This is a genomic window from Shewanella marinintestina, assembly GCF_023283845.1.
Lineage (GTDB): Bacteria > Pseudomonadota > Gammaproteobacteria > Enterobacterales > Shewanellaceae > Shewanella > Shewanella marinintestina.
Map to the genome: position 1 here is coordinate 1 of NZ_JAKILC010000015.1, position 57,671 is coordinate 57,671.

Genomic DNA, 57,671 nt, shown 5'->3' on the forward strand with positions numbered 1-57,671 from the left:
GAGTGTCCACACAGATTTGCTTGTCATATTGTTAAAGAGCGTGAAGTCGTCTTTCAGACTTCGCCTTAGACGCTTAGGTCGTTTGGCTGAGGAGGCGTATTCTACACTTCCTAGTGTCGGCGTCAAGCGCTTATTTTAAGAAGTTTTTCAAGCGATGATTCTTTATACAAGTCACATCAATCGAAGCTCTTAAAGCGATTGTCACCTGAGGTCAATTTCCGTAGAAGTTAATCTCTCTAACTCTGCTGCAAGTCCCATTCTATCTAGCCTAACGCTTGGTAGGTGGCCTGCTTCGCCGTGTCAGTGGGGTCGCATTATAGGGAGATTTTAAAAGAGCGCAAGCGCTTTTTTAAAGAAAATTAAGGTTTTTTCAATGTTTTTATTTAAGCACAACTTAATCACTAGTTACCCTCAGACTTATCCACAAAACTCACTTTTGACGTGGATTTTATAACCAATAAGGGCTTTACCTCTGTTCTGCAAAAGAACTTCGTACTATGCAACACATACTAGGCACCTTCTTAATAGCCATTCTATTCTTTCCTTCTGTGCTACTTATCCAATTATCCCTTGCTTATTTTCATTACTCACTGCGAGTCGCTATTATTTCGATACCTTATACAAGCAACAAAAAAGGGTGACTCAATGAGTCACCCTTTCTGTATACAACAGTACTTTTACTTACTAGCTTTAATCTAGCTTAGTTTACCGTGGCATTGCTTATACTTCTTACCTGAACCACAAGGGCATGGATCGTTGCGACCAACTTTCTCGCCATCACGTACAGTTGGTTGAGTAGCAGCTAGAGCTGCACTCTCTTCAGCACCAACGATAGCTTCAGCTTCTGCATGTTGGTAATCGCGACGGATCTTGGCATCTTCTTGACGACGACGTTCTTCCATCTCTTCAACATCTGATTGTGCCTGTACTTGTACTTTAGACAAAATACTGATCACATCATGCTTTAATGACTCAAGCATTTGCTGGAATAACTCGAATGATTCGCGCTTATACTCTTGCTTAGGATTCTTCTGTGCGTAACCACGTAAGTGAATACCTTGGCGTAAGTGATCCATTGCAGAAAGGTGTTCTTTCCATAAACCATCAAGCGTTTGTAGCATTACTGCTTTTTCGAATTGACGTAGTACTTGCTCGCCTACCATCTCTTCTTTAGCTTTGTAGGCGTTAACCCAAGTTTCAACGATACGCTCGCGTAATGTTTCTTCGTGCAAGTCATCTTCTTTATCTAACCACTCTTGGATAGGAAGGTTCATTGCGTACTCTTGTTGTAGACGCTTCTCTAGACCTTCAACATCCCAAAGCTCTTCTACTGACTGACGAGGAATGTATTGGTCAACTAAACCATTTACTACGTCTTCTTGAATGTTAGTAATGGTGTCTTGAATACTTTCAGCATCCATTAGCTCATTACGCTGTGCATAGACAACCTGACGCTGATCGTTAGCAACATCATCAAACTCAAGCAATTGCTTACGAATATCGAAGTTACGTGCTTCTACTTTACGCTGTGCGTTTTCAATAGCACGCGATACCCATGGATGCTCAATTGCTTCACCTTCTTCCATACCTAATTTCTTCATCATTGAAGAAACACGGTCTGAAGCGAAGATGCGCATTAAGCTATCTTCCATAGATAAGTAGAAACGAGATGAACCTGAGTCACCTTGACGTCCAGAACGACCACGTAGCTGGTTATCGATACGACGAGATTCATGACGTTCTGTACCTAAGATATGCAGGCCACCAGCGTCAACCACTTCATCGTGTCGAATTTTCCAGTCAGCTTTAATCTTAGCTTTCTGTTCATCAGTTGCATCAGCTAATGCTTCGATTTCCATGTTCCAGTTACCGCCTAACACGATATCTGTACCACGACCCGCCATGTTAGTAGCAACAGTTACCGCACCTGTACGACCAGCTTGCGCAACAATATCCGCTTCACGTTCGTGGAATTTAGCATTCAAGATCTCATGTGGGATCTTTTCTTTCTTTAATAAGCTGTGCAGTAGCTCTGATTGTTCAATCGAAACAGTACCAACCAATACTGGCTGGCCACGCTCACGACAACCGACGATATCTTTAACGATTGCGGCGTACTTTTCATCAGCTGTAAGATAAACAAGATCCGGATGGTCTTTACGAACCATTGGACGGTTTGTCGGAACAACAACCGTGTCTAAACCATAGATGTGTTGGAATTCGAACGCTTCAGTGTCAGCTGTACCCGTCATACCGGCAAGCTTTTGGTATTGGCGGAAGAAGTTCTGGAAAGTGATCGATGCTAATGTTTGGTTTTCATTTTGAATATGAACCCCTTCTTTAGCTTCTACCGCTTGATGTAAACCTTCAGACCAACGACGACCCGGCATAGTACGGCCAGTGTGCTCATCAACAATAACCACTTCGTTGTCTTGCACAATATAGTCGACGTCTTTTTCGAATAATGTATGTGCGCGCAGTGCCGCGTTCACATGGTGCAACAGAGATATGTTAGCTGCTGAGTAAAGTGAATCACCTTCGGCTAGCATGCCGCGCTCAGTCAATAAGACTTCAACTTTTTCTTGACCGCGCTCAGTCATATGAACTTGCTTTGACTTCTCATCAACTGAGTAATCACCTTCACCTACATACTCTTCAGTATCTTCTTTATCTTGAGCAATAAGGTTAGGGATTAGAGTGTTGATCTTGATGTATAGCTCTGAGCTATCTTCAGCCGCACCGGAAATAATAAGTGGCGTACGTGCTTCATCGATTAGAATCGAGTCAACTTCGTCGATTAGAGCGTAATGCAATGGACGTTGTACGCGCTCAGCTGGAGAGAACGCCATATTGTCACGTAGGTAGTCGAAACCGAATTCGTTGTTAGTACCGTAAGTAATATCGGCATCATAAGCCGCTTTCTTTTCTACTTGCCCAAGACCCGCAACGTTAATACCAACAGTTAAGCCTAGGAATTCAAAAAGAGGACGGTTATTTTCAGCATCACGACCCGCTAAGTAGTCATTCACGGTAATTACGTGAACACCTTTACCAGTTAAACCATTCAAATAAGCAGGCAGAGTTGCCGTTAAGGTTTTACCTTCACCAGTACGCATTTCTGCAATACGGTTACTATCGAGGATCATGCCACCAATCATCTGCACATCAAAGTGACGCATTTCGAAAACACGTTTTGATGCTTCACGTACCGTAGCAAATGCTTCAGGTAATACGCCATCTAATGATTCACCACCGTCTAAACGCTCGCGGAAGTGGGCGGTTTTTGCTTTTAATTCTTCATCCGATAGTTTTTCGTACTCAGCTTCTAGTGCATTAATTTTATTAACCACTTTACCGAATGCTTTAAGTGTACGATCGTTGCGACTACCAAATACTTTTGTCAGTAATTTACCAAACATCTGAACCACTTCTATGTTGTTGGCCAAGTCCCTTTGAGAGCCTGAAAGCCTATTTTACGATTAACCTGCCTTGCGGTAGACATACTTTTGCGGATCGATCTGCTGTCCACCACGCAACACTTCATAGTGTACATGAGGCCCGGTTGAGCGCCCAGTACTTCCCATCACAGCGATTTTATCGCCTTTAGCGACCACGTCGCCCACATTTACTGACAAAGCTTTATTATGACCATAGCGTGTACTTAGACCATTTCCATGATCAATTTCAACTAAATTACCATAGCCAAACATCTTGTCCGCCCATGTAACCACACCACCTGCGGTAGCGATTACATCGACGCCCTCTTTTCCTGCAAAGTCGATACCTTTATGCATCGTTCTTTTGCCATTAAAAGGATCATTTCGTAAACCGTAGGGCGAGGATAACCAACCTTTTTGAATTGGTCGCCCAGATATATAACGTTCTTCATCTATATGGAGATTAGATGCTACTGTTTCAAGTAGTGAAAGCTGAACATTATTATTATCTATTCGAGACACCAACTCATCCATATCTGCGATAAGCTGGTCGAGTTCGATGTTAGTACCTAATTCACTGATACCGCCAACACCGACTTCAGAAGAGAAATCAAATTGATCTTCTAATTGATTATTGAGAGCAACTTGCTGACCCAAGGCTTCTATGCGCGTGAGTTTAGCTTGCATACGTGCAACGTGGGCAACCAACATCGAAAGCTGAGTTTCAGTCGCACTTTTAAGTGCAATTAACTCATCCTTTTGTTCTTCGCGAGCCATTCGCTCACTATCGACATTAGCTTGTTGCTGTGTAAGTTGCTTTGCATTGTGCTGATATAGACCTGTACCTGCTGCAATCAGCAGTATTGGTAATAGCAGCCAACGCTTTCCTGGTTGCCAGCGTGTGGCACCATTTCGACCTTGAATAAAAACTGTTACACTCATAGCCTAATTAAGCCATTTTATTATCATATGAAAAAGCCCCCTCAGGATCTCAGTCAGTTACTGCACCAGCAAGGCACTATGCCTAATCTGGCTGAAAAAGCAGAACTGTTATTACACTTAGATCACTACGTGAAACAAGTGCTAACTGGTCCAGTGACAGAGCAACTAAAGGTTGCCAATTTACGCCAAGGGATCTTGGTGATTGAAACAACCACGGCTGCTTGGGCGGCAAGAATTAACTTCCAAAAACCCAAAATACTACAATTGCTACAAGCCGAAACGCTACCCATGCTTACCGCAATCGAGGTTAAAGTCAACCCAAGCTTGTTAATGTATGAAACAAAATCCAAGCCTGCTCACAACCTAATTAGTGAAAACGCCGCCGCTCACATTGAAGCTTTAGCTGAACATACAGAGGGGACATTAGCGGTAAAACTAAAACGGCTGGCTGCATTGGCCAGCCGTTCAAGGCAATCTTAATTCGCGATTAAGCGAATACAGCACCGGCTGGTACTGAGAAGCTGACAGGTGCATCGGCTTCTTTTTCAAAACTCACGATTTCCCAAGCATCTTGCTGTGCAAGCATGGCGCGCACTAACTGGTTGTTAAGTGCATGCCCTGTTTTATATGCACAGAACTCACCAACTATGGCGTGTCCCGCGACATATAAATCACCAAAAGCATCAAGGATCTTGTGCTTAACGAACTCGTCCTCATAACGCAGGCCATCGGGGTTGAGGACGCGGTATTCGTCAAGTACAACAGCATTTTCCATGCTGCCGCCTAGTGCTAGATTATTGGCTCTTAGGTATTCGATATCTCGCATAAAACCGAAAGTTCTTGCGCGGCTGATATCTTTAACAAAAGCAGATGATGAAAAATCCATAACCATATGCTGTTGACTACGTGCGATCTCTGGGTGGTTAAAGTCAATTGCGAAATCAACTCGAAAGCCTTTAAATGGCTTTAACTCAGCCCACTTATCACCGTCTTCAACGCGAATAGGTTTTGTGATTTTGATATATTTTTTAGCTGCGCTTTGCTCTTGAATACCTACTGATTGCAGTAGGAATACAAAAGGACTCGCACTACCATCCATAATTGGAATTTCAGGCGCGTCAACTTCAATAACTGCGTTATCAATACCTAGTCCGGCTAGCGCTGCAAATAGATGCTCAATTGTTGAGATACGAACACCATCATCATTAACCAAAGCAGTACACATTGTTGTTTCACGTACTTGGTCGGCTACAGCTGGAATTTCCACTGCAGGCGACAAGTCAGTACGAACAAGTTTAATGCCGGTATTAACTGGTGCGGGTTTAATGATCAAAGTCACCTTGTTGCCGGAATGCAATCCAACACCAGTAGTCTTAACCATTTCTTTTACAGTTCTTTGAAAAATCATGTACTTACCCGTTTATCATCTCAACATAAAGAGCACTAACCACACACTTTTTGGCCGTGTGTAGGCTATGCTGGTCGGATATCTTAGCATATCTTTGCAAATTAACCAAAATTCACTCAGCTTTAAGACAACATTTAAGTATTGCCTTACACCTGTTAACTATCTATTAACACTTATATTAATCAGCTTGCTTACGCAAAAATGCTGGAATATCTAAGTAGTCTAGTTCGTTCTTCTTCTCGGTTACAGGTGTCGCCACTTGTGGTTGAGCTGCGGTAGCAGTGTTGCCGTGCGACATAGTTGGCGCAATTGCATCTTCAGCTGCAAAACTCTCAACACGAGGTTCTGCTGGAACGATTGGCTCAGGACGTGGAGCAGGCTTAGACACTAACTGGATATCAGGCTTTTTCTCAGCACCAATACCGGTAGCAACAACCGTTACACGTAGCTCATCAGACATTTCAGGATCAATGACCGCACCAACAACCACTGTTGCGTTGTCAGAAGCATAAGCCTTAACGTGGTTACCCACAGTCTCGAACTCTTCGATACTCATATCCATGCCAGCTGTAATGTTCACTAGAACACCACGAGCGCCTGCAAGATCGATATCCTCAAGTAGTGGACTTGCCACAGCAGCCTCAGCCGCTTCTTCAGCACGATCTTCACCACTGGCAACACCGGTGCCCATCATGGCATTACCCATTTCAGACATAACGGTTTTCACGTCGGCGAAATCGACGTTGATTAGACCAGGACGAGTAATTAGCTCTGCAATACCTTGAACAGCACCAAGCAGTACGTTGTTTGCTGCTGCAAAGGCATCTAATAAAGAGGTGCCACGACCAAGAACTTTAAGCAGTTTTTCGTTCGGAATCGTGATCAATGAGTCAACATGTTTAGCAAGCTGCTCGATACCTTGGTCCGCGTAAGTCATACGCTTTTTGCCTTCGAATGGGAAAGGCTTAGTGACTACTGCAACGGTAAGAATACCTTCTTCACGTGCAATCTCAGCAACAACAGGTGCAGCACCAGTACCTGTACCACCGCCCATACCTGCAGCGATAAAGATCATGTCTGAACCTTTAATCGCATTACGAATGCTTTCTTTATCTTCTTCAGCCGCTAGACGACCAATTTCAGGGTTTGCGCCAGCGCCCAAACCTTTGGTCACATCGCGACCTAATTGAATTGTGGTTGATGCAGCAGACTTACGCAGTGCTTGTGCGTCAGTATTTGTTGCTACAAACTCAACACCTTCGATGTTGTGTTTAACCATATGCTCGACAGCATTACCACCGCCGCCACCGACACCGATGACCTTAATCACCGCTTCGTCTGTATGACTATCCATGATCTCAAACATGGTCTTCTCTCCGTTATGCCTGCGTTATTAACTAAAACTCGCCTTTAAACCAACTTTGGACCCGATTCCAAAGACTGGTGACCCCTTGTCGCTCAGGACGTTCGAACTGACGTTCAATCACTCTGCGCGCACCATAGTGAAGCAACCCAACTCCGGTAGAGTAAATAGGTTGGTCCACATATTCATGTAAACCTTTAACTGGTAGCGGCTGTGCCATTCTTACTGGCATACCAAAGGTTGCCTCAGCGATGTCCACAGCACCTTCAATTGATGCTGTACCACCAGTAATGACAATACCCGCTGCCACTTGATCTTCTAGCCCGCTGTCATGCAGCTGCTTTAGGATTAATTCAAATAATTCTTGGTATCTTGGCTCAACGACTTCTGCCAATGTATGACGCGACATACTACGTGACGGACGACCGCCTACAGATGGCACCTCAATACTGTCTTCACGACTCACCATTGAACTGCGAGCACTCGCATGTTCAACTTTAATTTGTTCTGCATGTGACAAAGGCGTGCGGAATATCTTAGCTATGTCGTTAGTCACCTGATTGCCCGCAACTGGCACAACAGCACAATGACGCAGTGCACCATTAGTATAAACCGCGATATCTGTGGTGCCGCCACCGATGTCAACTAAACAAACACCTAAGTCTTTTTCATCATCAGTTAGTACTGAGTCTGCTGACGCGATTGCTGAAAACACTAAGTCATCAACTTTTAAACCGCAGCGCTCAACACTCTTAGTGATATTCTTCGCCATATCGTTAGCACAAGTGACGATATGGACTTTCGCTTCCATACGCATACCTGACATACCAATAGGGCTCTTAATGCCGTCTTGTACATCAATGGCGTACTCTTGCGGTAACACATGCAGAATACGGCGCTCTGTCGGTATTTTTACCGAGCGTGCGGTATGAATAACGTTATCAACGTCTTCTTGTGTCACTTCTTCATCATTAATCGATACCATGCCATTTTCATTTTGGCATTCGATATGTTTACCCGAAATGCTCAGGTATACAGATGAGACTTGGCAATCAGCCATTAGTTCTGCTTGGTCTAATGCTCTTTGCACACTACGAACGATAGAGTCGAGGTCGTTAACGCCCCCTTTGTCCATCCCTCTTGAGGGGTGGTTACCCAGGCCGACAATACTGATCTCACCGTCAGGCAATACTTCACCAATGATCACAGCGACTTTTGACGTCCCTATGTCCAATCCCACAATCAGATTTCTATCTAGATTCTTGGTCATTAATTAACGGCTCTCTTTTGTGCATCATCCCAACCTACGGCCAAACCTGTGTCGTAGCGCAAATCCACGATAGCTACCTGTTTATCTTGCTTTGCAAGTTGCGGGTAGACGTGAATAAATCTTTGTATCCTTGCCATCTTGTCTTCTCGGCCAAGCTCCAGCTTAATGCCATTATTGAGCTCAGCATGCCAAGCATGTCTAGGGCTTAAACTTAAGCTTTGTAAGTTAAAGCCATTAATTCTTAAAAGTTCGCCTAACTGTTGGTAAGTAGTTAGCACCGACTTACCTTGCTCTTCAGGTCCCGTCAAGAAAGGTAAGTTAGGTATACCTTCTTTCATTGGGGCATCAAACACTTCGCCATAAATATTGAGCCAAGCATCACCATTCCAATGTGCAACTGGCTTTTGTTCAACCAAATAGATTTTTAATTTGGCTGGCCACTCACGACGTACTGAAGCTTGATAAACCCAAGGTAGTGCTTCTAGGGCATCTTGCACTTGGTTTACATCCGCAGAAAAAAAGCTTCGTTGCATCAAATCTTGTAATGCAAGTTGGATCTCTTCATCTTCGGTGTAAATCCTTTCACCCTTTACCGCAACAGCTTCAATAGGCAGCGCATCTGCGTCATTTAGCAAGGTGTCTAGCTTCATTGCAGCCATACCGAAACCTATCAGTACACATAGCAAAAACACCAAGCCGAAGCACAAATACCAATCGGCTTCTAATAGCAAAACTCGAACACGCTGACCTTTCTTGCGCCAAGACACCTTTAGGCTTCCTTTTGCAACCGTAAACTCAGAAAATCGGCCATTATATAGCCCTTATTCCAAGCGTCAAAATTTGATGGATAAATTAAGCTATATCGCTCTAAATTACACATTTTTTTCGTCAATCACGGTATTGAACCCTAGATTTGACTCCGCCAAGGTACGCGAAACAACACCGATATTTCCTGCGCCTTGAGTCAGCAACAAATCGCCGCCTTGTAAAATCTCAGGTAAAAGTGTTTCAAGTTGCTCGCTGCTAGCAACAAACACCGGCTCAACTTGACCACGAACTCGAATCGAGCGGCATAATGCTCGGCTATCAGCGCCAGGAATTGGTGCTTCGCCTGCCGAATAAACATCTAGCATTAGTAGGCAGTCAACTTGTGATAGAACTTCAACAAAATCTTCATACAAGTCACGAGTTCGGCTATAGCGATGTGGCTGGTATATCATGACTAAGCGACGTTCAGGCCAGCCTAGTCTCGCAGCTTTAATCGTGGCAGCAACTTCGCTCGGGTGATGACCATAGTCATCAACTAGCTTAATTTCGCCTTTAGATGTGTTGAACTCACCAATCTGTTGGAAACGGCGACCAATGCCTTGGAACTCCGCTAACGCCTTAATAATCGCTTCATCTGCGATTTCATCTTCAGTCGCCACTGCAATAGCAGCCAATGAATTAAGTACGTTATGTTCGCCCGGTAAATTAACCGACAACTGCAAGTCATCCATACCCGCACGGCGAACCGTAAATTCACAGCTGTAACCTGTTTGCTTAAAGCTTACTGCTCGTACATCTGCATCTTCACTAAATCCGTAAGTCACTACTTTGCGACTTATACGTGGAATAAGCTCACGTACAATTGGATCATCGATACAAACAACTGCTACACCATAGAAAGGCAGATTATGTAAGAAGTCGACAAACGTCGTTTTTAGCTTCTCTAAGTCGCCTTCATAAGTATCCATATGATCGGCTTCAATATTGGTCACCACACTAACCATAGGCTGCAAATGCAAGAAGCTCGCATCACTCTCATCCGCCTCGGCGATAAGGTAACGGCTATGGCCTAAACGAGCATTGGTACCTGCACTGTTAAGCAAGCCACCAATAACAAATGTTGGATCGCGCTCAGCTTCACCATAAACACTAGCGATTAAGCTGGTTGTAGTGGTCTTGCCGTGTGTGCCCGCTACAGCAACGCCATGACGATAACGCATTAACTCTGCCAGCATCTCGGCGCGGCGCACTACAGGAATACGTAATTCTTTAGCGGCAACCAATTCTGGGTTATCTGCACTAATTGCTGTAGAGACAACAACCACATCAACATCTTTGACCTGGCTTGCATCATGGCCAAGGTAAATTGTTGCGCCTAACTGTTCTAGTCGTTCAGTTACTGGGCTTGCCGCAATGTCTGAACCACTTAACTTGTAACCTTCGTTCACAAGGACTTCTGCGATGCCGCCCATACCAGCGCCACCGATGCCAACAAAATAAATATGTTTAACCCTACGCATTTCAGGGATCATCGATCTTAGCTGTGAATGCTTTTCTGCTTTGTTACTCATTTCAACCCTTCTCAGCTAATCGAATACAGACGTTAGCCACTCTTTGTGTGGCGTCTAATATCGCTACGTCTCGGGCACGTTGCCCCATATTGCATAATTCTTGTTTGTCCGATGCCAACATAGACAACTTAGTCATTAACTTGCTGGTATCGACAATTGGCTGTGGCAATAAGAAAGCTGCCCCAGCATTAACCAGTACTTTAGCGTTCTTAGTTTGATGATCGTCAACAGCATGTGGGTAAGGCACCAATAGGCTTGGTAAGCCAACAGCTGCAAGCTCTGAAACCGTCAATGCACCTGAACGACAAACCACCACATCAGCCCAACGATAAGCAGCTTCCATATCATCAATAAACTCAGCAACACTGACGCTGCCATCTTGACCTAAACGCTGGTATTCAGCTTTAACTGAACTTAGATTATCGCGACCAACTTGATGCCATACAGTCATAGAGTGAGTCTTACTCACACCTTCTAATACACTTGGCATAACATCATTAAAAATCTTGGCGCCTAAACTTCCGCCAACAACGAGCACTTTAAGTGAGTCATCATCACAACAAGCCTCCCGCTTATCACCTAGAGCAATCAGCTCTTTGCGGATAGGATTGCCAACTGTTTGCGCTTTAACATCAGTAAAGGTACCTTCAAAGGCACACAAGACTTCTGATGCAATGCGTGACAACAGTTTATTCGTCATTCCAGGAATGGCATTTTGTTCGTGCAATACTAATGGAATACCGCATAACTTGGCTGCTACGCCACCAGGCCCACTAGCAAATCCGCCCATTCCCATCACCACATCAGGCTTAAAGCTTTTAATCACTGCCCGCGCCTGCATGACCGAACGTAAAATCTTAAATGGCGCGGCCAATTTGCGCATCAAGCCATTACCACGTACACCTTTGATATCAATAAAGTCGATATCAAAGCCATGTTGTGGGACTAATCTCGCTTCCATTCGCTCAGCGGTACCTAACCAGCGTACTTTCCATCCTTGCTGGCTTAAATATTTAGCTACGGCTAACGCAGGAAATACATGACCACCAGTTCCACCGGCCATGATTAAAATGCGCTTTTCTTCAGCTTGGTCAGTCATTAATTTACTCATTGTTTGTTTGCCCTGCCTTCTACGGCCTGAACAACACTTAATCTTCTTTCATAATCGATACGGATAAGTAGCATCACTGCTGCCGTCATTACCCATAAACTACTGCCGCCATAACTAATAAAAGGCAGTGTTAAACCTTTAGTCGGCAACATACCGATACTTGCACCGACGTTAACCACGGTCTGAAAACAGATCCAAATACCAATGCCGTAGGCAAGGTAACCTTCAAAGGCACGATCGAGTGCTAAACACATGTTGCCAAGCTTTATTGCCCTCAGCGCAACAAATAACAGTACCGCTAATACTGCGATAATTCCGATAAAACCAAGCTCTTCACCAATCACAGCAAAGATAAAGTCGGTATGTGCCTCGGGCAAATATTCTAACTTCTGGATACTGTTGCCTAAGCCTTGGCCAAACCAATCACCACGACCATAAGCCATTAACGATTGGGTAAGCTGATAACCACTACCAAATGGGTCTTGCCAAGGGTCAAGAAACGACGTCACTCGGCGCATTCGATAAGGCTCCAATAACACCAAGGCGACAAACGCTAAAATGCCTGCCAGTATCAGTGCAAAGAAATCAAATAAGCGCGCCCCTGCTAAAAATAACAAACCAACTGTGCCAACAAACAGCACCACAACGGTACCTAAGTCAGGCTGCATCAAAATTAAAATTGCGTAAGCTGCAAATACTGCAATCGGCTTATAAAACCCTTTAGCATTTTCTCTAATCTCTTGATGTCGGCGAACTAAATACCCTGCCATATAAATCGCAAAAGCAAACTTTGCAATCTCAGCAACCTGAATACGAATAGGCCCTATAGACAGCCAACGCGTAGCACCATTTACCGTTGTACCAACAAGAAGCACGGCAAATAACATCAAGCCGACAACAAGCAATAATAAGGGGCTAAAGCGCTGCCAATATTGCATCTCTATCTGCAATACCACCACCGCAATAATCACGCATCCAACCAGGTATGCACCATGGCGCCATACAAAGTGAAACGGGTTGCCTGTTAATGTCTGTGCTTCTGGCATCGAAGCAGACATCACCATAACAAAGCCAAAACTAATCAGAGCTAATACTGCAAAGAGCAATGATCTGTCATACAGCAACTGGCTCGGCGTTAAGCTATCGCTAAATAGATTCGGCATTGACCATTTAAAATGCTCGCCAAAAAAACTCGATAACTTCGCTTTAGTTATCATCTAACGCTTCAACCAAGCCACGAAATTCATCTCCGCGCGCCATATAGTTAGGGTACATATCTAAACTTGCACAAGCTGGCGACAAGATAACGATATCACCAGCAGTAGCGACTTCATGCGCTGCAGCTACAGCTTCCGCCATAGTTGCAACCCTAATAGCATCCGGTTTTAGCGCTGCAATTTTGTCACCGTCACGACCCAAAGTAATTAATTGGCTGACTTTAGCTAGTACAGGTTCGAGACTGGTTAAATCAGCCCCTTTGCTATCGCCACCAGCAATAAGAATTAACTCACCTAAGTGGTCAGTTAATCCATCAATAGCGGCAACGGTTGCACCAACGTTAGTCGCTTTAGAGTCGTTGATATAAATAACTCCAGCGATATCTGCAACGGTCTCACAACGGTGAGCTAAACCGTTAAACGTTTTGGCGATCTGTACTTGAAATTCACGCTTGATACCCACTGCAGTGGTTAATGCCATAGCAGCTAAAACATTGGCATGATTGTGACTGCCGACAAGCGCTACATCACTAACAGCCATGATAGGACTGTCACCCTGTACTAGCATCCCTGATGAAATACCCCATGCATCAACTTCAGGCATATCTAGCCCAAAACTATTCTGATTCGCAGGGTTATTAGGAACTGTAAGTAAGTCTTCGCGGTTAAACAGCACCATCTTGGTCTGATCATATAGCTTTAACTTTGCTTGGCGGTAAGACTCCAAATCGCTATAGCGATCCATGTGATCTTCACTGATATTCAAACAAGTCGCTACGGTGCAGCGCAAGCTGTGAGTTGTCTCTAATTGAAAGCTTGATAGCTCAAGAATGTATAGGTCTTTTGGCGCTAAAAGTAAGTCCAGTGCTGGTACACCAATATTACCGCCAACAGCATAAGAGCAACCACTAGCTTGAGCAATTTCACCAACCAAAGTTGTCACTGTTGTCTTGCCATTTGAGCCTGTAATACCAATGACTTTGGCATCAGTTTTACTCACTTCTCTAGCAAACAGCTCAACATCGCCAATCACCTCAATCCCCATATCAAATGCAACTCTCACCTCGGGAGTTTCACATGCGATACCAGGGCTAATCACAATCTGCTGCGCTTGCACTAAATAGCGGCAATCAAAACCACCAGCAATTAATTCAACCTGCGGAAATTCGCTCGCTAACGTATCAGCTCCAGGAGGTTGAACACGGCTGTCCATCACAAGAGGGGTAATGCCTTGCGCACACAGGTAACGCACAACAGACAGACCTGTTGCACCTAAACCTAAAACTATGTGTGTATATTGCTGCGCCATATCAGACCTATCTCAATCTAAGTTATTTTACTTATATCAATTATCTAAGTTTCAGTGTCGCTAGGCCTAACAGCACTAGGAACAATGAAATAATCCAAAAACGTACAATCACTCGTGGCTCAGGCCAGCCCTTCAACTCATAATGGTGATGAATAGGTGCCATGCGGAAAATCCGCTGACCACGTAACTTGTATGAGCCGACTTGCAGGATTACTGAAACCGTTTCCATTACAAATACGCCGCCCATAATCACCAGTAAAATCTCTTGGCGAACCAATACAGCAATTGCACCTAATGCGGCGCCAAGAGCTAATGAGCCGACATCGCCCATAAAAACTTGTGCTGGATAGGTGTTAAACCATAAGAAGCCAAGACCCGCACCAACAATTGCGGTACAAACAATCACTAACTCACCTGCACCAGGCAAATAAGGTAGGTGTAAATAATTAGCAAACTGCACGTGACCAGAAAGATAAGCGATGAGTGCAAAGGCTGCTGCGACCATCACGGTTGGCATAATCGCCAAACCATCTAAGCCGTCAGTTAAGTTAACCGCGTTGCTTGAACCCACAATAGTGAAGTAAACCAATACGATAAAGAAACCACCAAGTTGCGGCATAATATCTTTAAAGAAAGGTACTACAAGTTGGGTTTCATCTGGGCTTGCCGCAGATGCATACAGGTATACAGCTATGGTCAATGCGGCCGCTGATTGCCAAAAGTATTTCCAGCGAGCAATCAAACCTTTAGTGTCTTTGCGAACTACTTTACGGTAATCATCAATAAAGCCGATCAAGCCAAAACTACCTAAAACAAATAGCACGACCCATACATAACGACTGCCTAGGTCACCCCACAGCAATACACTGATAAATACACCTGCAAGGATCAGCAAACCGCCCATAGTCGGCGTACCACGCTTACTAAAGTGTGACTCAGGACCATCATTACGTACCACCTGGCCAATTTGCATTAACTGCAAACGCTCAATCATCTTTGGTCCTAACCAAAGACTTAACACCATAGCGGTCATCAAGCCTAAAATAGCTCGAAATGTGACATACGAAAATACGTTAAACCCACTGTAAAATTGGGTTAAATACTCAGCCAGGTAAACCAGCATTAAACAAACTCCCCGCGACCAAAGGCCATTGTTAAAGCTTCAACTACACGTTCCATTCTTGCACTGCGAGAACCTTTCACTAACACAGTGACTTCAGCAGGCAATTCATTGATATATTGAATTAGGCCTGCAACCAAATTCTCTATATCTTGGTAATGTTTGGAACCAAAAGCATGACTAGCACCCGCGCTTAGCGTGCCAACACAAAATAACGAATTAACGCCCTTTGCCTTAGCTAATTCACCAAGCTCACGATGCAAAAGGGCGGCATTGTCGCCTAATTCCCCTAAATCGCCCAGTACTAAACAGCGATTTCCTTTAATTTCTTGAAGCCAGTCAATTGCTGCGCCAACAGAAGCAGGGTTCGCGTTATAACTATCGTCAACCACAGTGACTCGACCAAGCTGGCTCGGCAACATACGCCCTTTTACAGGTTTAAGCAGACTAAGTCCTTGGCATATTTCAGCTAAAGATAAATTCAATGCTAAGCACATGCTTGTTGCTGCTAACGCATTTGACACCTGATGACGCCCAGCCAACGGCAACTCCACTCTATGCACTTCTGCACCATAGCAAAGGCTAAAGGCATATCGCCCATAGGCATCAGCAATTAAATCTGTAGCAAAAATATCGAGATCTCTCGATGCTTCATTTTTAATACCAAAACATAACTGCTTAACGTGGCTAGAGGCCTGAAGCATTACATCAGCAAATGCATCATCAGCATTAATAACGGCTGTGCCACCGATGCTAATATGGTTAAAAATCTCCGATTTAGCTTTGGCTACGCCCTCTAAAGAACCAAAACCCTCAAGGTGGGCTGACGCTACGTTATTCACCATGGCAACGCTTGGCTTAACTAAGCTTGAGGTGTAATCGATCTCACCCGCGTGATTGGCACCTAATTCAAAGACACCAAATTCATCGCCCGCTTGCAGTCTTAACAAGGTTAACGGCACGCCAATTTCATTATTAAAATTACCCGCGGTGTAAAGCACCTGATGATGCTGAGACAAGATGGTTGCAATCATCTCTTTAACGCTAGTTTTACCGTTTGAACCTGTTAAGGCTATACAAGTAGGAGCTATTTGCTCACGCACATAAGCACCTATTTCACCCATCGCCTTTTGGCTGTTTTCAACAACCAATTGCGTCGCAATTATTGGTAATTCACGTTCAACCAGTAATGCATTAGCGCCAGCATCAACCGCAGCTTGAGCGAAACAATGGCCATCAAATTTTTCGCCTTTTATCGCCACAAACAGGGTCTGACTATTAACGGCTCGGCTATCGCTCGAAACGCTATCGATTTGTAGGTCATTGCCAATCAACTGACCATTTATTCGCTTTGCTAGCTCAGCCAAAGATACGCTAATCATAGGGCACCTTCAGCAATAGCCTTAGTAAAGGCTCTTTCGTCATAATTCAATTTTTCACCATTAACTTCTTGATAAGTCTCGTGGCCCTTACCGGCCAACAGCACCATGTCTCCCGCTCTGGCCTGTGCAACTATCTCTTTAATTGCGAGCTGACGGTCTATTTGAGTTAATGCCTGCTGTGGGTAAGTTAATCCCGCTAGAATGTCATTTATAATGGCTTGTGGATCTTCAGTGCGGCAATTGTCGCTAGTCACCATGACTTTATCGGCAAATTGTTCAGCACTTGCTGCCATCATAGGTCGCTTACCTTTATCTCTATCGCCACCACAGCCAAACAGACACCAAAGCGTGCCATTGCAATGCACGCGTAGCGCTTTTAACGCTTGCTCAATTGCATCTGGCGTATGTGCATAGTCCACAACTAAGGTAACGTCATTAGCAGTAGTAAAGCGTTCCATCCGTCCAGCAACAGGCTCTAATTGCTTCGCTAAAGCCACCAACGCTGGCATATCTTCACCGAGTAAATAAAGCGCCCCAAGTGCCGCAACTAAATTAGCTAGGTTAAAGTCTCCCAATAACGGCGACTCCAGCTGCGCTTCACCTTGCGGCCACACTAGAGTGCAAGACACGCCGGCATCATGGAAATGACACTCTTTAGTATAAATATCCGCGCTTAAATCACCTTTAACGCTGTAAGCTAATAACTTGTTTGACGCCAGCTCATTCAACCATTCACGCCCAACGGCATCATCACAATTAATAAGACCTGCACGTAAGCTAGTAAATTGAAATAAACGCTTTTTAGCAGCGCCGTAAGCCTCCATCGTATGATGGTAATCGAGGTGGTCACGGCTTAAGTTGGTAAACACGCCAACATCAAACGGCACTGCCTCTACACGGCCTTGTACTAAACCATGACTAGAGACTTCCATCGCGCAGGTTTGTGCACCTGCTCGTTCAAATTCTTGTAGTTGTTTAACAAGAGTCACTGGATCAGCAGTAGTATTGCCACTGTCGACAAGCTCGCCCCATAGACCATTGCCTAATGTGCCCATTACTGCAGTTTGTTTACCCTGCAACAACTGTAATTGTGCTACCAGTTGAGTGACAGAAGTTTTACCGTTAGTACCGGTTACGCCTATGATTTGGGGTCGTGATGCAGTTAACGGATAAGCTTGCGCGGCCAAAGCTGAGATCTGACGATTTAATTGGAAAAACAAAACCTGTAAGCCAGCTTCATTAGTGACTTTACCGTGTTCATCTGGCAAGTCCGTATGGACTAAAGCTGCTACAGCGCCGCGCTCAAATGCGGCGGCTATAAATTTACGGCCATCAGCCTGATAACCAGGGATAGCAACAAACAGATCCCCCACTTGCACAGCTCGGCTGTCCAGCGTAAGTTCTTGGAAGCTTTCAGCTCCCGAATAATGAAACCATGGCGCCAATAAATCACGTATTAGCATCATTCTACACTCCTAGAATTTGCAGCTAAGCGGACTTTTTCACGGTTTGAAATAGGCTCAACATTTAGCATCTGCAAGGCACCAGACATAACGGCAGCAAAAACAGGTGCGGCAATATCACCACCATAGTAACGATCACCCTTTGGCTCGTTAACGACCACAGCAATTGCTAGCTTTGGATTATGCACTGGTGCTACGCCGGCAAATAGCGCAACGTAGTCTTCACCATAGCCACCAGCAACAGCTTTACGTGCTGTACCTGTCTTACCCGCTACGGGATAACCTTCAATATGTGCCTTTAATGCAGTGCCGCCTTTTTCAGTTACTCCCACCAGCATTTCCATGACGTTCTGCGCCACTTCAGGTGAAAGTACTTGCGTCCCTTCAGGCTCTTGCTTGAGCTTTAAAATCGAAACCGGATAAAGAACGCCTTTGTTGCCTAAAATTGAATACATTCTGGCTAACTGTAATGGGGTTGCCATTAAGCCATAACCAAAGGAAAGTGTGGCCCGCTCAAACTCAGACCAGCGGCGACGGTCGTGAATTAGACCTGCACTTTCGCCTTCTAAATTGATACCGGAATAGTTACCCAACCCCATGGTTTGGTATGCGCCAAGTAGCTCTTGAACTGGCATAGACAAAGCTATCTTAGTCATACCTACGTTACTTGAGTGCACCAAAATACCGCTAAGCGATAAGTCGCCATAGTTACGACCATCACGGACAATCTTGCCACCAATACGCATACGGCCAGGGTGAGTTTTAATAATCTCGTCAGCTTTGATGGTGCCAGCTTCTAGTGCTGCAGCAACCACGAATGGTTTAATCGTAGAACCGGGCTCGTAAGAGTCTGTCAGTGCACGATTACGCATACGATAACTTTGCAGATTCTCACGGGAGTTGGGATTGTAAGATGGCGTATTTGCCATCGCTAAGACTTCGCCAGTGTGTACATCAAGCACCACAATAGAACCTGATGTCGCTTGGTTAACTTCTGTCGCCTTTTTCAGCTCACGATAAGCGAGCTGTTGAATACGTTGGTCGATACTAAGTACTAAATCATTTGGGCTTTCACCCTCTTGCACCATATCGAGACGCTCAACCACGTGCCCGTCTCGAGATTTACGCACTTTTTGCTTACTCGGTGTACCGGTTAACCAGTCGTTATAGGTATTCTCAATGCCCTCAATACCTTTATCATCGATATTAGTAATCCCCACTAACTGCGCAGAAATCTCACCCGTAGGGTAATAACGGCGCGACTCAGGTTTAAGATAAACACCTGGCAGTTTTAACTGACGGATATAATCGGCAACGGCCGGAGTAACCTGACGCTTAAGGTAAGTAAATCGTTTACGAGGGTTAGATTGAACACGCTTTAGAATATCTTCTTTAGGTTCATGCAACACATCAGCTAGCGCTTGCCAGCGACGCATATCCGCAAAACCGTTTTTATCGTGTACGACTTTAGGGTCTGCATACACAGCTTTTACCGGTACGCTCACCGCGAGCATCTCTCCATTACGATCGGTGATCAGGCCGCGCTGCACTTCACGACTGGTAGTACGTAATGTACGCATATCACTTTCGTGACGAAGCTTTTCAGGCTCGATGATTTGAATATAAGCCGCACGACCAATAAGACTGGTAAACATCAGGCAAACAAACGCCACAACAACGTAAAGACGCCATTGGATTAACTGCGGTTTTTGTTTGCGTTTTGCCTGTTTACTCATGGCACTCTCACCACAACTTCGTCTTTGGGTAGCGGTCGATTCATATTCAGCTCTTTAGTCGCTATCCGGGTTATACGGCTATGCTCTGAACGTGACTGCTCCTCTAACAACAGGTTACGCCACTCAATATCAAGCCGGTCTCGTTCTTGTAATAACTGGTCCCACTGACTGGTATACTTACGCCCTTCATGGCTGGTGTACACCACCGCAATTGCATTCAACATCACTAGCAACGCTAAAATCATTACCCACTTGTGATGCCAAAGATCTAGCAACACGATGCGAGTTAAATTCAATTGCGATTTATTCACTTAAACCTCTAAATCGCTTCAACGTCATACGGCAGACGCTGGGCAATTCGCAATACTGAACTACGCGCCCTAGCGTTACGCTCAATCTCTTCAACTGAAGGTTTAATCGCTTTACCAATACCTTTTAACTTGCGTGACTTATTAATTTCTTCCTCAGTAATAGGTAAACCATGTGGCACACTTTCACCTTGGCTATTACGACGAATAAAACGCTTAACCATACGATCTTCAAGTGAATGGAAGCTGATAACCGACAAACGTCCTTCAGGCGCTAATACGGTTAATGCACCTTCTAATGCTTGGTCAATTTGCTCTAGCTCACTATTGATATAAATACGAATAGCTTGGAATACGCGTGTTGCTGGGTGCTTATTGCGTTCTTTATTCTTGGTAATGCGCGCAATGAGCTCTGCAAGCTCAGTAGTGCGTAAGAAAGGCGCTTTTTCGCGGTCAGCAGCAATACAACGGGCAATATGACGGGCATTTTTCTCTTCGCCGTAGGTTTTAAACACCCATGCCATATCTTCAATTTCAGCACGGGCAATCCACTGCGCCGCCGTTTGACCTTGAGAGTTATCCATACGCATATCCAATGGACCATCTCTTAAAAAGCTAAAACCACGCTCAGCATCATCAAGCTGCGGCGAAGACACACCAAAATCTAATAGCACGCCATCTATTTGGCCTTTTAAACCTAAGTCTTCAACGTAGTCAGCCAGCTGACCAAAACCACCGTGAACAATTTGAAAACGGCTATCGTCTTTAAATTGCTCTGCTGCAGCAATCGCTTGTGGGTCTCGATCAATGGCAATTAATCGACCATTAGGCCCAAGCTGCTCAAGCACTTTTCGAGAATGACCACCACGACCAAATGTGCCATCGATATAGATGCCATCTGGTTTAATATTTAAGCCTGCAACCGTTTCCGTTAACAGCACTGATAGGTGTTCAAATTCTTGTGTCATGGTTGTCTTCTACTTTTAAGTATCACTCGCTAAAGTGAAAAATCCGCTAAACGTTCGTTAGCAGCCAAATCTTCATTAAGAATCGCTAAGCGACTCTGCTCAATCTGTTGTTGCCATGTAGCTTCATCCCACAGCTCAAATTTATTAAGCTGGCCAACCAACATTGCCCGCTTATCTAAATTGGCATATTGGCGTAAAGGAGGAGGTAGCAGCATACGGCCGTTACCATCGAGTTCACACTCATGGGCGTATCCGAGCAGCAATCGCTTGATTGCTCTTTCGGTAGGTTGTGTATCGGAAAGTGATGCGAGTTTAGCTGCAACCAGCTCCCACTCTTGAATGGGGTACAGCAATAAACAAGTTGATTGGATATCCACAGTAACGACTAGTTGGCTATTATGGCGGGCACTCAGAGGCTCACGGTATCGCTTTGGTATGGCGATCCGTCCTTTGGTATCAAGATTTATAGCGCTTGCCCCAGAAAACACCTTATTGTCATCCCTGTTGTTCTATAAATTACCCACAAATATCCACATTTCCCCACAACAGCTAAGTTTAGGGATAGAACGCAAGGGTTGTCAAGGAAAGGCGCTGATTTAAAATCCAGTAACCAAGCGGGTTAGCAGCTAGTTAGCTCACATTTTTAATGAAAGCTTAGATAGGGATTCATGTGGAGTTTTTATACGGTTGCAGCCCATCAAAGTAGGAAAAACACACAGAAAACATGGGGGAATCATTATCTTAAATACATTGTTGTGGATAATTTTCCCAGAAACGACTTTTTCAAAATGACTTTAACAACCTCAATTAAGCTGCGATTCAAGCTGTTATGCTCAATAAAACGCTTTAAAAATTAATCATAATTAACCTGTAGCTTAAACAATTCGCAATATCGGCATGAAATAACCAAAGCAATTAAAAGTCTAAATTTTAATCACTTTCGGCCGATATATAAGTTAAAGGACATAAAATACGGAGGATTGTGATGATAAGCCTAGATAGCGTATATGCCATGCTTGCTAAGCCGGTAACAGCCAAAGTGAAAGCCAAAAAGAAAATTAAACCTATGGATGCCAGCAGCGCTATCAACGCAGATAGCCAAGAACAACCGCAAGCACAACTGCCCGACCACCTTGAACGACGTTCGGCGACCAATGATAGACGCCAAGCAGCACTACCAGAACTCCCTCTAGAGCCAAGACTTGAAAGACGAAAAGGCTCAAGAAGAGATAGGCGCCAACCTCTAGAGCCTCAAACTATTGAGGCTGCTCAAGACAACTACACTGAAGATACGCACACTAAGATTGATATCAACATTTAGCTTCTGCCAATGAACTGCTTGATAATTAATGAGCAGAAAAAGGTGTAAACTTTATGGTTAGCAATTAAAGCAATAGTAAACAAAATTAGCGCCAACTATTACCGCTAGAGTCAATCGCCACAATTAACGAGTGCGTGCAACAGCCTGCTGCCAACCCAGGTACAAGCCATCGCGCTTGGCTGCCGTTATTTGCGGTGTAAAACTGCGCTCAACTCCAGCTTTTAACTTCAACTCGTCAGTAGATTGCCAAAAACCAACCGCTAGACCTGCCAAGAAAGCAGCCCCCATTGCCGTGGTTTCAGTTAGCTCAGGGCGTTGCACTTCAACATTGGTAATATCCGCTTGAAACTGCATAAGGAAATCGTTAGCCACTGCGCCACCATCAACTTTAATTTGTTTAAGATCTACAGAACTGTCTTTAGCCATGGCATCGAGTAGATCGCGACTTTGATAAGCTATCGCCTCTAGAGCTGCGCGAATAATATGATTACGGTTAGCCCCTCGCGTTAACCCCACCAACGCGCCCCTTGCATCGGGATCCCAATAGGGTGCACCAAGGCCAACAAATGCAGGAATAAGATAAACACCATTGGTATCTTCTACTTTAGATGCAAAGTACTCAGTATCTTGTGCGTCTCGAATTAGGCCCAGTTCATCTCTCAACCATTGAACCGTCGCGCCGCCCATAAAGACTGAGCCTTCTAGCGCATAGTTCACTTCACCATTAGCACCAATCGCGATAGTCGTTAATAAGCCATGCTTAGACTTTACGGCTTCAAGCCCTGTGTTCATTAATAAGAAACAGCCTGTACCATAGGTATTTTTCGCCATACCTTCTTCGATACACAATTGGCCAAACAACGCCGCTTGCTGATCGCCAGCCATTCCTGCAATTGCAATATGACTGCCTTCACCGGCAATACGTGTATGGCCATACACCGCTGATGAGGGTTTAACCTCGGGCAAAATAGAGCGTGGAATATCTAACGCTTGCAGTAATTTGTCATCCCACTCTTGGGTATGAATATTAAACAGCATGGTACGAGATGCGTTAGTTGGATCAGTGACATGAGCCTTTCCTTCCGTTAGCTTCCACACTAACCAAGTATCAATGGTGCCAAATAGCAACTCACCTTTTTGGGCACGCTCTCGCACGCCTTCGACGTTATCTAAAATCCATTTAATTTTTGTACCTGAAAAATAAGGGTCTAGCACTAAACCTGTGGTTTGCTTAATGTAATCTTCAAATCCAGATACCTTTAACTGCTCACAAATATCCTTACTACGTCGGCATTGCCAAACAATAGCGTTATATACAGGCTTACCTGTGGCTTTATCCCAAATTACAGTGGTCTCACGTTGGTTGGCGATCCCGATAGCAGCTACATCTTCACTGTGGATGTCAGCGCGAGCGAGTACTTCAATTAACGTTGAGCTCTGCGACGCCCAGATCTCCATTGCGTCATGCTCTACCCAACCTGGCTTGGGATACATTTGGCTAAATTCACGCTGAGAGCTAGCAACCATATTGGTATTATGGTCAAACACAATAGCCCTAGAACTCGTTGTTCCCTGATCCAACGCAATGATGTATTTCTTTGACACTGATTCTTTCCTTATTGTCGCGTTTCTTTTAGCAAACCAATTTCAGGCTCAACATACTGTGGCGAAGTCACCTGATCGCAAGTATGAGCAGGGTAATACCAAACCGCGCTAATTTTATTGCCTTTTAACTGATAGACACCAAGGCTACATTGGCTACTTTGTTCACCGTCATGGCTCCAAGTCACCTCCTCTACTGTACTAACATAATTGGCAGACACTACAATTTGGCGCAATCTTGCTTTAGCATCATTAAGGCTAGCAAAATAGTCGCTCATTGCAGCAGCGAGCTCATGTTGAGTCGAGGTTTCAATATCCATCTTTAACCCCGATAAATTAAACCAATGGACATTTTCAGTTGTATGCTGAATCAACTGTTCAACACTCTGAGCATTAAAACCTTCAATAAACTGTTTTACGACCTTCACAGCCTCAGGGTCTTGATCCGTGATTGTCTGAAATTGACTCGTATTTGCCTGCACTAAAAAACTACTAAAACTCGCGCTAAGCGCTAATAACCAAATATAGGGTTTCATGATAAACCTCTTGTTTATTTCGATATTTTAGAGTGGATAATCTTAATTTTATACGCTAGCGGAGTCAGTAACTGCCACTAACTTAGCATTGTTTATCTTTTTTACCATGAAACCAACATGACAAGCCAACCCCCTAAAGTAGGTCTCAAATTTCTTTATAAGTTGTCCTTAATCTGAAGTTATGACCTAGAGTGGGATACAAAAAAGCCTCGCTAATGCGAGGCTTTTTCTAACAAACTTAATTGATTAGCTGACGGCAATATTCTAGTCGCTAACTAAAGCATTAAGTTATTAGAAGCGATAAGTCGCCTGAACACCCACTAGGATGATGTTGCCACTGACTTGACCTTCGAAAGTACCACCAAACATAGCAGAATCTTCATCATGTTCATGGATTGGAGACTCATCAGCAAAAATGTAAGTCGCGCCAAAGTCAAAGTCTAGGTTATCGCTATACTGGTAGCCGTAGCCCACGCTCAACCATAGACGATCAACTTCAGGAATTGTGGTTGTGCGATTAGCATCAGACACTGCAGCTTGGTCGTAAGCAACACCAGTTCTTAGCGTCGACTTTTCTGATAGCTGGTAAGTTGCACCCACTGCAAAGCGGTAGTTGTCTTCCCAGTTCTCTTGCTTAACTAGGATTGGATCAGCAGAAATCTCTGGGATCATCGCTTCTAGCTTTTCAAATGAACTCCAATCAGTCCAGTTAACACTCGCGTGAATAGCAAGCTTATCTGTCAATTGATGGAAACTCGCGATTTCAGCTGTCGCTGGTAACGCTAATTCCATAGAGCCATCGTAATGACTTGAAGGAGCTTTTCCTTGCATGATCATTGCAACGTCAAAGCCTAAACCTCTGGCTTCACCTTCTAGGTTTTGCTCAACTTCAGAGCGATAATTAAAACCAATGCGGTTGTTGGCGTTAATCTGCCAAGCACCGCCTAGTTGCCAACCCCAAGAGATATCATCGCCTTCCATGTACTTAAGCGTTTTCCCTTGTAAAGGACCCGTTGAAGTCGGTGCTTGAGCACCAAAGCTACCTTCACCTAGCACTAAGCGAACACCAGCACCAACACTGAACTGTTCATTAATACGGTAAGCCACGTTTGGATTAATTTCGATTGCAGTAATAGATGCTTCGTTACCAAACTGGGTACCAAGGAAGTCATCGTCCAGCTCTGTAGCCATACCAAAATTACTACCAAGAGCTACACCAAGGAACCATTGGTCGTTTAGCTGATGTGACACATAAAAATTCGGCACTACTGCATCGCCAGCAATATCTTTAGCCGATGAAGGCGTAGCTGTACCACCTGATGTCACAACACCGTCAACATCAATGTTTGGCATAACTAAAATAGCACCAGTTGTAACTTGAGTACCTTCTAGGTAAGTCAGCATTGCTGGGTTACGGAACTGCGCAGCGGCGTTATCAGCCATTGCAGCTTCACCCGCGTAAGCACGGCCCAGACCTGTTGCTGAATATTCAGCTAATTGAAAGCCTGCAGCTTGAACCTGTGTAACCGTCCCCAAAAGTGCTGTACTCACAGCAAGTGTAATTAAACGCTTATTCATGTGTCATCTCTAATTATGTTAACAAAAAGTAGAGTATTAACTCCACTTTCTAATGGCGGCGATTCTACAACTGCAGAATATCTTTACAAGTACTTTATAAAAAACAGCACAAAACACTACCAATACAATCAAATCTTAGACAAAAAACGGTTAAGATCACACTTTAAAACAGCGAAAGTATGCACAAACCAAGTAAAAACGTCGCTGAATAGATTAAAAATAAAAGCAGAAATACAACTTAAACAATTAAAAAATAACAGTAAAAACCACAAAAACACTAAAAACACCTGTTCACTCAAAAAACAAAGCAATTACAGCATAAATCACTACCCAAGATTGCAATAATAAAATCTCATATCAGCAAAGAAGTTAAACACCAATAAAAACAACAACTAAAATAAATTAGAAGAGGCTAAATAAAACAAAGCCATTTAGATAAATATCTAAATGGCTTAGCGAAAACTAATTGTTGGTACGACTGTACGCCAATATTAATCACCTAAATTAAGCGATTTCAACCTCTCCAACTCGGTATATGGGCTTCATAGTTAGCAATTGTATCGCCATGTGACAGCGTCAAACCTATCGCATCCAGCCCATTTAATAGGTTATGCCTAGCGGATGGGGCAATATCAAATTTGAACTCCGAGCCTGAAGGCGATGTCACCGTAAGCGCCTCTAGATCAACACAGATCTCCGCCCCCTCACTCGCGTCGACCTCTGCCATCAATTGTTTGACTTCAGCGTCAGTCAACTTAACTGGCAATAAACCGTTATTAATCGAGTTACCATAAAAGATGTCTGCAAAAGTCGGCGCTATAATGACCTTAAAACCAAAGTCCGCTAAAGCCCATGGCGCATGCTCACGACTTGATCCACAACCAAAGTTTTCTTGTGACACTAAAATAGAAGCACCTTTATAGCGCGGCTTGTTCAGATTAAAGCTTGGGTTAGGCTGATCGCCCGCATCATCTAAATAGCGCCAATCATGAAAAAGGTGCACGCCAAAGCCATCACGGGTGACTTTTGACAAAAATTGCTTAGGAATAATTTGGTCGGTATCGACATTGGCACTATCTAAGATAACGGCAAGCCCTGTGTGTAAGATAAATGGTTGCATGCTGTGCTCCTAGTATGGCTTACGAATATCAACAAAATGACCAGCAACGGCTGCTGCAGCTGCCATTGCTGGACTCACCAAGTGAGTTCGGCTACCGCGTCCCTGTCGTCCTTCAAAATTACGATTACTCGTCGATGCGCAGCGATCGCCCGCTTCCAGCTTGTCATCATTCATAGCTAAACACATAGAGCAACCAGGTAAGCGCCACTCAAAGCCCGCTTCCAAAAACACCTTATCTAAGCCTTCGGCTTCAGCTTGTTCTTTAACTAAACCAGAACCTGGAACCACAATCGCTTTGACACCATCGGCGACCTTACGACCTTTAGCGTGCTCCGCTGCTGCACGTAAATCTTCAATACGAGAATTTGTGCATGATCCAATAAACACTTTATTAATACTGACATCTGTCATCAGTGTGCCAGCACGTAAATCAACATACTCTAGGGCTTTCTCAATACTGGTTTTAACTGTCGAGTTAGTTTCTTCTGCTGGGTTTGGCACTACCTGGTCAATTGCAACAACTTGTCCTGGATTTGTCCCCCAAGTTAATTGCGGCGCAATATCTTTTGCTTCAAGTACAACCTCTGTGTCAAATACGGCATCGGCATCAGTTTTTAATAACTCCCATGCAGCAAGCGCTTGCTGCCAATCTGCACCCTTTGGCGCAAATTCTCGGCCTTTAAGATATTCTGCCGTAGTAGCGTCTGGTGCAATCATGCCCGCTTTCGCTCCCATTTCAATTGCCATATTACAAACAGTCATTCGGCCTTCCATGGTCAAGGCTTCAATCGCCTCACCGCAAAACTCGACCACATAACCTGTACCGCCATCCATGCCAATCTTACCGATAATGGCTAGCACAATATCTTTAGCTGTAATGCCGCTTGCTACATTGCCACGCACTTCAATTTTCATTGTCTTAGCTTTTAGCTGACGCAAAGTCTGGGTTGCCATGACATGCTCAACCTCAGACGTACCAATACCAAACGCTAGCGCACCAAATGCACCATGAGTCGCAGTGTGTGAGTCACCACATACAATCACTGTACCCGGCAGAGTGATACCTAATTCAGGTCCCATCACATGCACAATACCCTGGTTTTTATGATGAATATCATAAAGACGGACGCCAAACTCCTTACAGTTTTGTTCTAGCGTCTCAACTTGAATTCTCGCCATAGGACTAAGTGCATCTAAACTAGCACTAATCGTTGAGGTGTTGTGATCCATCGTCGCAAAGGTTTTTTCGGGCGCACGTAGTTTACGGCCCGCAGCCTTTAAACCACTAAAAGCTTGTGGTGAAGTCACTTCGTGAACTAGATGCCTATCAACATAGATAATCGGCGCTTCACCCTCAGCAGCCACAACTACGTGACTATCCCAGACTTTTTCATATAGTGTTTTAGCCATGACTACGCCCCTTCTCTAATCAATTTGGCAATGTAATCACCCATTTCACTGGTCGACTTAGCTTTGTGGCGCTCGTCACTAGAAAGCAACTCCCCAGTTAAGTAACCATCACTTAAAGCTTGGCCAACAGCTTTTTCAATCGCAGCTGCGGCAGCGTCTTGTTTAAGACTATGGCGCAGCAATAAAGCAGCTGAAAGGATTTGCGCCACAGGGTTTGCAATGCCTTGGCCCGCGATATCTGGCGCACTACCACCAGCAGGCTCATACAAACCAAAGCCAGAACTATTCATGCTGATTGAAGACAATAAGCCCATAGAGCCTGTTAGCATGGCGATTTCATCTGAAATGATGTCACCAAACAAATTAGAACACAGCATAACGTCGAACTCATCTGGACGACGCAATAGCTGCATAGTCGCATTGTCGATATAAATATGTTCGAGCTCAACATCGGGGAAGTCTTTAGCGACCTCCTCAACTACTTCACGCCAAAGTACTGAACAAGCCAGCACGTTAGCTTTATCAACTGAAGTCACCTTCTTGCGACGACCTTGAGCCGTTTCAAAAGCAATTTTTGCAATACGACGGATCTCTTTGCGGCTATAACGCATGGTATCGAAGGCTTCTTCGTTTTCGCCTTCACCTTGACGACCTTTTGGCTTACCAAAGTAAATGCCACTGGTTAGCTCACGCACACAAAGCACATCAAAACCACGAGATGAGATATCACTGCGCAGTGGTGACATATGCTCAAGGCCGGCATGCAACTTAGCCGGGCGCATATTACAGAACAGCTCAAAGTGACCACGAAGCGGCAATAAGGCACCACGCTCTGGCTGATCATTTGGCGCTAGGTGCTCCCATTTGGGGCCACCCACAGAACCAAATAAAATCGCGTCTGATGCTTCACAACCTTTTAGAGTTGCTTCAGGGAGTGGGCAACCATGATTATCAATTGCCGCACCACCAACATCGTATTCACTATATTCGATAGAAAGTGCAAAGCGTTCTTCGGTTGCCTTTAGCACTTTGCGCGCTTCAGCCATCACTTCTGGCCCAATACCATCTCCTGCCAGTACTGCAATCTGATAACTCATACTTCAGCTAACTCCTGTAATTGATTCTACAATTTGTATTTATCTTTAAACTTGCCGACACACAAAGAGGGGGGGGGTTACACCCCGCCTAGCGCTTGTTTTGTTTGCTGGATACGCTGCTTACAATCAGCGACTTTATCTGCGCGCCATGTTAGGTTCATTACGTGAATTAATGCTTTTGCCGATGCTTCAACCACGTCGGTGGCTAAGCCCACACCATGGAAATTCTGCTCACGATATTTGGCGGTAATGTCAACCTGGCCTAATGCGTTTTGACCTTCACCTTTAGCGCTTAACTGGTAGCTAGTAATATTGGTTTCACAACCACTTGCTCTTGCAACAGCTTTATAAGCGGCATCAACAGGACCGTTACCTGTTGCGGCCTCGGTAATCATCTCACCATTTACCGCAACCTTTACAGTGGCAGTAGCGCTGCCTTCTGTTGAATCAGAGTGCACAACTAATTGCTGCAACTTATAATGATCGTCCGATTCGGCTTGAGCCTCCATAAAGGCTAATGCTTCTAAGTCATAATCAAAGACTTGGCCTTTCTTATCCGCTAGCGCCAAAAACTCTTCGTAAAGCACATCCATATCGTAATCTTGCTCACCATAGCCAAGCTCAGTCATACGGTGCTTAATCACGTGGCGGCCTGAGCGTGATGTCATGTTCAAGTTGTTGCGGTTCAGACCAATACTTTCTGGGGTCATGATCTCGTAAGTATTCTGCGCTTTAAGCATGCCATCTTGGTGAATGCCAGAAGAGTGAGTAAATGCGTTGGCGCCAACAATCGCTTTATTTGCTTGCACTGGCATATTACAAAGCTGACTCACTAAACTTGATGTACGATGGATCTCTTTAGCGTTAATCCCTGTTTCAAGCCCTAACTCCGCTTTACGAGTCGACAAGATCATTGCGATCTCTTCTAGCGAACAGTTACCCGCACGCTCACCAATACCATTTACTGTACATTCGATTTGGCGAGCGCCATGCTGCACTGCTGTAATAGAGTTAGCGACAGACAAGCCTAAATCATCGTGGCAATGCACAGAGATTACTGCTTGGTCGATATTCGGAACACGATTGAATAGTGTTTGAATAATGCCGCCAAACTCGCTTGGTACGGTGTAACCCACAGTATCAGGGATGTTAATGGTACGAGCCCCGGCCTTAATAGCCTCCTCTACCATGCGACAAAGGTTATCAATCGGTGTACGACCCGCATCTTCACATGAGAACTCAACATCGTCAGTAAAGCGACGGGCATACTTAACTGCGCCAACAGCCATCTCTAACACTTGATCAAATGAGCGCTTAAGTTTGCTTTCAACATGGATCGTTGAAGTCGAAATAAAGGTATGGATGCGAAACTGCTCAGCAACTGACATCGCCTGCGCTGCGGCATCAATGTCTTTTTCTAATGCTCTTGATAACGCACACACTCGACTGTTTTTAACAGTTCTAGCAATCGTCTGTACCGACTCAAAGTCTCCAGGGGAAGATACAGGGAAGCCGACTTCCATCACATCAACGCCTAAACGTTCTAACGCGAGTGCAATTTGAAGTTTTTCCTTAACCGTTAAGCTAGCTGCTAGTGCTTGTTCACCATCTCGTAGTGTGGTGTCAAATATAATTACTCGGTTAGACATCTATCTTCTCCATCGAACATCATTGTTCAGTTATGCGTTGACGTTGCTATTTGGTCGGTTCGAATACAAAAAACCCCGCGTTATCAGCGGGGTTAATTAATGCAAGCTTACTTTCAAGCGTATAACACTAAGTCCTCCGCGCAGAGTCTGCGAGAATGAGAATAAGGAGTCCTAGTTGCGCACGGTTACATTTCTTCACTTTTTATTCAGCCTGTTCACATAAATATTCCCACAACTTATCGCTGGGACGGTTAATTTTTAACTTGCATTAAGTTCAGTGTCAACCATGAATTAGCTTACTTCAGTTATTTTCAGGCTGATAATCGCTCAAAAAAAACCAAAAAAAGATAGATAACGGCGTATATGTAAGCATTGTTGATTTTTAATCGCATCAACCTCTACATTTGTATAAGCCATCGCAATATTCTCTCGCCACCAGCTTTTTTATGCATATTTTATTTATATTCGCTATAATGCCGATCTTAGTCAGATACATAGCGGATAAGGATCCACCCTGGAGCGCTTTAAAATGGATTTTCGTATCATAATCCTCAGCTTTTTGCTGTGGCTTTCGCCTGCGCATTCATTAACGCTGGAGCAATTTGAGCAACTCAATACTGCTGTTTTCCAATATCCCAGTAAAACGCTAAATGACATCCATGATATCGAAAAAGATGTTTATACCTTCTTAGATCCTCAAGTATTGCAATTACGCTTAAGTGCACTTAAATGTCAGGCTTATTTGCAGCTTGGCGAAAATGCCGCAGCTATCAACCTTGCTAGACTCAACGAGGCTAAAGCCAAGCAATTAAAATTGCACGAAGCACGTCCATACTTCTATAACTGTATGGCTCAAGCTTATGTAAACTATGGTAACTACCAAGAAGCCCTACCTTTAATTCATTCATCTATTGGCTTATCGCGCCAACTTGAACAACCCCAAGCACTTATTAACGGCTTATGGTTAAGAAGCCAACTAGATGCAAAAGTGCTCCATAACAATACTGCAATTGAAGATCTTCGTCTTGCTCTCGACCTTTACCCGCAAGTAGCCCAACAAGAACAACAGTGGCTGCTCACACCAAGTGCTTATTTAAAAGTCGCAATGGCCAAACTATTATTGGACGAGAATGAGCCCAAAGAAGCAAAAGCTTTTATTAATGAAGCATTAGATGATGAGCTAGCTGAAGGTAAGATTGCGCTAAACTTATTAATTGAAGCAGCTAATTTGTCGCAACAGAGTAATCAGCCAGAATTAAGAGATAGATATATTCAAGGAGCAAGAAGCCAGCTAGCAGAGTTAGGTAGCCCATTTGAGCTCGCGGTTGCCTATAAAGAAATTGGCTATATCGACTTTCTAAGCGGCAAATACAGCAGCGCCAATCAACTATTACATTTGAGTCTCAACACGTTTAAGAAACAGTCTAATTCTAGCGAAACAATTAGTGCGTTATATCTACTTGGGCAGATTAACCTTGCTCAAGGTGAGGAAAGTTTAGGCTTAGGGCAGCTGAATCAAGCCATTGATTTAGCTAAACAGAAACAACGTTATACAGACCAAAAGCTCGCTTACGCAGTTTTAGCAAACTACTTTGCCAATAAGCAAGACTATGCCTTAGCCTATGACTATCAACTACTGCGCTTTAAAGCGGCTGAAAACGATACCTTATTTATCCAAAACATATGGTTATCACACTTAAAGTCAGACTTAAGCCGACAAAAGCAAGTATCCAAAGAGAAGCAAAGTACTAAAGCCACGCTTATGCCGGGACAGCTTATCCCGACCTCCATATTACCAATACTATTCATTTTATTTAGCTTAATTATCTTTATTGCTTGGTACCATAGGCAGGGAGCGACTCGTATTTCAGTACCAAAAGAGCCTACACCGGTTAAACCAAATGCAACGGGTAAACAGAGGCTGGAAGATATGCTGAGCGTTAGCCGTCACGCCAACTACCCACTGTCACTTTTAGTATTGGATCCTAGCGTAGTATTAAGCGATGATATTCCGATAATGATTGAACAGCTTAAAACGAAGTTAAGAGAGCAGGACTTAGTATTTTTGCAATCTGAGCAGCAGCTATTGATCATGCTACCGCATACCTCAGAGGCAGGTGCGATTAACGTTATTGAGCAGTTATCAGGAACCATCGCTATGTGGCAAAATGACAGCAAGGTCAATATTGGCCTTGCCTGTATGCAGCAGTTTGATAATTTACAATCAATGATTAAACGCGCCAACGTTAGTCAGTTAAGAAGGCTTAAACCAATTAACCAGAATCAATAGTTGCCGCTTAACCTTCTGCTAGGTAATCGGCAATTTCATCTAAGAACTCGCCACCGAAACGCTCAAGTTTACGTTCACCAACCCCGTTAACTGCCAACATTTCACCTGGGCTGGTCGGCAAAATCGCCGCCATTTCCGCTAGCGTTGCATCGTTAAATACTAAGTAAGGTGGCACATCTAACTCTTCCGCCAATGTACGACGTAGTAGTTTCAGTCTCGCAAACAACTTACGATCATAATTAAGCGGCGCGCGAGGATTATTACTGCGACGCTTGGTGGTTTGAATAACGATTCTTGGCTCTGCCAATAACAGCTCCACTTCACCCTTTAATACTGCGCGCGCAGACGGGTTAAGGGTAACTGAGGAACCACGGGTAATATCTTGAGTTGCTAAGCCTAAATGGATCAATTGGCGGATCACACTTAACCAGTGCTCATGACTCTTCTCTTTACCAATGCCCCAAGTAGAAAGCTTATCGTGGCCACGCTCAATCACACTGGCAGACTTTGAACCACGCAACACTTCAATCAAATGATTAATGCCAAAGCGCTGACCTATACGGTATACACAAGACAGCACCTTTTGTGCATCCTGAATACCGTTGTACTTTTTAGGTGGGTCTAGGCAGATATCACAGTTACCACAAGCCTGCAGCGCTGGTTCATCAAAGTAATGTAATAGCACTTGGCGACGACAGGTTTGCGCTTCAGCAAACGCCGCCATGGTATTAAGCTTATGAAACTCAACTTGCTGTTGTGGTCCGGGTTCCGATTGCTCAATAAGATGACGCACTCTACCGATATCGGCAGGGTCAAATAACATTAACGCCTCAGAGTCTAAACCATCACGGCCAGCACGCCCGGTTTCTTGATAGTAAGCTTCAACACTTTTAGGGATGTCGTAGTGCACCACATAGCGTACGTTAGACTTGTTAATGCCCATACCAAATGCGACGGTGGCGACTACGATATCGAGCTGATCTTTTAAAAATCTATCTTGAACGTCAGCGCGCTCTTCTTGGGTTTTCCCAGCATGGTAAGCTTCAGCTTGATGACCTTGTAGACGTAAACGCTCAGCCACCTCATCAACTCGGCGACGACTACTGCAATATACAATACCACTCGTGCCATTTTGCGCATCAACGAACTGACGCAACTGATTAGCCGCATTGAGCTTTTCAGCCACGGTATAGCGGATATTGGGCCTATCAAAGCTGGTTAACAGCGAGTGTGGCGTAATCGTAAGCCGCTCACAAATATCCGCACGAGTGGCTTTATCGGCCGTGGCGGTTAACGCCATAATCGGCACTTGTGGAAACTGTTGGCGTAATTGACCTAGAGCTGCATATTCAGGTCTAAAGTCATGGCCCCACTGCGAGATACAGTGCGCTTCGTCAATCGCAAATAAAGAAACATTAAGCTCATGCAGTCTATCGATAAAGCTACCTTGCAGTAATCGCTCTGGCGATACATACAACAGCTTTAGCTCGCCATAACGCATCTTTTGTAAGATCTGAAGGCTCTCTTCTCTAGGTTGAGATGAGTTTAAGTAAGCTGCTGCCACGCCGGTTTGAATAAGGCTATCGACCTGATCTTTCATTAACGAGATCAGCGGTGACACCACCACGGTCAATCCAGGCATTAATAAAGCGGGTAATTGATAACACAGGCTTTTACCGCCACCCGTAGGCATGATCACTAAGCAATCTTGTCCTGCGCAGATCTGCTCAATCACCTCCTGCTGCCCCTCTCTAAAAGTACGGTAACCAAATACCGACTGAAGGGTGGAAGATAACTGATCGATCGGATTCTCGAGCGCCGCCTGATCCATAGTGAACCTGTGTTAAAAATAGGGCTGACTATTCTAATGTAGGCGGAGGTCATTGTCTCTCTCGATTGTCACTAGTGGATAAAATTTAAGCTTGCGTCGCGGCAACCATTAGCGATAGATTAAATACTCTAAAGCGAATAATCCGATGTCTAATCAGCAAAAAGGAAGCAAGATGAGTCATGTTATTCAACAAGAAACTCTACGCAGAGTCGCCGAAATTTTTGATCAACATGTACCGTTTCATAACCTGCTCGGTATGGATATCAAGCGTTATGATATGCACGGCGTCGAGATTGAAGTGAAAATGAAACCTGAGCTCATTGGCAACATCCATCAACAAATACTCCATGGCGGCGTCACAGCCACAGTGCTCGATGTAGTGGGTGGCCTTACCGCTTTCTCAGGGCTAGTTGCCAGCCGCGACGATTGGACACTAGAAGAGTTAGAGCAACGCATTAAGACCCTAGGTACCATCGACATGCGAGTCGACTATTTACGCCCTGGCCGCGGTGAAATTTTTACAGGTACAGGCACAGTGATAAGAGCAGGCAACCGCGTATCAGTATCAAGGATGGAGCTGCATAATGAAAAAGGCGACCATATTGCCTTTGGCACTGGTACATACATGGTTGGATAATCGCTATCGATAAAACATTCAACAAGCTCTACAGGCGATTTATCGCCACATTTAGCATCCCGCAGTCGATAATATAGAGAGTAAAAGTGGCAGCAAAAGTTTCCTCGGCGTCACTTTTAGATAACAGCAGACTGTTTTACTAAAATAGCCTACCGACTTGAGTCTGAATAAGAGCAAGACTACAATTCGCAATTACCTTTCTATTTAGCACATTCCAATGCAAGAAATTGAATACCGCAAAGGCATACTATACGCCGTTTGCGCTTATACCCTTTGGGGATTTGCCCCGATTTATTTTAAGTTACTTGATAACGTTCCTGCTGCAGAAATTTTGCTGCACCGAGTCATCTGGTCATTTTTCTTTGTGACGATTTTAATCGCACTATTTGGTGGCTTTGCACGTTTACGCCATCTACTTAAACAGCCAAAGCAGCTTGCCGTGCTATGCGTAACATCGGTGCTAATCGCAGGTAACTGGTTACTGTTTATCTGGGCGGTCAATAACGACCATATGCTGGATGCCAGCTTAGGTTACTTTATTAACCCGCTAGTGAACGTCAGTTTGGCGATGATCTTTCTAGGTGAACGCCTACGTAAATTACAGTGGGCAGCAGTGGCATTAGCGGCAACAGGCGTAATGATCCAGCTGATCTCTTTTGGCTCAATCCCATTAGTCTCACTCGGCCTAGCGTGTTCATTTGCCTTTTACGGTTTACTGCGTAAGAAGGTCAATGTCGACGCGAAAACCGGACTATTAGTTGAAACCGCTATTTTGCTGCCAGTAGCATTGGTTTACCTGTTTACCAACACTGGCGACTCATTAACTCACTTATTGGCTAATGATCTGCACCATAACTTATTATTAGTTGCTGCTGGTGTTGTCACTACAGTGCCATTACTGTGCTTTGCTTCTGCAGCGGTGAGAATTCCATTTTCCATGCTGGGCTTTTTCCAATACATCGGCCCAAGTATTATGTTTATTCTGGCTATCGCACTATTCAATGAACCTTTTGATGCAGAGAAAGGCATTACCTTTGCGTTTATCTGGGCGGCATTATTCCTATTTACTTTGGATATGCTTTATAAGCGTAAAGCGAAAAAGTAACAGATCGATATAACTAAAAAAGCGAACCTTATGGTTCGCTTTTTTGTTTACGATTAAGGGTCGTTTCGTGTCAGCTTTTCAGGGTTCTGTAGACTCAAAATCAACGGGTAATTTCGCTTTGTCGGAATAGAGACAATGTTGTCGGTACTGGTTGTCGCCACAAAAGCCTTTTGCTCATTGGCTAACCTAAACCAACCTAATTGAAACCCCGGCATGCCAATACCGTTAGCTCTTAAATTAGGTTTTAATTCTGGGCTTTTACCCCAATCGACACGGGTAATCTCGTCCAAATCGATTTCAGTTAAGGGTATGCTAAAACCATAAAAAGGCACGTCCAAGGTCAAGCTATCAGCACTAATCACCAACTTGGAATCATTCACTTTATAGAACATCCAACTAAAGGCCAGAACCATAGGCAGTAATACACCAATGCTAACGGCCTTGCTCACTTTGGGCATATTCTTGCAGTAGATAAATACACCCAATCCAATCAAAATTGCCAACAGTGCCACAAAGCTCCAATGGCCAGTAGAGGTAAGTGGTGCTAGCGGGTAAACCTGAGACATAAGCGAACCTAATAACGACTGTTGTCAGCATTGTTACACACCGACATAAACTGTCAAACTTTGGCTTGATTCAAGTTTGCTTTACAAGTCCAGCGCTAAAATCTTAGATTTACGTTGGTAGTTATACAGCTGCTTTTTCTTTTCAGGTAATTCATCGACCTCAACCATATTAAAGCCATGCTCTAAGAACCAATGAATACTGCGAGTCGTCAATGCAAATAAACGTGAATAACCGCGTACCCGAGCCTGCCCAATAATATTTTGCAGCAGTAAACTACCTCTGTCGGCATCGCGATAGTCTGGGTGTACCACCAAACAAGCAAACTCGCCGGCGTTATCTTCTTCAAACGGGTAAAAGGCGGCGCAGCCAATAACTAAACTGTCGCGTTCAATCAGCATAAACTGTTCGATTTCCATCTCTAGTTGTTCACGAGAACGTCTAACTAAAATGCCTTTTTGCTCTAATGGACGGATCAAATCCAATATGCCACCAATATCGCGGATTGATGCTCTACGCAAACGCTCAGCACTTTCGGTAACAATCTGGGTACCAATACCATCACGAGAGAACAGTTCCTGTAGCAGTGCACCGTCATCAAGATAACTGACAAAGTGACAACGACTTACCCCATTGCGGCAAGCATCAATACTCGCCTGCAAAAATGCTTTAGTGCCCACACAAAACGGCGTCACTTCAGGTAAATCATTAAGAATTTTTTGTGCATCCGTTGGCATCAACTCAGCAAGAACCTGCCCTGTGCTATCTAAAATACCTTTCTGCGAGCTAAACCCTATCATCTTGTCAGCTTTAAGCTTTATCGCAATTTGGGTAGCCACTTCCTCTGCCGTAAGGTTGAAGCTCTCACCAGTCACTGACGCGGCCACAGGGCCTAATAATACAATACCGCTATTGTCTAACTGACGCTTCAAGCCTTGACTGTCAATTCGACGTACCTTGCCAGTCAGGCAGTAATCAACGCCATCTTCCACCCCTAAGGGTTGGGCAATAACGAAATTACCACTGACAACATTGATTTGCGCGCCCTGCATAGGGGTATTACTTAAGCTCATTGATAAACGCGCAGTAATATCAAGGTGCAACCCACCAACAACTTGCTTAATCACTCGCAGAGACTCTTCTTCGGTGATCCTCACGCCATTGTAATATTCGGCTGGCAGACTGTGCTCAGCTAACGCTTGGTCTATTTGCGGTCTCGCGCCATGAACCAATACAATTTTGATCCCTAGGCTATGCAGCAAAGCGATGTCGTTAATGATCGAGCGAAACTGTTGCTGCGCCAAGGCTTCTCCGCCAAGCATAACAACAAAAGTCTTGCCTCTATGGGCATTAACATAGGAAGCAGAATGACGAAATCCATCAACAAGTTCAGTGGTTCGCACGTTAACATCACCTTTAAAATAGAGAGAAAGATACCCGAAGCGCCATACTTGATGATGAGCTCAGTTACACCCAAAGATGATAGTGCATTTATATTCAATAAAAAAGCATTAATTTTCAATCCGGATTATTAATTAACATACAAAGTTATTGTTAAAAAAGCCTAATTACAGACCTTACTACTCCCCCTGCAACGCCACTAAATATGCGTTTAAACCATTACATATAGCAGAATACAAAAGCTATTCACTATCGATAACAGTGGGTCTAGCTAGTAAGTAGTAATCATAATTAGCCAAGTGAAAGCAGTGAATGGTTAAGCAAAAGAGAGTATTAACGGCAAAGATGAAGTATAACGATACAAAAGCAAGGTAAAAAATGTAGATTGGACACTGGGTAAAATGACGCTTGTGGGCAAATTTCAGGCAAAAAAAAGCCTCTATAAATAGAGGCTTTTTCCAAGATGCTTAAACAAGTAATTACTTGATTTTAGCTTCTTTGTACATAACGTGCTGACGAACAACTGGATCAAATTTCTTGATTTCCATTTTTTCAGGCATGTTACGTTTGTTTTTTTCAGTCGTGTAGAAGTGACCAGTGTTAGCGCTAGAAACTAGCTTGATCTTCTCACGATTACCTTTAGCTTTAGCCATGGTTTATTACACCTTCTCGCCGCGGGCACGAAGTTCAGCAATAACAACTTCAATACCTTTCTTATCGATGATACGCATACCTTTAGTAGATATACGTAGCTGTACGAAACGCTTCTCGTCTTCTAACCAGAAACGGTGGTTCTGTAGGTTAGGTAAAAAACGACGACGCGTAGCATTCTTCGCGTGCGAACGGTTGTTACCAACCATTGGTCGCTTGCCAGTTACTTGGCATACTCTTGACATGTCAATCTCTCCAAAACAATATTTAACGCTCGAGCATTAATGCACCTCGAACACGGCCGTCGCCTGAGGCACACAACAGAGGGCGCATTTTATACAGGATCTAAAATCAAAGATCAAGGAATAGATTAATCAATCCATCCCCTTTCAGCGAAAGAAACTATCTCTCGATCGCCCACAACCATGTGATCCAGTAAGGAAACATCAATAGTTTGAAGGGCTTGTTTCAATCGCTCAGTAATTCGTCTATCGGCTGTACTTGGCTCTGCAATCCCTGAAGGATGATTGTGACACACGATCACAGCCGCAGCCTTTTTTTCAAGCACCAAGCTCACCACTTCTCGTGGATAAACTGACGCTGAATTGATTGTACCTCTAAATAACTCAACGAATTGAATTACTCGATGTTGGCTATCTAATAACAAAATAGCGAACACTTCATAGGCACGATCAGACAATTGTCTCATTAAATAGTCCCGAGTTAAATCAGGATCAGACAAAATTTTACCTCTTTTTAGATTTTCTTGCGAAATTCGTGCGCCTAATTCCACTGCAGCCTGCATTTGAGCAAATTTTACCGGGCCAATTCCATCTAATCGACAAACTTGTGCTTGAGAAGCGCTAAGCAAGCTTCTAAGGCCACCAAACTCATTAATCATCAACTTGGCCAACTCAACTGCACTTAAGCCTTTTAAACCCACCCTAAGCAACACTGCCAATAATTCAGCATCTGATAATTGTTTTACACCACAAGATAATAATTTTTCTCGCGGTGCCTCACCATCCGGCCAATCCTTTATCGCCATAACAACCTCCCTGTTGTTTCTGTTCTTTGAGTATGGTCTAGATTTTCTGAAGTTGTTCATCACCATTTAGAGGTTTGTGATATCTTAGGCCAACTTCTGCTGTGCGACCGCAAACTTGGTCCACAAAGTGATTATCAAAAAGAGTTAACTATGGGTCTCACTAACAAAAAAGTACTACTTGGAATTGGTGGCGGTATTGCCGCATACAAATCAGCTGATCTAGTACGTAAATTAAAAGAACGCGGCGCTGACGTGCGTGTTGTTATGAGTCAAAGTGCGCAGGAATTTATTACCCCGCTCACTCTGCAGGCGCTATCTGGCTACCCAGTTGCTACCGACTTACTCGACCCAACTGCTGAAGCATCAATGGGTCACATCGAGCTAGCAAGATGGGCAGACTTAGTCATTATCGCACCAGCGACAGCTAATCTAATTGCCCGCGTTAATGCCGGCATGGCAGACGAGTTAATCACCACCACATGTTTGGCTACCGAGGCACCTGTAGTACTTTGCCCAGCAATGAACCAGCAGATGTATCGCAACGCCGCCACTCAAGCTAACTTAAAACAAGTCGGCAAGCGCGGCATCCATATTTGGGGCCCAGATTCCGGCTCACAAGCTTGCGGTGAAGTAGGCCCTGGCAGAATGCTTGAACCTGTAGCGATTGCAGAAAAAGCCGTTGAATTCTTTGGTCCTAAACTTCTGCAAGGCATGTCGGTACTGCTCACCGCGGGTCCAACGCGTGAAGCCATCGACCCGGTACGCTATATCTCTAACCACAGCTCAGGCAAGATGGGCTTTGCCCTTGCCAGAGCCGCAGCAGAAATGGGCGCAGAAGTCACACTTGTCGCCGGTCCTGTTAATCTAGCAACGCCAAATGGCGTGACACGCGTAAACGTTGAGTCTGCGCAGCAAATGTTAGATGCAGTTATGCCACAGGTTGAACAACATCAAATTTTCATTGGCTGCGCCGCAGTAGCCGATTATCGAATCGCTGAAGTCGCAGAAAGCAAAATTAAAAAATCAGCAGAGCAGATGCAACTTGCGCTAGTTCGAAATCCTGATATCTTAGCCAGCGTTGCCAGCCATGCTAACCGACCTTTTACCGTTGGATTTGCAGCTGAAACCAATGACGTAGAGCAATATGCTCGCGGAAAGTTGAGCCGTAAAAAGCTCGATATGATTGCCGCTAACGATGTATCGAATACCGACATTGGTTTTAATAGCGACGCGAATGCATTGAGCGTGTTTTGGAGCGATGGTAGTCAAGAGCTACCGGCAGTTGATAAAGACACGTTAGCAAAGCAATTGCTCACCCTAATAGCGAATAAAATAAAAAACTAATGAAGACACCAATCGAATTAAAAATCCTCGATTCACGGATTGGCACAGAGTTTCCGCTACCAGCTTACGCCACATCAGGCAGTGCGGGTATGGATCTTCGTGCCATTACCGATACCCAATTGACCATTGCGCCAGGTGAAACCGTTTTAATCCCAACAGGGATAGCGATTCACGTTGCCGACCCAAGTTTAGCGGCGATTATTTTACCGCGTTCAGGGTTAGGGCATAAGCATGGCATTGTGTTAGGTAACCTAGTGGGGCTTATCGATTCGGACTATCAAGGTCCGCTAATGGTGTCTTGCTGGAACCGCGGTAGCGAGCCATTCACCATTGAGATTGGCGACAGACTCGCGCAGCTGGTTTTTGTGCCGGTTGTTCAGGCTGAATTTAAACTTGTCGACGAGTTTAACCAGTCAGATCGCGGCACAGGTGGATTTGGCCACTCAGGAACCAAATAACGATTAATGCGATAACCGTATAATCAATTTTAATGGATAGCATGGAGCTTCGTTTCCTTGCCGTCTCGCTCAGTAGTAATCGAGTGAAGGACAGATAAATGGCTGCAAGCCCAAAAATAAACCGTCGTGAGCATATCCTACAGTGCTTAGCGACCATGCTAGAAACAAGCCCAGGACAACGCATAACTACAGCCAAATTAGCCGCTGAAGTAGGCGTATCTGAAGCGGCACTTTACCGTCACTTTCCAAGTAAAGCTCGCATGTTTGAAGGGCTTATTGAGTTTATCGAAGAGTCGCTATTGTCGCGCATAAACTTAATCATGGATGAAGAAAAAGACACCATGAAGCGCTGCCAATTACTGCTGCAGCTATTGCTAGTATTTGCTGAACGTAACCCAGGCATTTCACGCGTATTAAATGGTGACGCTCTTTTGGGTGAAAACGAACGTTTACGCAGCCGTATTAGCCAGCTATTTGCCAAAATTGAAACCCATCTAAAGCAAATTCTGCGTGAAAAAAGTCTACGTGAAGGCAAAGCCTTTAATCTAGACGAAGCCGTGCTAGCAAACTTATTGCTTGCTGTAGCTGAAGGCCGTATCGCCCAGTTTGTGCGTAGCGAATTTAAACTTAAGCCGACTAAGCACTTTAATGAGCAGTGGGACTTCATTCAGCAGCAACTACTGCAAAGCTAACGCTACACAATATAAAGTAGCCCTAAACAAGGGCTACGCCATCTATTTACAAAGCTGCAACCTTTCACTTACAATCCAATTCTCAAAAAATAACTACAACGTTGATCTATACAAGGAAGTTGTATGAGAATTATTTCTGCAATTGTAAGCGCTGCAATACTCAGCAGTAGCTTCTTAGTCCAAGCCAGCAGTATCGAACAGGCTGAACTTTTTAGCCGTTCAGCAGAGTTCACCGCAGTAAAAATATCCCCTAAAGGCGATTATCTAAGCGGTATTAGCATCGATAAAGAAAGCGATAAACGCGCACTTATCATTTTAGATTTGGAAACCATGAAGCCCTCTTATATCGTTAATTTTAAGGGTAAAGGCGAAGTGGGCAGCTACTATTGGGTCAATGATGAACGTGTTGTTTTACAAAAGAGCTATAAGCAAGCGCGCATAGAAACTTCGGCTTATTACGGAGAGATGCTGGCGGTCAATGCTGATGGCAGTAAGCCGAAATATATTTTTGGCTACAAAGGCAGTGGTGGAGGAACCAGCAGCGGTAATATTAAAAAGTCTTCTTCCATTCAAGCAACAAGCTACATGCTCGATACGCTCCCAGAAGAGGAAGATGACATCCTCGTCATGGCCTATCCTTGGACAGGAACAAACCATGCCATAACCCAAGTTTATAAAGTTGACGTTTACTCAGGTAAGCGTAAAAAACTAACCTCGTCTCCAGTTCAAAATGCTAATTTCTTAGTCGATCATGACCAAAATGTTCGTCTCAGTTTTAGCCAAGACGAAAAACAAAACGATCTACTTTATTATTTTGATGAAGATAAAAATAAGTGGATTGATGCTGATAGCCTTCGTGGTGATCTCACAGAATTTAGACCGCTTTCGTTTACCAAAGATGATAAATCAATCTACGCCATTGGTGCTAAAGGCGTTGAAACTCACGCTATCTATAAAATTAATTTAAAAACTAAAGTACAAGAAAAGGTGATTCAGCACCCTGTTGTTGACCCAAGCCAGCTATGGATAGATGACCAAACTAAAGTGCTCTATGCCGTTGAGTTTGAAAATGGTTTTCCTGAATACCAATTTATCGATGACAAAAATAGCAAAGCCAAGGCACTCAATCAGCTAATGGTAGCCATTCCAGATCATCGTATCCGCATCATTAGCGAAACGAACGACGGCAACACGATGATCGTTCTTGCCATGAATGATAAAAACCCTGGAGATTACTACCTTTTTGATAGCAAAAAGATGAAGCTTAAATATCTGTTCGCAGAAAAAAGTTGGCTTAATCCAGACAAAATGGCTGAAGTTAAACCAATTGAATTTACCAGCAGAGACGGCAAGCAGTTACACGGCTACATCACGCTTCCTAACGGCATAGAGCACAAAAACATGCCGCTAGTCGTTAATCCGCACGGCGGCCCACATGGCCCAAGAGACAACTGGGTATTTAATACAGAAAACCAACTTCTCGCTCAACATGGTATTGCCGTTCTGCAGGTGAACTTCAGAGGCTCTGGTGGTTACGGGCCTTCATTTGAACAAGATGGTTATCGCAAGTGGGGAGCTGAAATTCAGTACGATATTATCGACGCGACTCAATTTGCAATTGATCAAGGTTGGGCAAATAAAGATAAAATTTGTATCTCAGGAGCCAGTTTTGGCGGCTATTCAGCACTAATGGCTCCAACCATTGCCCCAGATATGTATAAATGTGCCGTAGGTACCGTTGGTGTGTACGATCTTGAAGAACTGCACGATAGCGGCGATATTCCAAGATCCTATTCAGGTGGAGCATTCCTAAACGAAGTACTTGGCAATGACACAGCATCTTTACGCGCTATGTCACCAACACACAACGTTCATAAGCTTAAGGCAAGCGTATTACTGCTTCACGGTGAAGAAGATGAGCGTGCGCCAATGGAGCAGTTTGATGCGATGGAAAAAGCATTGAAAAAAGCCAATTATCCTTATGAAAAGAAAATCTGGGATAAATCAGGTCACGGCTTCTATACCCCTGAAAGCCGAGAGCTCTATTACGACACTATGGTTAGCTTTATTAAGAAAAACTTAGAGCTTTAATGTTTTAAAACAACAGCAAAATGCTGAGTTGTTTAAAAACAATCTAAGATTGTAATACTGCGAATTGAAAAACCGACTAATTTAGTCGGTTTTTCTTATCTTCAATGCGTTTTTCGGTGTATATTTACAGCAAATAGCGGTATCCTCCCGTCCTCTCTCAATACAAAGCCAATAGCTAGCGCTATAATTTTCATTTTGTAAGAGATTACTGAGTCTCTTCCCGAGACCGACGGCCCTAGTACACAGGATACGAATATCACCACTCATTTTTTATGGTGAAGGAGGAACTTATGACATCAAAAGAAGCAATCCTCAGTGAATCTGCTCAAATCGTAAAGTCTGCACTGATCGAGCGCGGTCTTGAAACGCCAATGCTACCAAATGAGCTAAGCGCTGAAGTACGTAAAGACAAGATTGAACACCACATGCGTGAGATCTTGACCTTAATGTCACTGGACTTGAGCGACGATAGCTTAGCGGATACTCCGCGCCGTATCGCCAAAATGTACGTCGATGAAATATTCTCAGGCCTAGACTACGCCAATTTCCCAAAGATCACCGTTATCGAAAACAAAATGGGCTTTGATGAAATGGTTAAGGTTAACGACATTAGCTTAACCAGTACCTGTGAGCATCACTTAGTCACTATCGATGGTGTAGCAACCGTGGCTTACTTGCCACGTAAGAACATTATCGGCTTATCTAAGATTAACCGTATCGTGCGTTTCTTTGCGCAGCGACCGCAAGTGCAAGAGCGTTTGACCCAGCAGGTTCTAGTGGCACTACAGGCGTTATTAGGCACTAAAGATGTTGCAGTTAAGATGGACGCGGTACATTACTGCGTAAAATCACGCGGTGTGATGGACTCAACCAGTTCAACCACAACCACAGCACTTGGCGGCATCTTTAAGTCGAACCCAGCGACTAGAGCTGAATTCTTAAGTAATTAAAGTAAAAGAAGGTTCTAGGGCGCTTCGCTTCTAGGTCCTAGGTCCTAGGTCCTAGGTCCTAAAAGATTAAAACACTAAAACAAAAACGCTGCGTCATAAACGCAGCGTTTTTTCGTTTTCGGCGAAGCTAAAGACCGAAAACGGAACACTCGCAGGCTCGTTAACAGATAACAGAACGGCCTTCGGCCTTACGGAAATTAAAAGCAGATTCAAACGCGTCGCTACTGTATACAGAACGTTCGCAGGCCAACTTCCCTCCCCCCCTTATCGCTAACGATAAAAAGTCAGAAAAAAATGCCGCGATTTTAGTTAACTATAATCGCGGCATTTATCTTTTCCGTAAGCGTAGCGTTCGGTTATCCGTGAGCGCAGCGTTCCGTCATCCTAAAACCTTAAATCCCGTACTGGTCGCGGTAAGCGCTTACAGTTGCAAGCTCTGCTTCCATACCTGACTTTTCAGACAAGTAGTTAATCAAGTCTTCAAGCTTGATGATAGATACGATGTCACAGCCAAAATCGCGCTCAACTTCTTGAATCGCAGAAAGCTCGCCCTTGCCCTTCTCTTGGCGGTCTAGTGCAATCAACACACCAGCCAATGCTGCTTTATGCGCTTCAATGATTTCCATTGATTCACGAATCGCGGTACCGGCTGTGATCACATCATCAACCAACATGACGCGGCCTTGCAGCTCGCTACCCACCAAGCTGCCACCTTCACCGTGATCTTTCTTCTCTTTACGGTTAAAGCAGTAAGGCATGTCGATATCGTGGTGATCGCACAGAGCAACTGCAGTTGTAGTCGCGATTGGAATACCTTTGTATGCAGGGCCAAATAGCAAGTCATACTCAATACCTGAGTCAACTAGCGCCGCAGCATAAAAACGACCTAGACGCGCTAAGTCACGACCTGTATTAAACAGGCCAGCGTTAAAGAAATAAGGGCTAGTGCGGCCTGACTTTAACGTAAATTCGCCAAATCGAAGTACCTGACGTTCTAGGGCAAATTCAATAAACTCACGTTGATAGGCTTTCACAATCTCTCCTTAAAAATGTAGGGGTAATACTTTGCGTATTATTTATATACCAATCAGTATAAAGATTTGATCGCTCAGCGAGAGTTTAGCGGCACTGAGACAAGGCAACGAGTGAAGAGCATAGTTGTTCTACGTTTAAGCTCGTTAACACAGTATCAGAGCCGCTAAAACTCGCCATTCTGGAGCGTTTTTGGCTGCCTACTTCTGCGTTAAAAAGCTTCACAAGGGAATAACCATTCTTTCAGCTATTTGCCTTGAATTAGTTTGCCAAAAAACGCTCTGAGTAGATCCACTTCTTATACTGATTGGTATTACTTTACTTACAAAAAGGACCCCGTAGGGCCCTAATAACAAAAACGATGATTAGCTCAATGAAGCTTTCTGGATATCAACGATTTCGCGAATACCGTGCTTAGCCAAATCAAGTAGGCTCAATAGCTCTTCATGGCTAAATGGCTCACCTTCTGCAGTACCTTGGATCTCGATGATCTTACCGGTCTCAGTCATTACCACGTTCATGTCAGTTTCAGCAGCGCTGTCTTCGATATATTCTAAATCGCAGATTGGCTCGCCTTTATAAATACCAACACTTACCGCAGCAATAAGGAACTTAAGCGGGTTAGTCTTCAAGATCCCTTTACCGCGAGCCCAGTTTAGTGCGTCAACTAACGCAACACATGCGCCAGTAATCGCAGCAGTACGAGTACCACCGTCCGCTTGGATCACGTCACAGTCGATAACAATGGTGTTTTCGCCTAGCAGCTTCATGTCTACAGCAGCACGTAGTGAACGGCCGATTAGACGTTGGATTTCTTGAGTACGACCAGACTGCTTACCGCGAGCGGCTTCACGCTGCATACGGCTATGAGTAGAACGTGGCAGCATGCCATATTCAGCAGTTACCCAACCTTGGCCTTGGCCTTTAAGGAAACGCGGTACGCCTTCTTCAAAACTAGCGGTACACAGTACTTTGGTGTCACCAAATTCTACTAAAACCGAACCTTCGGCATGAGCAGTAAACTGGCGAGTAATAGTCACAGGGCGAGACTGTGCTGGAGTTCTGTTGCTTGGGCGCATGATGAATTCCTGTATTTAAGGGCATGGGGTAATTTGGCTGCATATTATAGGGATATGTGCGCCACTATGCTATCTGAATCCGTAAACTCAGCAGAAAACAGCCTTCTGATTTTGCGCATAAGCTCGCAATAACCGCAATCGATGAATAAAAGTCGACAACAGCGCCTTGTTATCACGCCTGCATGAGCAAATTTACCACTAAAGCCTGCACCTTAAATTTGTTTGGGTATATAATCACAATTCACTTAGACGAATCACACTGGAAATCATCAATGATCCAAAGCATGACAGCCTACGCTCGCATTGAGCACAAAGCAGATTGGGGCACAGCCTCATGGGAAATCCGTTCAGTTAATCAGCGCTACCTAGAAACTTACCTGCGCCTACCAGAACATTTCCGCAGCTTGGAGCCTGTTCTTAGAGATCGTCTACGTAAACGCTTAAACCGCGGTAAAATCGAAGTAAACCTTCGCTATGACCTAAACGAAAAGAGCGACAGCGAGTTACAGCTAAACCAAGATCTAGCTAAGCAAATTATCAATGCCGCTAACTGGGTGAAGAACGAAGCTGGCCAAGGCGAGCTAAACGTGGTTGACGTACTACGCTGGCCAGGTGTGATGTCAGGCTCAGAGCAAGACATGGACGCACTAGGTAAAGAGTTGTTAGTGGCTTTTGATGCGGCAATCGATCAGTTTATCGAAGCCCGTGGCCGTGAAGGTGACGCAATCAACACCATGCTACAAACTCGCTTAGACCAAATCGTTGAGCAAGTAGCCGTAGTACGTGGCCACATGCCAACAGTTATGCAATGGCAGCGTGACAAGCTAACTAACCGTTTAGCTGAAATCACCGGTGAACTTGACCCTGCTCGTATGGAGCAAGAGATGGTTCTGCTAGCGCAGAAGATGGACGTTGCCGAAGAGATGGACCGTCTTGACGCCCACGTCGCAGAAACGCGCCGTATTCTTAAGAAAGGTGGCGCACAAGGCCGCCGTCTAGACTTTATGATGCAAGAGTTTAACCGTGAGTCAAACACCCTAGCGTCTAAGTCAATCAGCAACGACGTCACTGCAGCAGCGGTAGAACTTAAAGTATTGATTGAGCAAATGCGTGAGCAAATTCAGAACGTAGAGTAAGTCTCTATCGATTCAAATTAGTGCTTTTAAGCCCAGTTTATCGCTGGGCTTTTGTTTGCCTTTTTCGAGAGAATTAGGCTCTTTGACTGGAACGTTGACCTCTAATTATTCAGCCGTCAGTCGTTTTGCTCTATCCTTTAAACCATCGAGAATCGAATTTCTTATATGTACAGGAAAGTCACCCGGCAGCTGAGCCTTTACCCTCATAATCACATCATCGACTGAATCAGCAACCTCTCGTAAAATGGCAGTCATAGTCTGGGTATCAAACCCAATAGCCTTTGCAGTTTGCATAAAGTGTCTTGGGAAAATTTGGGCTATTTGATACTTCTTGCCTTTAGTCGCTTTAAGTCCCATCGCAAGCTTAGCATCACGAATATTTAGGCCCTTACCACCAATAACTGGATACATGGATATAATGTCGTAAAAGGGAGTAAGTCGATACCCGCCACCGGCCTCAATGAAGAGTGAGAAGTTCTTAGCATGCCCGTCTGTCGCCGCTAAAAGCCAGAACAGCACTTGCGATTTCATAAAGTTATACCTGTCTGCTTCTGAGTTCATAGAGCCCAATAAATAAGGCATGATGTGCTCAATACCAGGGCCACCATGACTTTCATACTTCTTAGCCGATGGAATATTTAATGTTTGGCAAAAGTCCTCTTGTGGCAATCGCATAATCCATTGGCTATCACTGGATAATTTACGATCAAAACGTGCGACTGCCAGCGCCTTAATATCACCCACCTTAATTATTGAGCAATGCGGCACATCTAAGCCAAACTCCCTCACAATCATCATGCACAGGTATTCGTTTTCAACGCTATCAGCCATATCAATAGTAAATGAATGGCTCTGTATCTCACCAATAGGCAACTTAATGATATGTGTAGTCGGTGTCGCTTTGATTGGAAGCTGCCATCGGCCATCTAAATTAAGTAAAGCCGTCTTCTCTTGAGCCCCCGCAATTGAGATCCGAAAATCATCCTCACCGGCTAACATGCCAAGCGGGATATCTGACTGATAGCCCTTAAGCACCTTTTCCAATGCCTCATCAGATAAAGGTTTAGCGTCAATCTTTTTAACCTCAAAGGGTTGTTGTTCATGGGGTACTAACTGCAATGCTCCAACACTGTCTTGACCGACTTTAGCAAGTAGATCGAACGCTTGAGTCGATTGCGCATTATGGCGAGCCACAATCCTGTTTCTCACCTCCATGTTATCTGGCAATAAATTATCAAAGAAGTTATAAACTTCGTCACCTTTATACACTTGCGAACGCAATGGCATAGACAGTGAAATTGGTCGACTTCCTGAAGTATCAAGCCACTGGCGGGTGTACTTGAACAAATGAGAACCAGTGGTCGACTTAGTCAATTGCCCAACCAAATAGCCATTCATATAAACATCAAGAACAGCCATTACCACTCCTCCTTCCACTCTTGCTCGGGGGCAGTGCTTTTATCATCGTTCAGGCGTTCCGCGAGTTCTGAATTTCTAACCTTTATATCCAACTCTAGATTAAGTGCTGACAGAATTTTAAACAGCGTCTCTAGTTTGGTCGAGTCTGGGTTCTGCTCAAAGCTTGAAACGGTATCCTGACGAATGCCAACTTTACTACCTACCTTGCTTTGCGAGAGCTTCATATTCAGCCGTGCATCTTTAAGATATGCGCTAAGCTGCTTTGAGTTTGTCACCTTCATGAACACTACCTATAGAGTTAACCTTAACTCTACTTTACACGCTAAAACAGGTAAATCAAGTTTCACACGCTGTAACCGTTAAACAGGGTTTTACACGCTATAAGCGTTAAACCACTAACTACACGCTATAGCGTGTACTCATAATGTAATTGAGTTTAGGTTTATTACTAGGCTTTTCGTATGGAGCAAGAGATGGCATTGCTAGTGCCGAAGTTACCGCTGCTGCGGTAGAGCTAAAAGTATTGATAGAGCAAATGCGTGAGAAGATCCTGAACGTAGAGTAATCCTTTCTGAGATTGTGAAAGTCGCTTTACAAAGATAAGCTGTAAAATATTAGTAGAGCCCAGCTAAATGCTGGGCTTATTATTGGCTGTGGATCAGTATTTTAAGTTCAGGGGATAAGTTTTAACATCACTACTTATTTCTATTAATCAATTCAGTTATTCTTAGCTAACTTCAAATAATCAAAGCACTTTTAATGAATCAAACCGGCATCTACGAGCAACTGATAACTCAGTTAGTCGAGCAGAAATTAGATCGAAAAGCTTTCTATGTTGGCGAACGTTCATTAGAGAATGGTGAAGCCGCCTCTTGGCTCTCTCGCTTTTTAACTCGAATTATCGAAATAGCGATAGACTCAGTACCTAGTAGCGATAACCGTGTTTTTGAGCAAATAAGTTTAGCCAATAAAGTCATCGAATGGCTTAGTGCTAACATTGCAGATAGTGAGCTCATCACCGAAAATCTGATTGATAGCCAAGGCAAGATCCTGACTGCATTGCTAGACAAGCAAAATCCAATATCCTCAGATTTGCCAAAGTATATTGAAGGCATCATGCCGCTAACAGGACTCACTCAGAGTGAATTATTTTGTGGGAGCAATGCAGGCGTATCTCTTGAAACTGAGATTAAGCGTGAGATCCAGTCATCCGATAAGATCTATTGGCTAGTCTCATTTATCAAATGGGCTGGGATCAGAATCTTTAAAAAAGAGCTCGAAGAATTTACTCGCAGCGGTAAACAACTAAAGATTATCACCACCTCCTATATGGGCGCGACAGATGCCAAAGCTGTTGAGTTCTTGGCATCTTTGCCAAATACGCAAGTGAAGCTGAGCTACAACACCAATAGAGAACGCTTACACGCAAAATCCTATTTATTTATGCGTAACTCGAGCTTTCATACTGGTTATATCGGTTCATCTAACCTGTCACACTCTGCCTTAACTAGTGGGCTAGAGTGGAACTTAAAGATCACCTCACAAGAGATCCCACATATTATTGAAAAATCTCTCAGTACATTTGAAACCTACTGGGAATCTCCTGATTTTGAATATTTTGATGGTAAGACCCAAAGCAAAGAGCGCTTAGTTAACGCCTTGCAAGAAGCCAGAGGCACCTATGACACATCCGCGCAAAACTTTTATTTTGATATCAAACCTCACTCCCATCAGCGAGCTATTTTAGACAAAATAAAAGTAGAACGTGAGCTACACGGTAGGTATCGTAACCTTGTTGTTGCAGCGACAGGCACAGGAAAAACTATCATTTCAGCGTTTGATTTCGCTGAATTTTATGCAGCTAATCCTGAGGCAAAGTTTTTATTTTTAGCGCATAGAGAGGAGATCTTAAAGCAAGCGAGAAGTGCCTATCGGGGCGTTTTGAAAAATAACCAGTTTGGTGAATTACTCGTAGGACAAAACAAACCACAAAAGTTTAATCAGTTATTCGCGTCAATCCAAAGCTTAAACAATCAACTTGCGACGATTCAATTAACTGAAGATTACTTTGATTACATTGTTATCGATGAAGTCCATCACATAGCTGCAAACAGCTATCGAGCTATTCTAAAACACTTTACACCACAAGTTTTACTCGGTTTAACAGCCACACCAGAGCGCCATGATGGAGCCGATATTCTTAAAGACTTTTGTAATGTCATTGCAGCAGAAATCAGATTACCTGAAGCGATTAATCAACGGCATTTATCACCGTTCCAATACTTTACTGTTGATGATGACACCGATCTGACAAAGGTTTCATGGGCAAAAGGCCGTTATGATATCGCCGAGCTAACTAAGCTCTACACACACAATGACCAAAGAGTCTTGCGAATACTGCAAAGCTTAGAAGAGATTGTTACTGACATATCGCAAATGCGCGCATTGGCGTTTTGCGTAAGTAAAGATCACGCTAGATTCATGGCGCAAAAGTTCACTTTAAGCAATATCCCTTGCGGCGTACTCACCAGTGACAATTCAAAAGAACGAGACATTCAGCTGCAACGTTTAAAATCGAAAGAAATTAACGTGCTATTTGTGGTTGATATATTCAACGAAGGTGTCGATATTCCAGAACTGGACACATTACTATTTTTAAGACCAACAGAAAGTCTGACTATCTTTCTTCAACAATTAGGTCGCGGCTTACGACTGACTAAAGATAAAGAGTGCTGCACCGTCATTGATTTCGTTGGTAACTCTCGTCCTGAGTATGACTTTTCGCATAAGTTTAGAGCGCTTATCGGCAAAACTAACCAATCTATTTCAAAGGAGATCAAACAAGGGTTTCCACATTTACCTTTAGGCTGCCGAATAGAACTGCAAGAAAAAACGCAGCAAATGATCTTAAGGAACATATCACTAGCAACCTTAAACAAAAACAGACTGCTTGGCTTACTTTCAAACTACCCTAACGTGACAGATTTACCTCTTACGCTAGCAAACTTTCTGCATATCTATCCTGACTTGTCACTAGAGGATATCTATAAAGTAAAAGTAGGTAAGTTTGGTGGTTGGCGAGCACTTGTAGAAACAAGCCGCGGTGAAGAAATAAAGCAGAACGAACTAGACATTTATGCCGCTTACTATCGTGCAATCAACAATCGATTATTAAGCTGCACTTCTATCTCTTATTTGCGGTTCATCAAAGCATTATGTGGAAACAACTTATCAGTGACCACTCAAGCTGCTACAGGGTCTGATGCAGAACAACACCGTCCAGTTTTCTCGACCATGTGTCATTATGACTTTTGGGATAAAACGGGTAAGCAAGCCGGATTTGATACCATTGAGCAGAGTTTACTTGCGCTAAAACATAAGAAACTACAAGACGAGCTTAATGACGTTATTTCACTGCTTATTGAACGCTTAGCCACACAAGAATTTAAGATGCCTGCCGTAGGTAATATTGTGGTGGATGGCTCGCCATTAAAGATGCATGTGCGCTACGCCAAAGAACACATATTGGTCGCGTTTGGCGATAGTACATTTGATAAGAAATCATCCAGTAGAGAAGGTGTACTTAATATTGCTAGTGCCAATACTGAACTGCTGTTTGTTACCTTAGATAAATGCGAAAAGCAGTTTTCAGCAACAACCATGTACCATGACTACGCGATCAGCCCCACGCTATTTCATTGGCAAACCCAGAACAGTGCCAAGCCAACCTCAGGTAGAGGATTAGGCTATATAACGCAGCAAGAAAACAACAAGACGTTCATCTTATTTGTTAGAGAACAAGCTAAAGATGAATATGGGAAAACCATGGGATTTGTCAATTTTGGTCCAGTAGACTTTGTTAAGTATGAAGGCTCTCAACCAATGAATATTACATGGAAGCTAAAACAAGCTATGCCTGCATATATGTGGCATGACACAGCTAAGCTAGCTGTTGGCTGATAGGTCGCTTTGCTAAACACACCACCAGCCTATTCCCAATGATAAAATCAGTGGCCCTTTCTCAAAGTAAAAGTGCGCCACTCGCTCATCTTAGCAAGCGAAAAGTCTCCTTTTTTGACCCTTTCTGAGCCCCATCAATCCGCGGCTTTCTCACTTTCCAGCCTCGCCACAGCTCCAACTCAACCCCATTCCAGCCCCACTAACTAGCCTGTTTTCTTAAACACTGTTTTCTAATTTAAAGTCATTGCCAAACGCGACGCGTTCAACAAATAAACACTTTTTGAAATATCCTTACAAAATAAGTGGTTACAGCTGCATAAATTTAGCTGCAAAAGCTAAAAACTGAGCACTTTTTAGGCCACCGAAACAGCAACAAGTATTTTACTTTTCATTTCGTTGTTTGGCCTATATCGCATTGCTACTATCCGCGCACTTTCCATTTGAAGTTATTTGTCATGCCAACTTGCGAGCAGCCAACAGCTGAAAAGTTAGACCCTGAACACGTAAACTCTGAACAGTCACACAATGAAAAGTTACCCTCAAAAATGCTAAATCCTATCTTAGTTCAAGGCGCGATGGACGTTGAAGTCGAAACGCTTGTTGCCGCCCTTAGTGATGTAAAACAACAAACATTTGGTGCGTGGACGTTCTGGCAAGGCCTATTAGATGGCTACCCAGTTGTGGTGTCTCGTACCGAGATTGGTTTGGCTAACGCCGCCGCCTCAACCACCCTCGGCATTGCGCATTACCAGCCAAAAGTGATCATCAATCAGGGCACCTCTGGTGGCCACGATCCAAAGCTATTTCGCTCTGACATCGTGATTGGTGAAACCAGCTTTAATATGGGCGCTTACAAAATTGAGTTCGTAGAAAAAGGCCAAGGCATACACCCAACTACTTGGCAGAACTTCGATATGCCAATGTACCTGCGTGAAAACGGTGTTGTGGTTGAGCATAACCACTTTAAAGCCGACCCAAAGCTTGTTGAAATCGCCCTTTCGCAAGCAAGCAGCTACACCCAAGGCAAAGTGGTTGTGGGTAGAATTGGTAGCTGTGACGAATGGAACCGTGAAGTTGACCGTATTAACTGGTTCCACGAGACCATGGGCACTTCAGTTGAAGAGATGGAAACTTCAGCGGCTGCGCAAGTTGCCGAAGCTTACAAACTCCCTTTTGTGAGTATTCGCGTGCTATCTAATACCGACCAACATAAGCAAGACTTTGAGCCGCAAACCGCGATTGATTGTCAGGTTTATGTGCTTGATGTCATCAAGGCATTAATCAAAACCTTTTAACGACTTATAAGTTTTGTACTAGGTACTCAATGATGGGAATGCCTGCGGTATTTCCATCAGTTAAGACTCGCCTGTTTTAAGCCGAGCCTTAACTCACCTCCCTTTAAATTTAGATAGTAATAGACAAAATAAATGCAAATTTTAATCAGTATTGTTGGCATCATCGCCATACTTTTAGTGGCTTTTCTTGCCTCTGAAAACCGTAAAGCCATTAATTACCGCACTGTCGGACTGGCGTTTTTACTGCAACTTATTATGGGTGCGTTTGTCATCTATTCATCGTTTGGCCAAGCTATTATCTTTAATATGGCAGAAGCGGTTTCGACCGTGATTGGCTACAGCAACGAAGGTATGTCGTTTATGTTTGGCGGCCTTGTTAGCGATAAGATGTATGAACTGTTTGGCCCAGGCGGCTTTGTTATCGCCTTTAAAGTGCTACCGATTATCGTGTTTTTCTCGGCAATTTCAGCAGTACTATATTACCTAGGTATTATGCAGTGGGTGGTTCGTATTGTGGGCGGCGCACTGCAGAAAATCCTTAATACCAGCAAAGCAGAATCTATGTCTGCCAGTGCCAACATCTTCTTAGGTGTGACTGAAGCGCCACTGCTAATTAAGCCTTATATTCCTAAGATGAGCCGCGCCGAGCTGTTTGCAGTAATGTGTGGTGGTTTGGCATCTATTGCTGGCACCATGCTAGCGGGCTATGCCCAGTTGGGTATTAAGATGGAATATCTGCTCGCGGCTTCGTTTATGGCGGCGCCGGGTGGCTTACTGTTTGCTAAGTTATTAATTCCGCAAACTGAGAAAGTAAACGACCAAGATCTAACAGTTGTAGAAGAAAATCCACCAGCCAACATTATTGACGCAGCGACAACGGGCACCATGAATGGTCTATCGTTAGCTATGGCCGTGGGCGCTATGCTATTTGCCTTTGTCAGCTTAGTGGCATTAATGAATGGCATGTTAGGTGGTATTGGTAATTGGTTTGGTTTTGACGGC

Annotated in this window: 49 protein-coding genes (1 of these 49 running past the window's edge); 15 read left to right on the top strand and 34 right to left on the bottom strand. The window is 44.0% G+C overall.

Features of this window, described 5'->3' with window-relative positions; all coding sequences use genetic code 11:
* Window positions 1-695: 695 nt before the first annotated feature.
* A complete protein-coding gene (gene secA / locus L2747_RS15305; RefSeq protein ID WP_248999883.1) occupies window positions 696-3,419 on the bottom strand; it encodes a preprotein translocase subunit SecA in 2,724 nt (907 codons plus the stop codon).
* A 60-nt stretch (window positions 3,420-3,479) separates the two neighbouring features.
* A complete protein-coding gene (locus L2747_RS15310; RefSeq protein ID WP_248999884.1) occupies window positions 3,480-4,379 on the bottom strand; it encodes a M23 family metallopeptidase in 900 nt (299 codons plus the stop codon).
* A 27-nt stretch (window positions 4,380-4,406) separates the two neighbouring features.
* Between L2747_RS15310 and L2747_RS15315 the strand changes: the two genes are divergently transcribed.
* Window positions 4,407-4,859 (top strand): DUF721 domain-containing protein, encoded by a 453-nt coding sequence (locus L2747_RS15315; RefSeq protein WP_248999885.1) that lies wholly within the window; start codon window positions 4,407-4,409, stop codon window positions 4,857-4,859.
* Between the two features lie 7 nt (window positions 4,860-4,866).
* On the opposite strand, the gene lpxC is transcribed toward L2747_RS15315, so the two are convergent.
* From lpxC to mraZ, 15 genes are all read right to left on the bottom strand, one after another.
* Window positions 4,867-5,787 carry a UDP-3-O-acyl-N-acetylglucosamine deacetylase gene (gene lpxC / locus L2747_RS15320; RefSeq protein WP_248999886.1) on the bottom strand — a complete coding sequence of 307 codons (921 nt, stop codon included), beginning with the start codon at window positions 5,785-5,787 and terminating at the stop codon, window positions 4,867-4,869.
* Between the two features lie 178 nt (window positions 5,788-5,965).
* A complete protein-coding gene (gene ftsZ, locus L2747_RS15325; RefSeq protein WP_248999887.1) occupies window positions 5,966-7,153 on the bottom strand; it encodes a cell division protein FtsZ in 1,188 nt (395 codons plus the stop codon).
* A 31-nt stretch (window positions 7,154-7,184) separates the two neighbouring features.
* Window positions 7,185-8,420, bottom strand: coding sequence for a cell division protein FtsA (gene ftsA, locus L2747_RS15330; RefSeq protein ID WP_248999888.1), 1,236 nt, complete (start codon window positions 8,418-8,420; stop codon window positions 7,185-7,187).
* Window positions 8,420-9,187: a cell division protein FtsQ/DivIB gene (locus L2747_RS15335; RefSeq protein WP_248999889.1), complete on the bottom strand. Its 768-nt coding sequence runs from the start codon at window positions 9,185-9,187 to the stop codon at window positions 8,420-8,422. Before L2747_RS15335 ends, ftsA begins: the two co-directional genes overlap by 1 nt.
* Before the next feature lie 105 nt (window positions 9,188-9,292).
* Window positions 9,293-10,759 (bottom strand): UDP-N-acetylmuramate--L-alanine ligase, encoded by a 1,467-nt coding sequence (gene murC / locus L2747_RS15340; protein ID WP_248999890.1) that lies wholly within the window; start codon window positions 10,757-10,759, stop codon window positions 9,293-9,295.
* A 1-nt stretch (window position 10,760) separates the two neighbouring features.
* Complete coding sequence (murG, locus tag L2747_RS15345) at window positions 10,761-11,858, bottom strand: undecaprenyldiphospho-muramoylpentapeptide beta-N-acetylglucosaminyltransferase (protein WP_248999996.1); 1,098 nt, start codon at window positions 11,856-11,858, stop codon at window positions 10,761-10,763.
* Between the two features lie 8 nt (window positions 11,859-11,866).
* Entirely contained in the window at window positions 11,867-13,087 is a 1,221-nt protein-coding gene (gene ftsW, locus L2747_RS15350) for a cell division protein FtsW (protein WP_371986011.1), read from the bottom strand.
* A complete protein-coding gene (gene murD, locus L2747_RS15355) occupies window positions 13,077-14,396 on the bottom strand; it encodes a UDP-N-acetylmuramoyl-L-alanine--D-glutamate ligase (RefSeq protein WP_248999891.1) in 1,320 nt (439 codons plus the stop codon). Before murD ends, ftsW begins: the two co-directional genes overlap by 11 nt.
* Before the next feature lie 40 nt (window positions 14,397-14,436).
* Complete coding sequence (gene mraY, locus L2747_RS15360; protein WP_248999892.1) at window positions 14,437-15,519, bottom strand: phospho-N-acetylmuramoyl-pentapeptide-transferase; 1,083 nt, start codon at window positions 15,517-15,519, stop codon at window positions 14,437-14,439.
* Window positions 15,519-16,898 (bottom strand): UDP-N-acetylmuramoyl-tripeptide--D-alanyl-D-alanine ligase, encoded by a 1,380-nt coding sequence (locus L2747_RS15365; RefSeq protein ID WP_248999893.1) that lies wholly within the window; start codon window positions 16,896-16,898, stop codon window positions 15,519-15,521. The genes mraY and L2747_RS15365 overlap by 1 nt, the downstream gene beginning before the upstream one ends.
* On the bottom strand, window positions 16,895-18,364 hold the full coding sequence (gene murE, locus L2747_RS15370) for a UDP-N-acetylmuramoyl-L-alanyl-D-glutamate--2,6-diaminopimelate ligase (protein WP_248999894.1): 1,470 nt from the start codon (window positions 18,362-18,364) through the stop codon (window positions 16,895-16,897). The genes L2747_RS15365 and murE overlap by 4 nt, the downstream gene beginning before the upstream one ends.
* Window positions 18,361-20,097, bottom strand: a complete 1,737-nt coding sequence (locus tag L2747_RS15375; RefSeq protein ID WP_248999895.1) for a peptidoglycan D,D-transpeptidase FtsI family protein — start codon at window positions 20,095-20,097, stop codon at window positions 18,361-18,363. The genes murE and L2747_RS15375 overlap by 4 nt, the downstream gene beginning before the upstream one ends.
* Window positions 20,094-20,408, bottom strand: a complete 315-nt coding sequence (gene ftsL, locus L2747_RS15380; protein ID WP_248999896.1) for a cell division protein FtsL — start codon at window positions 20,406-20,408, stop codon at window positions 20,094-20,096. The genes L2747_RS15375 and ftsL overlap by 4 nt, the downstream gene beginning before the upstream one ends.
* Window positions 20,409-20,416: 8 nt before the next feature.
* Window positions 20,417-21,373 (bottom strand): 16S rRNA (cytosine(1402)-N(4))-methyltransferase RsmH, encoded by a 957-nt coding sequence (gene rsmH, locus L2747_RS15385; RefSeq protein ID WP_248999897.1) that lies wholly within the window; start codon window positions 21,371-21,373, stop codon window positions 20,417-20,419.
* A gap of 29 nt (window positions 21,374-21,402) precedes the next feature.
* Window positions 21,403-21,861, bottom strand: coding sequence for a division/cell wall cluster transcriptional repressor MraZ (gene mraZ / locus L2747_RS15390; protein WP_248999898.1), 459 nt, complete (start codon window positions 21,859-21,861; stop codon window positions 21,403-21,405).
* 494 nt (window positions 21,862-22,355) lie between these two features.
* Between mraZ and L2747_RS15395 the strand changes: the two genes are divergently transcribed.
* Window positions 22,356-22,694: a hypothetical protein gene (locus tag L2747_RS15395; protein WP_248999899.1), complete on the top strand. Its 339-nt coding sequence runs from the start codon at window positions 22,356-22,358 to the stop codon at window positions 22,692-22,694.
* A 123-nt stretch (window positions 22,695-22,817) separates the two neighbouring features.
* Here the strand turns inward: L2747_RS15395 and glpK are convergent, their stop codons facing one another.
* The 7 genes from glpK to leuA form a co-directional block, all read right to left on the bottom strand.
* Window positions 22,818-24,299: a glycerol kinase GlpK gene (glpK, locus tag L2747_RS15400; RefSeq protein ID WP_248999900.1), complete on the bottom strand. Its 1,482-nt coding sequence runs from the start codon at window positions 24,297-24,299 to the stop codon at window positions 22,818-22,820.
* A gap of 11 nt (window positions 24,300-24,310) precedes the next feature.
* Window positions 24,311-24,832 (bottom strand): nuclear transport factor 2 family protein, encoded by a 522-nt coding sequence (locus L2747_RS15405; RefSeq protein ID WP_248999901.1) that lies wholly within the window; start codon window positions 24,830-24,832, stop codon window positions 24,311-24,313.
* 291 nt (window positions 24,833-25,123) lie between these two features.
* Complete coding sequence (locus L2747_RS15410) at window positions 25,124-26,410, bottom strand: outer membrane protein transport protein (RefSeq protein ID WP_248999902.1); 1,287 nt, start codon at window positions 26,408-26,410, stop codon at window positions 25,124-25,126.
* A 514-nt stretch (window positions 26,411-26,924) separates the two neighbouring features.
* On the bottom strand, window positions 26,925-27,530 hold the full coding sequence (gene leuD / locus L2747_RS15415; protein ID WP_248999903.1) for a 3-isopropylmalate dehydratase small subunit: 606 nt from the start codon (window positions 27,528-27,530) through the stop codon (window positions 26,925-26,927).
* Window positions 27,531-27,539: 9 nt separating this feature from the next.
* A complete protein-coding gene (leuC, locus tag L2747_RS15420; RefSeq protein ID WP_248999904.1) occupies window positions 27,540-28,940 on the bottom strand; it encodes a 3-isopropylmalate dehydratase large subunit in 1,401 nt (466 codons plus the stop codon).
* Window positions 28,941-28,942: 2 nt separating this feature from the next.
* Window positions 28,943-30,037, bottom strand: coding sequence for a 3-isopropylmalate dehydrogenase (leuB, locus tag L2747_RS15425; protein WP_248999905.1), 1,095 nt, complete (start codon window positions 30,035-30,037; stop codon window positions 28,943-28,945).
* Between the two features lie 77 nt (window positions 30,038-30,114).
* A complete protein-coding gene (gene leuA, locus L2747_RS15430) occupies window positions 30,115-31,686 on the bottom strand; it encodes a 2-isopropylmalate synthase (protein ID WP_248999906.1) in 1,572 nt (523 codons plus the stop codon).
* A 529-nt stretch (window positions 31,687-32,215) separates the two neighbouring features.
* On the opposite strand from leuA, the gene L2747_RS15435 reads away from it, so the two are divergent.
* Window positions 32,216-33,976, top strand: a complete 1,761-nt coding sequence (locus L2747_RS15435) for a tetratricopeptide repeat protein (RefSeq protein ID WP_248999907.1) — start codon at window positions 32,216-32,218, stop codon at window positions 33,974-33,976.
* Window positions 33,977-33,983: 7 nt separating this feature from the next.
* Here L2747_RS15435 and recQ read toward each other — a convergent pair whose 3' ends face one another.
* A complete protein-coding gene (gene recQ / locus L2747_RS15440; protein ID WP_248999908.1) occupies window positions 33,984-35,807 on the bottom strand; it encodes a DNA helicase RecQ in 1,824 nt (607 codons plus the stop codon).
* A gap of 172 nt (window positions 35,808-35,979) precedes the next feature.
* Between recQ and L2747_RS15445 the strand changes: the two genes are divergently transcribed.
* Together L2747_RS15445 and rarD are read left to right on the top strand one after the other, a co-directional pair.
* Window positions 35,980-36,444 (top strand): thioesterase family protein, encoded by a 465-nt coding sequence (locus tag L2747_RS15445; protein WP_248999909.1) that lies wholly within the window; start codon window positions 35,980-35,982, stop codon window positions 36,442-36,444.
* Between the two features lie 217 nt (window positions 36,445-36,661).
* Complete coding sequence (rarD, locus tag L2747_RS15450; RefSeq protein WP_248999910.1) at window positions 36,662-37,549, top strand: EamA family transporter RarD; 888 nt, start codon at window positions 36,662-36,664, stop codon at window positions 37,547-37,549.
* A 53-nt stretch (window positions 37,550-37,602) separates the two neighbouring features.
* Here the strand turns inward: rarD and L2747_RS15455 are convergent, their stop codons facing one another.
* The 5 genes from L2747_RS15455 to radC form a co-directional block, all read right to left on the bottom strand.
* On the bottom strand, window positions 37,603-38,115 hold the full coding sequence (locus L2747_RS15455; RefSeq protein WP_248999911.1) for a PH domain-containing protein: 513 nt from the start codon (window positions 38,113-38,115) through the stop codon (window positions 37,603-37,605).
* Between the two features lie 81 nt (window positions 38,116-38,196).
* Window positions 38,197-39,516, bottom strand: a complete 1,320-nt coding sequence (argA, locus tag L2747_RS15460) for an amino-acid N-acetyltransferase (RefSeq protein WP_248999912.1) — start codon at window positions 39,514-39,516, stop codon at window positions 38,197-38,199.
* Between the two features lie 477 nt (window positions 39,517-39,993).
* Complete coding sequence (gene rpmG / locus L2747_RS15465) at window positions 39,994-40,167, bottom strand: 50S ribosomal protein L33 (protein ID WP_012275560.1); 174 nt, start codon at window positions 40,165-40,167, stop codon at window positions 39,994-39,996.
* Window positions 40,168-40,173: 6 nt separating this feature from the next.
* Window positions 40,174-40,410 carry a 50S ribosomal protein L28 gene (rpmB, locus tag L2747_RS15470; RefSeq protein ID WP_220781282.1) on the bottom strand — a complete coding sequence of 79 codons (237 nt, stop codon included), beginning with the start codon at window positions 40,408-40,410 and terminating at the stop codon, window positions 40,174-40,176.
* Window positions 40,411-40,535: 125 nt separating this feature from the next.
* Complete coding sequence (radC, locus tag L2747_RS15475) at window positions 40,536-41,213, bottom strand: RadC family protein (protein WP_248999913.1); 678 nt, start codon at window positions 41,211-41,213, stop codon at window positions 40,536-40,538.
* A gap of 150 nt (window positions 41,214-41,363) precedes the next feature.
* Here radC and coaBC point away from each other — a divergent pair, with 150 nt between their 5' ends.
* From coaBC to folE, 5 genes are all read left to right on the top strand, one after another.
* Window positions 41,364-42,557, top strand: a complete 1,194-nt coding sequence (gene coaBC, locus L2747_RS15480) for a bifunctional phosphopantothenoylcysteine decarboxylase/phosphopantothenate--cysteine ligase CoaBC (RefSeq protein ID WP_248999914.1) — start codon at window positions 41,364-41,366, stop codon at window positions 42,555-42,557.
* Window positions 42,557-43,015, top strand: coding sequence for a dUTP diphosphatase (gene dut, locus L2747_RS15485; protein ID WP_248999915.1), 459 nt, complete (start codon window positions 42,557-42,559; stop codon window positions 43,013-43,015). Before coaBC ends, dut begins: the two co-directional genes overlap by 1 nt.
* 98 nt (window positions 43,016-43,113) lie before the next feature.
* Window positions 43,114-43,707, top strand: coding sequence for a nucleoid occlusion factor SlmA (slmA, locus tag L2747_RS15490; RefSeq protein ID WP_248999916.1), 594 nt, complete (start codon window positions 43,114-43,116; stop codon window positions 43,705-43,707).
* A 123-nt stretch (window positions 43,708-43,830) separates the two neighbouring features.
* Window positions 43,831-45,798 (top strand): alpha/beta hydrolase family protein, encoded by a 1,968-nt coding sequence (locus L2747_RS15495; protein ID WP_248999917.1) that lies wholly within the window; start codon window positions 43,831-43,833, stop codon window positions 45,796-45,798.
* A 290-nt stretch (window positions 45,799-46,088) separates the two neighbouring features.
* Window positions 46,089-46,748 carry a GTP cyclohydrolase I FolE gene (folE, locus tag L2747_RS15500; protein WP_248999918.1) on the top strand — a complete coding sequence of 220 codons (660 nt, stop codon included), beginning with the start codon at window positions 46,089-46,091 and terminating at the stop codon, window positions 46,746-46,748.
* 392 nt (window positions 46,749-47,140) lie between these two features.
* On the opposite strand, the gene pyrE is transcribed toward folE, so the two are convergent.
* Both pyrE and rph read right to left on the bottom strand, forming a co-directional pair.
* A complete protein-coding gene (gene pyrE / locus L2747_RS15505) occupies window positions 47,141-47,782 on the bottom strand; it encodes an orotate phosphoribosyltransferase (RefSeq protein ID WP_220760937.1) in 642 nt (213 codons plus the stop codon).
* A gap of 363 nt (window positions 47,783-48,145) precedes the next feature.
* Window positions 48,146-48,859, bottom strand: a complete 714-nt coding sequence (gene rph / locus L2747_RS15510) for a ribonuclease PH (protein ID WP_012157036.1) — start codon at window positions 48,857-48,859, stop codon at window positions 48,146-48,148.
* Between the two features lie 272 nt (window positions 48,860-49,131).
* Between rph and L2747_RS15515 the strand changes: the two genes are divergently transcribed.
* Window positions 49,132-49,995 carry a YicC/YloC family endoribonuclease gene (locus L2747_RS15515; RefSeq protein ID WP_220780429.1) on the top strand — a complete coding sequence of 288 codons (864 nt, stop codon included), beginning with the start codon at window positions 49,132-49,134 and terminating at the stop codon, window positions 49,993-49,995.
* A 105-nt stretch (window positions 49,996-50,100) separates the two neighbouring features.
* Here L2747_RS15515 and L2747_RS15520 read toward each other — a convergent pair whose 3' ends face one another.
* Both L2747_RS15520 and L2747_RS15525 read right to left on the bottom strand, forming a co-directional pair.
* Entirely contained in the window at window positions 50,101-51,414 is a 1,314-nt protein-coding gene (locus L2747_RS15520) for a type II toxin-antitoxin system HipA family toxin (RefSeq protein WP_248999919.1), read from the bottom strand.
* A complete protein-coding gene (locus L2747_RS15525) occupies window positions 51,414-51,695 on the bottom strand; it encodes a helix-turn-helix domain-containing protein (protein WP_248999920.1) in 282 nt (93 codons plus the stop codon). The genes L2747_RS15520 and L2747_RS15525 overlap by 1 nt, the downstream gene beginning before the upstream one ends.
* A gap of 149 nt (window positions 51,696-51,844) precedes the next feature.
* Between L2747_RS15525 and L2747_RS15530 the strand changes: the two genes are divergently transcribed.
* The 4 genes from L2747_RS15530 to L2747_RS15545 form a co-directional block, all read left to right on the top strand.
* A complete protein-coding gene (locus L2747_RS15530) occupies window positions 51,845-51,979 on the top strand; it encodes a DUF1732 domain-containing protein (protein WP_248999921.1) in 135 nt (44 codons plus the stop codon).
* A 194-nt stretch (window positions 51,980-52,173) separates the two neighbouring features.
* A complete protein-coding gene (locus L2747_RS15535) occupies window positions 52,174-55,374 on the top strand; it encodes a DUF3427 domain-containing protein (protein ID WP_248999922.1) in 3,201 nt (1,066 codons plus the stop codon).
* Between the two features lie 455 nt (window positions 55,375-55,829).
* Window positions 55,830-56,669, top strand: a complete 840-nt coding sequence (locus L2747_RS15540) for a 5'-methylthioadenosine/S-adenosylhomocysteine nucleosidase (RefSeq protein WP_248999923.1) — start codon at window positions 55,830-55,832, stop codon at window positions 56,667-56,669.
* A gap of 132 nt (window positions 56,670-56,801) precedes the next feature.
* A protein-coding gene (locus tag L2747_RS15545; RefSeq protein ID WP_248999924.1) for a NupC/NupG family nucleoside CNT transporter crosses the window boundary here: on the top strand, window positions 56,802-57,671 show its 5' portion. It continues 399 nt past the right edge of the window; 870 of the gene's 1,269 nt are visible here — the first part of the coding sequence; it begins with the start codon at window positions 56,802-56,804; its stop codon lies off the right edge, out of view.

Excerpts from the sequence above, each read along its gene's own strand:
- folE (WP_248999918.1), top strand. The coding sequence starts at position 46,089 with ATGACATCAAAAGAAGCAATCCTCAGTGAATCTGCTCAAATCGTAAAG.
- leuB (WP_248999905.1), bottom strand. The coding sequence starts at position 30,037 with ATGAGTTATCAGATTGCAGTACTGGCAGGAGATGGTATTGGGCCAGAA.
- L2747_RS15405 (WP_248999901.1), bottom strand. The coding sequence starts at position 24,832 with ATGAAACCCTATATTTGGTTATTAGCGCTTAGCGCGAGTTTTAGTAGT.
- L2747_RS15310 (WP_248999884.1), bottom strand. The coding sequence starts at position 4,379 with ATGAGTGTAACAGTTTTTATTCAAGGTCGAAATGGTGCCACACGCTGG.
- L2747_RS15375 (WP_248999895.1), bottom strand. The coding sequence starts at position 20,097 with ATGAGTAAACAGGCAAAACGCAAACAAAAACCGCAGTTAATCCAATGG.
- rarD (WP_248999910.1), top strand. The coding sequence starts at position 36,662 with ATGCAAGAAATTGAATACCGCAAAGGCATACTATACGCCGTTTGCGCT.
- L2747_RS15365 (WP_248999893.1), bottom strand. The coding sequence starts at position 16,898 with ATGATTAGCGTATCTTTGGCTGAGCTAGCAAAGCGAATAAATGGTCAG.
- mraY (WP_248999892.1), bottom strand. The coding sequence starts at position 15,519 with ATGCTGGTTTACCTGGCTGAGTATTTAACCCAATTTTACAGTGGGTTT.
- L2747_RS15525 (WP_248999920.1), bottom strand. The coding sequence starts at position 51,695 with ATGAAGGTGACAAACTCAAAGCAGCTTAGCGCATATCTTAAAGATGCA.
- ftsA (WP_248999888.1), bottom strand. The coding sequence starts at position 8,420 with ATGACCAAGAATCTAGATAGAAATCTGATTGTGGGATTGGACATAGGG.
- murC (WP_248999890.1), bottom strand. The coding sequence starts at position 10,759 with ATGAGTAACAAAGCAGAAAAGCATTCACAGCTAAGATCGATGATCCCT.
- recQ (WP_248999908.1), bottom strand. The coding sequence starts at position 35,807 with ATGGATCAGGCGGCGCTCGAGAATCCGATCGATCAGTTATCTTCCACC.
- L2747_RS15515 (WP_220780429.1), top strand. The coding sequence starts at position 49,132 with ATGATCCAAAGCATGACAGCCTACGCTCGCATTGAGCACAAAGCAGAT.
- murD (WP_248999891.1), bottom strand. The coding sequence starts at position 14,396 with ATGGCGCAGCAATATACACACATAGTTTTAGGTTTAGGTGCAACAGGT.
- secA (WP_248999883.1), bottom strand. The coding sequence starts at position 3,419 with ATGTTTGGTAAATTACTGACAAAAGTATTTGGTAGTCGCAACGATCGT.
- L2747_RS15495 (WP_248999917.1), top strand. The coding sequence starts at position 43,831 with ATGAGAATTATTTCTGCAATTGTAAGCGCTGCAATACTCAGCAGTAGC.
- leuA (WP_248999906.1), bottom strand. The coding sequence starts at position 31,686 with ATGTCTAACCGAGTAATTATATTTGACACCACACTACGAGATGGTGAA.
- ftsW (WP_371986011.1), bottom strand. The coding sequence starts at position 13,087 with ATGATAACTAAAGCGAAGTTATCGAGTTTTTTTGGCGAGCATTTTAAA.
- rpmG (WP_012275560.1), bottom strand. The coding sequence starts at position 40,167 with ATGGCTAAAGCTAAAGGTAATCGTGAGAAGATCAAGCTAGTTTCTAGC.
- radC (WP_248999913.1), bottom strand. The coding sequence starts at position 41,213 with ATGGCGATAAAGGATTGGCCGGATGGTGAGGCACCGCGAGAAAAATTA.
- rph (WP_012157036.1), bottom strand. The coding sequence starts at position 48,859 with ATGCGCCCAAGCAACAGAACTCCAGCACAGTCTCGCCCTGTGACTATT.
- ftsZ (WP_248999887.1), bottom strand. The coding sequence starts at position 7,153 with ATGTTTGAGATCATGGATAGTCATACAGACGAAGCGGTGATTAAGGTC.
- murE (WP_248999894.1), bottom strand. The coding sequence starts at position 18,364 with ATGATGCTAATACGTGATTTATTGGCGCCATGGTTTCATTATTCGGGA.
- L2747_RS15445 (WP_248999909.1), top strand. The coding sequence starts at position 35,980 with ATGAGTCATGTTATTCAACAAGAAACTCTACGCAGAGTCGCCGAAATT.
- L2747_RS15315 (WP_248999885.1), top strand. The coding sequence starts at position 4,407 with ATGAAAAAGCCCCCTCAGGATCTCAGTCAGTTACTGCACCAGCAAGGC.
- L2747_RS15535 (WP_248999922.1), top strand. The coding sequence starts at position 52,174 with ATGAATCAAACCGGCATCTACGAGCAACTGATAACTCAGTTAGTCGAG.
- coaBC (WP_248999914.1), top strand. The coding sequence starts at position 41,364 with ATGGGTCTCACTAACAAAAAAGTACTACTTGGAATTGGTGGCGGTATT.
- dut (WP_248999915.1), top strand. The coding sequence starts at position 42,557 with ATGAAGACACCAATCGAATTAAAAATCCTCGATTCACGGATTGGCACA.
- leuD (WP_248999903.1), bottom strand. The coding sequence starts at position 27,530 with ATGCAACCATTTATCTTACACACAGGGCTTGCCGTTATCTTAGATAGT.
- rsmH (WP_248999897.1), bottom strand. The coding sequence starts at position 21,373 with ATGACACAAGAATTTGAACACCTATCAGTGCTGTTAACGGAAACGGTT.
- L2747_RS15435 (WP_248999907.1), top strand. The coding sequence starts at position 32,216 with ATGGATTTTCGTATCATAATCCTCAGCTTTTTGCTGTGGCTTTCGCCT.
- murG (WP_248999996.1), bottom strand. The coding sequence starts at position 11,858 with ATGACTGACCAAGCTGAAGAAAAGCGCATTTTAATCATGGCCGGTGGA.
- slmA (WP_248999916.1), top strand. The coding sequence starts at position 43,114 with ATGGCTGCAAGCCCAAAAATAAACCGTCGTGAGCATATCCTACAGTGC.
- leuC (WP_248999904.1), bottom strand. The coding sequence starts at position 28,940 with ATGGCTAAAACACTATATGAAAAAGTCTGGGATAGTCACGTAGTTGTG.
- L2747_RS15410 (WP_248999902.1), bottom strand. The coding sequence starts at position 26,410 with ATGAATAAGCGTTTAATTACACTTGCTGTGAGTACAGCACTTTTGGGG.
- rpmB (WP_220781282.1), bottom strand. The coding sequence starts at position 40,410 with ATGTCAAGAGTATGCCAAGTAACTGGCAAGCGACCAATGGTTGGTAAC.
- lpxC (WP_248999886.1), bottom strand. The coding sequence starts at position 5,787 with ATGATTTTTCAAAGAACTGTAAAAGAAATGGTTAAGACTACTGGTGTT.
- L2747_RS15520 (WP_248999919.1), bottom strand. The coding sequence starts at position 51,414 with ATGGCTGTTCTTGATGTTTATATGAATGGCTATTTGGTTGGGCAATTG.
- L2747_RS15455 (WP_248999911.1), bottom strand. The coding sequence starts at position 38,115 with ATGTCTCAGGTTTACCCGCTAGCACCACTTACCTCTACTGGCCATTGG.
- L2747_RS15540 (WP_248999923.1), top strand. The coding sequence starts at position 55,830 with ATGCCAACTTGCGAGCAGCCAACAGCTGAAAAGTTAGACCCTGAACAC.